The organism is Psychrobacter proteolyticus (genome assembly GCF_039762275.1).
Classification (GTDB): Bacteria; Pseudomonadota; Gammaproteobacteria; order Pseudomonadales; family Moraxellaceae; genus Psychrobacter; species Psychrobacter proteolyticus_C.
Genome location: NZ_JBDLOB010000007.1, coordinates 1 through 57,671 on the forward strand (window position 1 = coordinate 1; position 57,671 = coordinate 57,671).

General features: G+C 42.2%; 29 protein-coding genes and 1 tRNA gene (1 of these 30 running past the window's edge). 14 read left to right on the forward strand and 16 right to left on the reverse strand.

Annotated elements, in window-relative coordinates; translation table 11 throughout:
* The first annotated feature begins 25 nt into the window (after positions 1-25).
* On the forward strand, positions 26-11,032 hold the full coding sequence (locus ABFV72_RS10755) for a tandem-95 repeat protein (RefSeq protein ID WP_347163634.1): 11,007 nt from the start codon (positions 26-28) through the stop codon (positions 11,030-11,032).
* A gap of 375 nt (positions 11,033-11,407) precedes the next feature.
* On the opposite strand, the gene ABFV72_RS10760 is transcribed toward ABFV72_RS10755, so the two are convergent.
* From ABFV72_RS10760 to ABFV72_RS10770, 3 genes are all read right to left on the reverse strand, one after another.
* Complete coding sequence (locus ABFV72_RS10760) at positions 11,408-12,859, reverse strand: coniferyl aldehyde dehydrogenase (protein ID WP_347163636.1); 1,452 nt, start codon at positions 12,857-12,859, stop codon at positions 11,408-11,410.
* Positions 12,860-12,944: 85 nt separating this feature from the next.
* On the reverse strand, positions 12,945-14,981 hold the full coding sequence (locus ABFV72_RS10765) for an alkyl/aryl-sulfatase (protein WP_347163637.1): 2,037 nt from the start codon (positions 14,979-14,981) through the stop codon (positions 12,945-12,947).
* Positions 14,982-15,064: 83 nt separating this feature from the next.
* A complete protein-coding gene (locus tag ABFV72_RS10770; RefSeq protein WP_347163638.1) occupies positions 15,065-16,783 on the reverse strand; it encodes a GMC family oxidoreductase in 1,719 nt (572 codons plus the stop codon).
* A gap of 239 nt (positions 16,784-17,022) precedes the next feature.
* On the opposite strand from ABFV72_RS10770, the gene ABFV72_RS10775 reads away from it, so the two are divergent.
* The 3 genes from ABFV72_RS10775 to ABFV72_RS10785 all read left to right on the forward strand — a co-directional run bounded on the left by ABFV72_RS10775 (position 17,023) and on the right by ABFV72_RS10785 (position 21,449).
* Positions 17,023-18,084, forward strand: coding sequence for a helix-turn-helix transcriptional regulator (locus ABFV72_RS10775; RefSeq protein WP_347163639.1), 1,062 nt, complete (start codon positions 17,023-17,025; stop codon positions 18,082-18,084).
* Between the two features lie 689 nt (positions 18,085-18,773).
* Positions 18,774-20,312, forward strand: coding sequence for a YHYH protein (locus ABFV72_RS10780; protein WP_347163641.1), 1,539 nt, complete (start codon positions 18,774-18,776; stop codon positions 20,310-20,312).
* 81 nt (positions 20,313-20,393) lie between these two features.
* Positions 20,394-21,449 carry a hypothetical protein gene (locus ABFV72_RS10785; RefSeq protein WP_347163642.1) on the forward strand — a complete coding sequence of 352 codons (1,056 nt, stop codon included), beginning with the start codon at positions 20,394-20,396 and terminating at the stop codon, positions 21,447-21,449.
* Positions 21,450-21,697: 248 nt separating this feature from the next.
* On the opposite strand, the gene ABFV72_RS10790 is transcribed toward ABFV72_RS10785, so the two are convergent.
* Complete coding sequence (locus ABFV72_RS10790) at positions 21,698-22,603, reverse strand: LysR family transcriptional regulator (protein ID WP_347163644.1); 906 nt, start codon at positions 22,601-22,603, stop codon at positions 21,698-21,700.
* Positions 22,604-22,869: 266 nt separating this feature from the next.
* Here ABFV72_RS10790 and ABFV72_RS10795 point away from each other — a divergent pair, with 266 nt between their 5' ends.
* From ABFV72_RS10795 to ABFV72_RS10805, 3 genes are all read left to right on the forward strand, one after another.
* Positions 22,870-24,576 (forward strand): L-lactate permease, encoded by a 1,707-nt coding sequence (locus ABFV72_RS10795; RefSeq protein ID WP_347163646.1) that lies wholly within the window; start codon positions 22,870-22,872, stop codon positions 24,574-24,576.
* Positions 24,577-24,608: 32 nt separating this feature from the next.
* A complete protein-coding gene (gene dld, locus ABFV72_RS10800; RefSeq protein ID WP_347163648.1) occupies positions 24,609-26,381 on the forward strand; it encodes a D-lactate dehydrogenase in 1,773 nt (590 codons plus the stop codon).
* A 349-nt stretch (positions 26,382-26,730) separates the two neighbouring features.
* A complete protein-coding gene (locus tag ABFV72_RS10805) occupies positions 26,731-28,413 on the forward strand; it encodes an NAD-dependent malic enzyme (RefSeq protein WP_057760119.1) in 1,683 nt (560 codons plus the stop codon).
* A gap of 246 nt (positions 28,414-28,659) precedes the next feature.
* On the opposite strand, the gene ABFV72_RS10810 is transcribed toward ABFV72_RS10805, so the two are convergent.
* The 6 genes from ABFV72_RS10810 to ABFV72_RS10835 all read right to left on the reverse strand — a co-directional run bounded on the left by ABFV72_RS10810 (position 28,660) and on the right by ABFV72_RS10835 (position 33,883).
* Positions 28,660-29,745, reverse strand: a complete 1,086-nt coding sequence (locus ABFV72_RS10810) for an L-dopachrome tautomerase-related protein (RefSeq protein ID WP_347163650.1) — start codon at positions 29,743-29,745, stop codon at positions 28,660-28,662.
* A gap of 120 nt (positions 29,746-29,865) precedes the next feature.
* Entirely contained in the window at positions 29,866-30,156 is a 291-nt protein-coding gene (locus tag ABFV72_RS10815) for a putative quinol monooxygenase (protein WP_347163652.1), read from the reverse strand.
* An 861-nt stretch (positions 30,157-31,017) separates the two neighbouring features.
* Complete coding sequence (locus ABFV72_RS10820) at positions 31,018-31,839, reverse strand: alpha/beta fold hydrolase (protein WP_347163654.1); 822 nt, start codon at positions 31,837-31,839, stop codon at positions 31,018-31,020.
* A gap of 494 nt (positions 31,840-32,333) precedes the next feature.
* Positions 32,334-32,409, reverse strand: a tRNA-Arg gene (locus ABFV72_RS10825).
* Positions 32,410-32,482: 73 nt separating this feature from the next.
* Positions 32,483-33,289 carry a hypothetical protein gene (locus tag ABFV72_RS10830; protein WP_347163655.1) on the reverse strand — a complete coding sequence of 269 codons (807 nt, stop codon included), beginning with the start codon at positions 33,287-33,289 and terminating at the stop codon, positions 32,483-32,485.
* A gap of 66 nt (positions 33,290-33,355) precedes the next feature.
* Positions 33,356-33,883 (reverse strand): hypothetical protein, encoded by a 528-nt coding sequence (locus tag ABFV72_RS10835; protein WP_347163657.1) that lies wholly within the window; start codon positions 33,881-33,883, stop codon positions 33,356-33,358.
* A 440-nt stretch (positions 33,884-34,323) separates the two neighbouring features.
* Here ABFV72_RS10835 and ABFV72_RS10840 point away from each other — a divergent pair, with 440 nt between their 5' ends.
* The 3 genes from ABFV72_RS10840 (at position 34,324) to recD (ending at position 45,735) form a co-directional block, all read left to right on the forward strand.
* On the forward strand, positions 34,324-38,835 hold the full coding sequence (locus ABFV72_RS10840) for an exodeoxyribonuclease V subunit gamma (protein WP_347163658.1): 4,512 nt from the start codon (positions 34,324-34,326) through the stop codon (positions 38,833-38,835).
* Positions 38,836-38,911: 76 nt separating this feature from the next.
* A complete protein-coding gene (locus ABFV72_RS10845) occupies positions 38,912-43,450 on the forward strand; it encodes a UvrD-helicase domain-containing protein (protein ID WP_347163660.1) in 4,539 nt (1,512 codons plus the stop codon).
* Between the two features lie 74 nt (positions 43,451-43,524).
* On the forward strand, positions 43,525-45,735 hold the full coding sequence (gene recD, locus ABFV72_RS10850; protein ID WP_347163661.1) for an exodeoxyribonuclease V subunit alpha: 2,211 nt from the start codon (positions 43,525-43,527) through the stop codon (positions 45,733-45,735).
* A 105-nt stretch (positions 45,736-45,840) separates the two neighbouring features.
* Here recD and ABFV72_RS10855 read toward each other — a convergent pair whose 3' ends face one another.
* Positions 45,841-46,404, reverse strand: a complete 564-nt coding sequence (locus ABFV72_RS10855; RefSeq protein WP_057760160.1) for a hypoxanthine-guanine phosphoribosyltransferase — start codon at positions 46,402-46,404, stop codon at positions 45,841-45,843.
* A 102-nt stretch (positions 46,405-46,506) separates the two neighbouring features.
* The gene (locus ABFV72_RS10860; protein ID WP_238069025.1) at positions 46,507-47,175 is read right to left on the reverse strand and encodes a hypothetical protein; all 669 of its coding nucleotides are present in this window, start codon (positions 47,173-47,175) and stop codon (positions 46,507-46,509) included.
* Positions 47,176-47,477: 302 nt separating this feature from the next.
* Here ABFV72_RS10860 and ABFV72_RS10865 point away from each other — a divergent pair, with 302 nt between their 5' ends.
* From ABFV72_RS10865 to ABFV72_RS10875, 3 genes are all read left to right on the forward strand, one after another.
* Positions 47,478-49,160 carry a carbon starvation CstA family protein gene (locus tag ABFV72_RS10865; RefSeq protein ID WP_057760164.1) on the forward strand — a complete coding sequence of 561 codons (1,683 nt, stop codon included), beginning with the start codon at positions 47,478-47,480 and terminating at the stop codon, positions 49,158-49,160.
* 115 nt (positions 49,161-49,275) lie between these two features.
* Positions 49,276-49,587, forward strand: a complete 312-nt coding sequence (locus ABFV72_RS10870) for a cory-CC-star protein (RefSeq protein ID WP_347163662.1) — start codon at positions 49,276-49,278, stop codon at positions 49,585-49,587.
* Between the two features lie 73 nt (positions 49,588-49,660).
* Positions 49,661-50,686 (forward strand): ArsA family ATPase, encoded by a 1,026-nt coding sequence (locus ABFV72_RS10875; RefSeq protein ID WP_347163663.1) that lies wholly within the window; start codon positions 49,661-49,663, stop codon positions 50,684-50,686.
* A 16-nt stretch (positions 50,687-50,702) separates the two neighbouring features.
* Here the strand turns inward: ABFV72_RS10875 and ABFV72_RS10880 are convergent, their stop codons facing one another.
* The 3 genes from ABFV72_RS10880 to ABFV72_RS10890 form a co-directional block, all read right to left on the reverse strand.
* Entirely contained in the window at positions 50,703-52,379 is a 1,677-nt protein-coding gene (locus tag ABFV72_RS10880; RefSeq protein WP_347163664.1) for a DUF3482 domain-containing protein, read from the reverse strand.
* 193 nt (positions 52,380-52,572) lie between these two features.
* On the reverse strand, positions 52,573-53,544 hold the full coding sequence (locus ABFV72_RS10885) for a sterol desaturase family protein (RefSeq protein ID WP_347163666.1): 972 nt from the start codon (positions 53,542-53,544) through the stop codon (positions 52,573-52,575).
* 209 nt (positions 53,545-53,753) lie between these two features.
* Positions 53,754-55,154 (reverse strand): DUF2868 domain-containing protein, encoded by a 1,401-nt coding sequence (locus tag ABFV72_RS10890; RefSeq protein WP_347163668.1) that lies wholly within the window; start codon positions 55,152-55,154, stop codon positions 53,754-53,756.
* 219 nt (positions 55,155-55,373) lie between these two features.
* Between ABFV72_RS10890 and ABFV72_RS10895 the strand changes: the two genes are divergently transcribed.
* Positions 55,374-56,165, forward strand: coding sequence for an SDR family oxidoreductase (locus ABFV72_RS10895; RefSeq protein WP_347163670.1), 792 nt, complete (start codon positions 55,374-55,376; stop codon positions 56,163-56,165).
* 38 nt (positions 56,166-56,203) lie between these two features.
* Here ABFV72_RS10895 and ABFV72_RS10900 read toward each other — a convergent pair whose 3' ends face one another.
* Positions 56,204-57,671, reverse strand: partial view of a bifunctional 2-methylcitrate dehydratase/aconitate hydratase gene (locus ABFV72_RS10900; RefSeq protein ID WP_347163671.1) — the 3' portion only. Its footprint extends 101 nt past the window's final position; only the last 1,468 of its 1,569 coding nucleotides appear in the window; the start codon falls outside the window, past its right edge; the stop codon is at positions 56,204-56,206.

Genomic DNA, 57,671 nt, shown 5'->3' on the forward strand with positions numbered 1-57,671 from the left:
CCCAACAGAGAACTTCAATGGTGCGGTGGACGATATCGAATTCTTCGCCACTGATGATGATGGTACGCCATCAGCACCTGCCACCGTCACGTTAACCGTGACTGACGTGAATACGCCGCCAACGGCTACCGACCAAAGTCTGAGCACTGATGAAGACACGGCAGTGGCTGTGCCGCTCATAGGCGATGACATCGATGGCACCGTTGCTAGTGTCACGGTACTGCAAGTACCGCCAAATGAGCAGGGCGTATTAAGGTATACCCGTGCAGATGGGCAAGTGGTTGAGATTACCCCAAATACCACGCTAAGCGCAGTGGAAGCTGAAACAGTCATCTTTACCCCAGCACCTGACTTTAATGGTGCGGTTAGTGATATCCAATTCAGCACCACTGATGATGATGGTGCCGCATCAGCGCCTGCCACCGTTGAGATCACGGTCAATGATGTGAATGATGCGCCTGTGGCAACCGACGCCGCTATTAGCACGCCAGAAGGTGAGGCTATTGCGGTACCGCTGATTGCCAGCGACCTCGATGGCGACATTGAGAGCATCAGCATCAGCACCTTGCCAGATCCGGCCCAAGGCATCTTAAGCTATACCAATGCGGCAGGGGACAGTGTGCCTGTCGTTGCGGACGCCCCGCTAAGTGCTGCTGAAGCGGCCACCGTCCTCTTTACCCCAACAGAGAACTTCAATGGTGCGGTGGACGATATCGAATTCTTCGCCACTGATGATGATGGTACGCCATCAGCACCTGCCACCGTCACGTTAACCGTGACTGACGTGAATACGCCGCCAACGGCTGCCGACCAAAGTCTGAGCACTGATGAAGACACGGCAGTGGCTGTGCCGCTCATAGGCGATGACATCGATGGCACCGTTGCTAGTGTCACGGTACTGCAAGTGCCGCCTACCAATCAAGGTGTGCTTACCTATGAAGATGATGGACAAACGGTTGAACTCACTCCTGGTACCGTATTAACTGCTGACCAAATCACAAGCGTTGTATTCACTCCCGCGCCAAACTTCAACGGACGCGTCAGCAACATCCAATTCAGCACCACTGACGATGATGGTGCCATCTCAGCGCCAGCCACCGTTGAGATCACGGTAACTCCTGTTGTTGACATCACTTATGTTGTTATCACGGGAGACGAAAATGTTATTGAAGGTGAAGAGGCTGAATACACAGTCAAGTTTTTAGATGAAAGTGGCAACCCTGCTATGGTTACTCAAGCCACCGATGTTACCGTTACCTTCAACAATGTCAGCACCCAAGATGCTGACACCGGCTATAACAATGCCCAAACCATCACGGTCACCATACCTGCCGGACAATCGAGCGTAGCACTTGACGTTGACACCATCGATGACTATCTTGCAGACGATGGCGAAAACTACAGTCTCACCATCACCAGTGTTGGCGCCAACGAATTCGAAGCCGTCGACTTTAGTGACGTGACCACGAACACCGTTACCACCATCATCGACAGCAACAATGCAGGCGACAGCGCGAATGAGGGCGGACTTGATAGCAATGACATTGTGTATGTCAAACTAACAGACGATGATAGCCAAATAGAAGCAGACGATGCTGTACTGACCCATACTCTATCGCTTGTGGATGCTGACGGTCAGCCAGTCGAATTACCTGTAGGTGGCAGTGTGGTGGTTAATTTATCTTATCTTAACGATGAGACCACTGCGGCTGATTTTGATGCGAGTAGCAAGCTGACTACGGTGACGTTTAATACCAGCACTGGTAATCAAATCATTCTGACCAATACGGTATTAAATGATCAATTAAAAGAAGGTGTCGAGAATTATCAGCTGGCAATAAGCTCTGTTGATGGTACCAATAGTGGCTTTGAGTCTGTCAAAATTGATACCGAAAGGAGTGTCACAGGCGTGATCGTCGATGACGTTGATCTAAAACCTGATATTAATACTGTACAGGAAGATGGTGTTTCAACCGCAACTGGCAATGTATTAGCCAATGATGAAATCGGTACTGAGTCATCTGTCAGCTTACAGAGTCAACCTAGCGATGCAAATGATTATGGTGCGCTGACTCTAAATAATGATGGCTCGTACACTTATATTTTAAATAATGACAGTTCTACAGTACAAGCCCTTGCCCCAGGGGAGGCAATTGAACAAGTGTTTACTTATAAGGTGGGTGAGGTTGCTCAAACCCTAACAATCACCGTAACTGGTACCAACGACGCGCCAAAACTGGATGTCTCTGGTAATAGTAATACCACTGTCAATTATGCAACGGCTTACCAAGAGGGCGGTGTTCCCGTTGCTATCAGTGATAGTAGCGCTATTGCCGACATTGATAATAACGATACGATTGGCAATGCACTTATTGTATTAACCAACTCACAAACAGGCGATTTAATTGCCATTGAAGAAGGTGATCTACCAGCAGGTATTTCAGCCACATTGTTAGGAAATAGCCGCATTGAATTGAGCGGGAGTGCAAGCTTAGCTGACTACCAGTCCGCTATTGATGCCATCACTTTTGCCAATACCTCTGCTACCCCTAGCGAAGTAGACCGTATCATTGAAGTGACAGTCACTGATATAAATAATGCTGATAGTAATATAACGACGACGGTTATCAGTGTGGATGCGACGCCGCAAGCAGTCGATGATACTGCCCAGGTCACTGAAGGCGGTAAAACCATATCGTCGAATACCACTTCCCTAAACTTACTAACCAACGATGATTTGGGTACGCCAAATACAACCATTACGTCATTCACATATTTAGATGAAAATGGCATTAGTCAAACAGGAGTAACAGGCTCTGTAATCGATACTCAATATGGTTCATTAACTATTAACGCAAATGGCACGTGGACATACACATCGGATGATACATCGGATAATCTAAATGGCATTATCGATAGTATCTCTTATACGATTACAGACGCCGATGGTGATACCAGTACCGCTGATTTTAATATCATAGTGGATGACACGCAGCCTACGGCACTTATTCCTGAAGTGACGCTGAATGAAGATGATCTAACTGACGGTACCGATACGACGCCTGATGCGTTACGAGCGACGCGTAACCTTGGTATCACTAAAGCTGCAGATGATATCAGCGATGTGGTATTCACTGATGTTACCACAGTAGGGCTAGAAGCTTTAGCGCTTGAGTCCAATGGCGAACCGTTGACTTACCAGGTGAGCAATGACGGTCATACGGTCGTTGCTAGTGCCATAGGTAGTGAAGTGTTTACTATTACTCTGACCAACCCTACGGATAGTACTGGAGATTCGCAAGCGTTTATACTTGAGCTACAAGGTCAGCTAGATCACACTGATGGAGTTACAATCACTTTACCTGTCAAATATGAAATTCAAGATACAGACAGTGCCACGGTGCAACAGTTTAATGTCAATATCGCAGATGATAAGGTGCTGGCTATAGATGATACACCTGTAAGTGTGGTGGAAGGCTCGTACGTTGATGGTGATGATAGTACGTTACTTACCGGTAATGTTCTTGATAACGATAAAGGTGCAGATGCGGATTTGAAAATCAATACCTTTACTTATTTAGATACAGATGGCAATACGGTTGAAGATTCTACCGATTTTGGGGTGGGTCTCGAAACGCCGACAGGTATCTTAACGGTTAATGAAGATGGTAGCTGGACGTTTGCTGCTAATAAAGCGATTGATAATCGTGACCCTGCGCCTAACCTACAAGACGATGGCTCATTTAGTTATACACTAATCGATGCTGATGGTGATGTGTCAGATGCTGCTGAACAGCCTATAAGCGTAACAGACACCGCACCGGTTATCGAAAGCGATGAAAGCGTCGTCTTAAAAGAAGGTGATTTGTTCCCTGATTCTGGTACGGCTAGCACTTATGTGGTCAAAGTCGATTCCGCATTTACGGTCACTGGCAATGAGGATAATATCTCTGATATTTACTTTATCATGGGTGATGGCGATCCAATAAACGGCCGTTTCCAGAGCAGTGGGCTACCGCTTTATTATCGCTATGCTGAGGTCGATGGCGTAATAGATTATAGCACCCTATATGTGTCGACTACCCAGCGCGGCGATCTGATTGCGGATACAGTCGATAATCCTAACAACAATGTCATATTCAAAGTGGAAATTAACCCTGAGGGCTTGCCATATACTAGTGCAGATGCCCTGACTTATACCGCCACCCTCTATGATACGATCAGGCACGATAATATCGATGCTAATAATGACGGTAGATTAGACAATATTATATTTGATCTCGATTATGCAGTAGTCGATGAAGATGGCTCGATCACTGAAGATCAGTTCGATGTCGAAGTCGAAAATAGACTATTTAATAAAGATCTTGATTTTACTATTAATGAAGGAGACTTTGCGGACCTCACTGAGGATGAAAACATTGCCCCAAATGGCAAGGATGCCCTGTTAATCAATGCTGCTGAAAACTTTGATGGCGGTGTGGTCACCATATTGAATTATGATCTATCGTCATCGATAGATTTGCAAAGTGGTGAATTTATTTATATTGATGTCAACGGCAATGCCATTAATACCGATGATCAGAATAACCCAGCCATCGTTGGTAGTTTGAGAAATATTGGCAATGGGCAAATTGAGTTTAACCCAGAAGAAAACTACTCTTCTATCGCGACGCCAAACGATAGAGCTGATTTACCAAACAGACCTAGTAGTTATGAGCAAACCCCTAATGAATTTAACGATTTTTATAGTGTGATGTTTAACCTGCGTGCACAAGATGGGGGACAAACCTTAACCAGTAGAATTAATATCGAAGTAGATCCTGTTGCCGATGCGCCTATTATCGTTATTGACGCGGCTGAAGTTGATATCGTTGATGGTGTTTATACCAATTATGTTGAAGAGGATTCATCGACGCAGCTTGGTTTTATAGCACCAATCATTGGTGATAATGGGGTTGAGGCAAGTACGGATCTGAGTATCTATGATCCAAATTATGTGAATGGCACTAAGCGCGAGAATGATGACAATATAAACGGTGGTTCTGTTGATCGTACCGAACGTTTTGGGGCGATTACATTAAGCGGATTTCCTGATGGTGCTCAGCTATTTTATATTGATGGCAATGGCGTTCAGGACATCAGTGACAAAATAGGGGAAGATGGTACGCTCACGATTAAACTTCGCGATGGCACTCATATTAACAGTGAGTTTACATATGATGTTGAAATGGACACTGCTGACTTTGAATCATTAGTCGTCTCTCCTTCAGATCAAGATGCCACTAACTTTACAGTAACCATGAGTGTCACTGAGTATGAAGTCGATGAAAATGGTGTACCTTATCCGCTAGAGCCTAATGACTCTAGCAGTGTAGATCCTGATAGTAGCTTGATAGCAGAGACCACATCAGTAGACATACTTATCGATGTACAAGCGGTGACAGATACGACGGTTATCGATTTACTAGAACCTGTGGCTCTCCCGCCTAGTACAACTTCTATCACTCTGTCAGACGAACCCAATAATGGCATTGATAAAAACGACACGATCAATGCGGTTATCGACGAAGACAGTAGTCTAGATTTGCAATCTATATTGAATGAGACATTTGTAGATACCGATGGCTCAGAGGAGTATTGGTATTCTATTGAAGGGTTAGGTGAGCTAAATGGTCAGGTGGTGACGGTCAATGGCGTCAGCTATACCGTAGCTGATGGCACAGTCGAGCTTCCAAGAGCGCAAGTGACGGCTGAGGATCTAGACCCAAGCTTTACCTTTACGCCGCCAGCAGATTTTGCGGGTGTTATTAATGCAACACTTACACTCAATACGCGAGATAGCGATTCCGATTCTATAGATGTTAATCCTGCTATTCAGATCGAGCAGACTTCTGTGCAATTGAATATAACGGTCAATCCTACCATCGATGTGACAGTAGTGGATCCACAGGTAGGGGATGAGGATACAGCGATTGCATTATTTACAATAAATGATGCGGGCGATTCAGTCTTTACTGTTACTGATCAAGATAGTAGTGAAACATTGTCAATAGTGGGTATCTTGAAAGATCAAATTGATGATTTGATTACTGCAGGTGCCGAAATTTCTCTAAACGGTACGCCTATCACGACAGCAGATTTGACAGATGAAGGGCTTTATTATGGCTTTAATGTCGATAGTTTGGATGGCTATACTATGACACCACCAGCGCATAGCAGTGCCGATATCGCGCTCACTTATTTTGTAGAGACTACTGATGGTTCTGTCGATAGTGATAACCCCATTACTGACAATGATACCTTTGATGTCACTATTAAGGTTACTCCAGTGGCTGAGAGTGCAAATATCAATAGCGATGGTAATAATGGCACGGATGTCACTCTCAACCCAGACCACACTTATAGCGCATTAGTATTTGAAGATGGTGATGATGATGGTGTGAGTAGTTCCGCGCCCGTCTGGTACGACCTATCGACTGATGCTGGCTTTATTTTGCTTAATGGTTGGTCGAATGAAGATGATACCAACGATTTTGGTGAACCAAGCCATAGCAATAATCGTACCGATTCAGAAGAGACCTTTGCCCGTCTAATCGTTCAGATTAAAGATGATAACGGTGACTGGGTCAATGCGAGTGGTGCTCAGTTCCGTTATGACATCGCAGGTGAGCCGCAGACTGTCACAGCAGGTAAAAATGGTGTAGACGTACCAGTGGCTGGGCTTAGCAGCTTGGCATTTATTCCGCCTAATAATTATTCAGGCGAATTACGTATCCAAGAGCAAGCGGTCACCATCGACTATGATGAAGATGATGATACCGCAACAGATAAAGTCGTATCTGGCGAGTCTTTCCTTTATCTGACTGTGACGCCTGTTGCTGATGATGTGCTGCTTAGTGTGCAACCTGCTCAAGGAGTAGAAGATGCAGGTAGATCTAATGGTAATCCAACCGGTATAGACGGTTATACGCCAGCTGACACTATTGACACTCCAGAGGGGGGGATCGAGCTTAAGATAAAGGCACAGTCCAAAGATACAGATGGTTCTGAAACTTTCAACATCACTATCGATGCGTTACCAGATGGTGCCTCTCTCTATGTGTGGGATGCTGATAATAGCACAAACGGTGGCTATGTCTTGATCAACCAAAACTATGGCACAGTCAATGATATTGCCACGGTAGATAATGCTGGTATTACGTGGTCGGTCACGCTCACCGATTACCAAAACGATAAAGTACCGTTTTTCATACCCCCATTGAACAGTAATGACAACTATACGTTGCTAGTCAGTGGTGTGTCAGTAGATGGCGCGGACACCAGTGAGCCTAGCACACCATTAGCATTACCTATTAAGATCACTACAGTCGCGGATAAAATCCTCAATGATGAATTGAATGAAGTTACCTTTGATTATGATGGTCAAGCCTCAGATAGCTACGCAGTCATTCTTGAAGAAAGCGACTTAGATGCTGCTGATAATGAGATAGACTTTAATACTATTTTTCAGACACCCATGAATATCAGATCCTATGACAATGATGGCTCTGAAGTCGTAACCTATGTCATCACTGGTCTCGATGATAGATTTACCATGCAAGGCGCCGACGTAACCTTCATAGGTGGTCAAGGAACCGCCAGACAGTGGGTTGTGACTGACGAAGCGATCAATAATGGCGAGATAATACTCAAAACCGAAGAAAACTTCGCAGGTGAGATTAACTTTAATATCAAAGGCGTCAGTACGGAGAAAACAGGCGGTAGTGAGGCAAGTCAAAACATCCAGCCTGTGCAAATATTTGTCAAGCCGGATGCGCTTGATAATGATGTGGTCAATCCTACTGCTGTGCAGAATGAAAACGCGTCTGTCACGTTAGACTTTGAGCGCGCCTTTAGGCGTACGGATAACACAGATGATTGGACATCAGGCGTTGAAGAGTTAAATAGTGTGGCTATTAGCTTGACTGACCTTGAGGCACTTGGCGTTCAACTCACTGTCGGCGGTGTTGTTATCACAAGTGCCAACCCCGCAGTTGATGCTGCTGGGTTTTATACTATCGAGCGCGATTCAGAGGGTGCGTTACCTAAGGCGAGTATCATTGCTATTCCAGCTGAGCCTGCCAGTGCTCAGTCTGGTTTCGTCAATCATAAATCAGGCAATGATATCTATGACTTTGACATTAAATATACAGTGACGGATACCGTCAGAGCTACGAATAATGAGACGGCAGATATCGTCTATCAGACAACGCTAACCCGTGATACGAACTTCGTTGTAGACGTCCTTCCTATTACTGATGTGCCATCATTAGTCAATCCTGCTGAGATTGAGACTTCAGAGACCATTGATATCGTCAACGCCGATACGGCTGATGATGAATTTATTAAAACGGTCACTCTCACCTCACCAGACTTAGATGGTTCAGAGATGTTTACACGAGTGCAAGTAGGCGGTGTGCCTGATGGTATTTTGGTGCAAGTGGATGCTAATGGTAATGGCACCTTCGTTGACGCGGTCAAAGCTGGTGACACTTGGTACGTCGTCTTTGATGATGAAACCATAGATACGTCTATAACGGCGAGCGTAGATATCAAGTTCAGTGTAAAAGCGGGTTATGATGTAGATAATGCAGAGAACGTACCTATTACGGTTACCGCCTATAACCAAGATGCACCTGATGTTGAGCAATTAGCACAGGCAATCTTTGATTTGACGCTTGTCACAGGTACGGACGGTGGTGGAGAGGTGCCTCCTGAGTTAGTAGCAGATCTCATCGTACAGCCCATAACTTTGACTGAGGATGGAGCCGGCCAATCTTTAAATAACTTTATCGTTGGCACACTTAATCAGGTGGCTTATGACAACCAAATGTCTGCACCGATATCATTCACCATTGCTAACTTGCCTGATGATGTGGTGTTACAAGCGTCTAACGGGGTCTCGTTATCCAAACAAGGCAATACATGGTTGATCAGTGGCAATGTAACCAGTGATAGTGACATTGCTGATTTACTGTCTAATATTAGTATTGTTCCCACCAGTGATTACAGTACAAACAACCAAAGTGAGGCAGTTGCTTTAGATATCTCATTTACAGCGACTGACAGTAATGGTGACTCTGAGACTGTGACAGCAGACGATCCAGCGTTTCCAATAGGTGATCAAGGCACTAATGACAGCACATTGATTGTCCTGCCCATTACCGATTACTTCGGCTTTCATGAAGACGATCCTACTGCACCACAGAATGATGATAATATCGTCATAGAAGAAGATGAAGAAAAAACCTTAACATTGAATCTGGCAAATACTGTAGATGTAGGTAATGTCGAAGTTATCGATGGTAATGTCTATCTTCAGTTCGCTGACAATGCTTCCGTTGATGGTACGCTTGAGGACTCCAACGGCGTGCCTTTAGATACAGCTACTAATCCTGCAGGATTGCCTGCAGGGGAGTATTTTGTATTGCCAGTAGGCGCAAACAATCCTACGTCTGTAAGTTTCAACTTCGTTCCTGAACCGAACAAAGATGGCGCGACTACAATTGAGGCTTACGTGGTACACAAGGAGACGACAGATATTCCAGATTATGACACGACGACACTAGTATCACGCAAAGACTTTGAAATTACTGTGGAAAAAGGCCCTGATCCTTTGCTGTTCGTCGTCAATGAGGCTGAGTCAAACTTAACTGTAGATGAAGATCAGGGCGAGATCGGTGACACTACTGACGTCAATGTCGTCAGTATCGTGTATACCACCGAACAAACTGATACAGATGAAGGTGATAACGATCAGCCTGCTTCCTTCATAATCAACAATATCAATGATGACTTTACCGTGTACTATGTCAATGATAGCCAAGAGGTTGTCATAGCCAACAAAACAGGGACAGGGTCGTGGAGCTTGCCAAGTACCGAGATAAACCCGACGCCCGAAATATTTATTCAAGCACCAGAAAACTACAGCGGTACAAGCAGTGCTAATGTTTCAGTATTAAGTACAGATGGGTTACAGGGTGACGCCACAACCGTGGCGCTTGTGTTTAAACCAATAGCTGATGGCGTCGAGTTAACCCCGCAGAACTCAGCTAGTGACGCCTATACATGGGTCGCATTAAATACCAACGCTAAGATGGAAGACACCGACAGCAATGGTATTGATGAAGGAGGTAGTGAGACATTAACCTTGACGATTACCCCTGAAAGTGAAAAGCCTTTTGATGAAACTATGCTATTTAGGATTGGCGACACAGGAGAGGTCATCGGCTTACGTAATGCTGAGGTCGATAGCGATGGGATATCTGTTGAATTTGTAGCGGGCAGCTATGTATTAAGTGGCGTGCCTAGCAGTAGTATTAACGATATACAGATTCTGTATCAGGCGTATAACGGTACCATCACTTATACAGGCAAAACTGTCGAGACTTCAGACCCTGAGCAAGTCTTCTCTAGCGAAGAGATCAAAACTGCGGATCTGAACCTGAGTGAGTCTGTCGCTATCGAAACAGGAGAGCAAAACGATACTATCACTACCACAAATCGTAGCACTACCGTAAACTCTGGTGCAGGTGATGATCGCATTACTGGCGGCGCTGGTGACGACTTCCTTGATGGCGGTACTGGTATTAATACACTAATAGGCGGCGCTGGGAATGATACGCTAGTATTCTCTGCTGACAATGCCTTAATGGATGGTGGTAATGGTATTGATACTCTACTGATTAATGTGAATAATACTACTATCGATTTTGGTGACTTTGATAATAGCGTGATTGATAATATGGAGGTGATCGACCTGACTGGGAACGATGCGCAATCATTAATCAACATTGGCACCAATGACGTCATTACCATGACCGACAGTAATAATGAACTGTTTATTAATGGTGATGATGAGGATGAAGTATCTTTGACCGCAGATTTTGTGGCGCAGCAAGTGTCTGATCAAGCAGACTACACCCAGTACCAAAGTACAATAGATCCAACAGTTAACTTATATGTCCATGACGATATAACCATACTATAAGTAGGGTAATTCAGAGTCGATGTTTTTAGGTTAATTGCCTTGCAATTTAGTTGTTATATAACGAAAAGCCATAATTTATTATGGCTGTTTGTTGTTTAGTAACTGTAAGGCTTATAGGTTAATTAGTGCACACTCAATAATATTAATAGCATTGTCTGGGAAAAATAAACTTCATATACTTGTATAGACCTTACTTCTTTATAAAAGAGTATCTCAAACCAAAAAATTCCTCTAACCATTCAAGTTAGTGGGTCTTTTTTATGCGTATCGACATAAACTTATAATGTCTGTAAATCCATCGAAGCGAGGTGCATTAATGGTTCTTTGAGCTATTAGCAGTAATCATTGCTAAAAGATAAATGTGAACTAAGGTATCTATTTGATGAACATAGACATAAATTTATTAAAGACAACTCCATAAGGAGGTTGTAATAAATTCATAGCATTTACTTTGGGCTGTACTAAAACGGGTTTCATATGACTAAAGCGTTCAAAACCAATCTTACCGTGGTAAGCTCCTATACCAGAATGTCCAACCCCTCCGAAAGGCAATTCATGTTGCAGGGCATGTAATACAATCTCATTAATACAGACACCGCCAGATACTGTATGTGTGCGAATACGCTTAATATCCTTTTCTGAATTTCCAAAAATATATAACGCTAATGGTCTAGGGCGTTCGTTGATAAGTACGATAGCTTCATCTAACTCTTCATAATGTATGAGTGGCAGTACTGGTGCAAATATTTCATTTTGCATTAATGCACTCTCTAGTTTAGGTTCAGTTACGATAATAGGAGGCATTAAGCGTGAGTTGATATCTGGCTTCACTTCAGTTGTATGGTGAACATTCTCTTTCGGTATTTCGTCTAGATACTTTTGAACTCTAACAAACTGAGCACTATTGATAATATGGGTATAGTCCTTGTTTGTCGTGATTTTTGGGTAATGCTTTTGCATCCATTTTTTAGCTAGACTAGTAAACTGCTCATGATACTTGCGATTTAACAGTACATAGTCGGGTGCTATACAAGTTTGTCCAGCATTTAGCGCTTTACCCGTCATGATTCTATTTACAGCACTTTCTAAGTTGGCATCATCTAGTACAATCACCGGAGATTTACCACCAAGCTCAAGAGTAACTGGGGTTAGATTCGTAGCCGCTGCTGCCATGACTTTTTTGCCTACTTCTGTAGAGCCGGTATAAATCAAATGATCAAACGGCAGCTCACTAAAAGCCACCGCGATATCAACATCACCTACAACAACATTTACCATCTCTGGTGAGAAATGTTTTTCAATCGCTTCAGCAAATGCCTGAGCAAATTTTGGCGCAGCTTCACTCATTTTGACCATGATACGGTTCCCCGCTGTAATAGCATCTATCATTGGACCAATCGCTAAATATAGTGGATAGTTCCAAGGAACCATGATACCCACTACGCCCAATGGTTGCGGTTCTATTTCATTACGAGCTGGCAAGTAAACAGCTGAAACAGGTGCCTTTCGAGTTTTCATCCAAGACTCACCATGTTTCTTTGCATGACTGATACTTGTAAAACTTGAAAATAATTCGGCAAACTTAGTTTCACCTTCACTACGTTGACCAAAATCTGCATTGATAGCACTAGTAAGTTTATCCTTATTTTTACTTAATAAGGTTTCAAGAGTTTCAAGTTGAGATTTTCTAGTATCCCAGTCAGTTATAGGTTCTTTGCGACTCAGTTTTTGCAGTCTCAAAAACTGGGCTTGTAGATCTTTCTTGTTGGTAATGATTGCAGGTGAGCTACTTACCGAAGAGCTGTTATCAATTTGAGTGCTATCCATCATTTTCATCCTTGAAATATTTTATGAAATTATTTTAGGAGTAAGGCATATAACCATACTCCTAGGATTTTGCGTAATTGAGATATTAATCTGGTAGTACTATTGCAAAAGAGGGATCTGGTGCTTCGAATAAACTGAAAAAAGTAATTAGATTGGCTTGATTGCCTTCTATTTTTGAGTCCGCTGACGAAAGCATATACTTGAATGTTACTTTGCCAATTAGTAAATCTACAAAGAGAGGATGTGTTAAATTCAAAGTTGTTTGTACAGCCTCTTGTGTTGCTTCTACACTATCGATAAGTCGATAGTGTAGAACAGAGTTCTCAATCCATAGCAAATAACTTTCATTTTTATCTGTGAAATGAACTTTCAGATTTGTGTCGAGACCATTGGCTTCTTCAGATTTTAGACGGACAGAAAGTGCATCAAAGAAATTAGATACAGGTGTTTGTAAAAAAACATCTCTCATCGCTGACATCTCAACACCTGCATCAGGGGTTCCTTCACGTAACTCTTTTGCTCCTGTTAGATAACTATCACGCCATGGACCAGATTCTGCTTGGTAGCCTAATTGGTCATAAGTTTTTGCTAGCAACTCTCTAGCAGCCATATTACTAGGATCATCAAATACTAAATGATTTAGAATCTCGGCGGCCCATCTATAATTGCCTTCGTCATAGGAAGTTTGAGCTTGTTTCATAACTTTTGAGCCACCACCAGCCAGCTTTACATAGGCAGATGCACGTTGTGGATCTGGTAAAGGATCTAAATGTGCAGGGTTTGCATCATACCAACCGATGTAGTTTTGATACACGGCACGAGCATTATGTTTAATAGTGCCGTAATACTCACGATTTGAAAATTCTGAAGCTAGACTTGGTGGAAGTGTGATATCTTCAGCAATTTCACCTGGTGTCATGCCTTTATTAATACGACGTAGGCTTTGATCATGAATGAACTTATATGTGTCTCTCTGTTGTTTTAGAAACTTTTGAATACTATCTTTACCCCACATAGGCCAGTGATGGCTTGCAAAGTAGTATTCAGCCTCACCGAATTGAGTACGAGCCTCTTCGATATAATTACTCCACTTTAGAGCATCCCTTACTTTCGCACCTCGTAAAGTATAAAGATTATGCATATTGCGAGATACTAATTCAGCGCCAGACAATGCTTTATATTCAGGAAGATAGAACGTGAATTCGGCAGGTGCTTCTGAGCCAGGCGTATACTGGAACTGGAAATCTACACCATCCACATTTAGGTTAGTAGGTGTTTTACTAACCAGAATATTTGGCTCAACAATACTGAACTGTCCAAAGGCAGGACCTTTACCTAAACCACTATCTATGTGTCCGTATTCATTGCGGGGTAGGTTCTTACCATACATATATGATGAGCGACGAAGCATTGCTGTACCCGCAAGAATATTTTCACTGGTGGCTTCTTCCATAAAGCCAGATGGAGCAATAATTGGAATATTGTTTTTTTCAATATCTTCTTGAGAAAGAATGCCTAATGCACCACCAAAGTGGTCAATATGGCTATGAGTGAAGACAACGGCACTAATATTAGTAGGTATATCAGGATGACGATCTGCAAGATGTGTCATAGCAAAATCATAAGCGTACTTTGCCGTTTCTTTAGAAGTTAATGGGTCGATAACAATCCAGCCTGTATCTCCTTTAATTAACGTCATATTTGATAAGTCAAACCCACGTAACTGATAGATACCTGGTCTGAACTCAAAAAGCCCTTTTATATTGTTTAGCTTAGCTTGTCTCCAGAGGCTTGGATTCACTGAATCGGGAGCTTCGCCTTGAATAAAGTTATAAGCCTTGGTATCCCAAACATACTCTTGAGGATCAGCTATAGATGGTATCTGTATGTTTTCAGGACTTGCAATGAGACCGCGGGTAGCATCTTTGAAGTCTTGAGGATCGTCTAGGTCTAATTGACTAACTGACTTGGCATTTGCTGCAATCGTAGTAGCAGTAGCTGCTTTACCATTACTCACTTGAGCTGTTGAAGTTGTACAAGCTGCAAGTAAAATGCTACTTGCTAGCAACAACATACGGCGAGAGTTATTCAAGATAGGTTTGTACGTGCTGAAATCTTGCATAAAGGTATTCCTTACCATAATAAAATCCATGTTTTATTTAATGATTATTTTGTATTTTTAACATTGAATTAATTGCTATCAATTCAATGCGCAACGCTTACATGACCTTTAGCCATTACCATGTCGGGCATGTTTTCATTTAATTTAACGGAGCCTTCAGTTTCAATACTTGTGCGACCGTGGCTTAGATGAAAACGCTCCATCTTTATTTCCTGAGCGATTTTTTCTGCAATGGCTATCGTTGGAGCGTTAGTATTTGCACTATTGAGGTGAGGCATAATAGAGGCGTCCACAACACGTAGTCCGATTACACCTCTAACTTTGAGATCTAGATCCACCACGGATTCAGCATCGGAGCCCATCCTACACGTGCCTACCGGATGATATATAGTATCTGACTTATTGCGGATATAACCTAACAAGCCGTCTTTATCCAGTGCGGAAGCTGCATAGTCTTTAGTAATATACTTGGCAATAGGTTGTTCTTGCATGATTTCGCGCGTACGTTGAGCACCTGCCACCATCATTTCCACATCTTTTGGATGGTCTAAATAGTTGGGATCGATTAATGGCGCGGCATTTGGGTCAGAAGACGCGAGTTTTACGGTGCCACGGCTTTCAGGTCTGAGATAACAGCTATGAATAGATACTGCATATCCCCACTTAACTTGACGACCATGATCGATGACTCTAGAGATAACAAAGTGAAGCTGGGTATCTGGCCAGTCTTTAGGTGTGGCATTTGTGGCACTAAAAAAAGCAGCCCCTTCAGCAAAATTGGTTGATAGCAGTCCAGTCCCATCTTTTCTCCAATCACGAGCTCCTTTCATAAGGCTGATGCCGCCAGCAAAACCTACACCAAATACGTCTTTTGTGTTCACCTCATAGTCAAACACAACATCAAGGTGATCTTGGAGATTTTCACCAACATTAGGAGAGTCATAGACAACACGAATACCGTGCTTTTCTAACTCTTCTTTAGGACCAATGCCTGATAGCATCAAAATCTTTGGAGAGCCAAAAGCACCAGCACACAGAATGACTTCTGCATTGGCCTTAATGGTACTTTGTTGGTTATCTTTGAGGTAAACCATTCCTGATGCTACTCCGTTCTCTATGAGAACGTGAGAAGCAATGGCACCTGTAATAATAGTTAGGTTGGGTCTGTCTTCTACAGGGTGTAGATAGGCGGCGGCAGCTGAACAACGCTGCCCTTGTTTTTCACCATGGAAATGAGTTAATTGGTAAAGGCCAGCTCCATCCTGCTTATCACCATTGAAGTCATCATTTCTATCTAAGTCATTCGCGATGCATGCATCGACAAAAGCATTAGTAATAGGCCGAGGGCTAAGAGGGTCGGCAACGTTTAACGGTCCACTGTCGCCATGAAAATGATTTGCACCGCGGACATTGTTTTCTGCCTTTTTGAAATATGGTAAGAGTGAATCGTAATTCCAACCGTCACAGCCCTCATCAGCCCAACGGTCATAATCTTTTGCACTACCACGGGTATAAACCATCGCATTAATAGCTGATGAGCCACCTAAGCACTTGCCACGAGGTTGATATCCAATACGATTGTTTAGATGCTTTTGGGGCACAGTACTGAGACACCAGTTGTTTATCTTAATTGGCTTGTCTCTCATTTGAGCAATAACTGCCGCAGGTAAACGTACTACTAGATCTTTGCCGTCACCCCCTGACTCTAAAAGGCACACTGTGACTTGAGGGTCTTCACTTAATCGACTTGCTAATACGGATCCTGCAGATCCACCACCAACGATAATATAATCAAATTCCATGATTAGTTAACTCCTTCCTTGGATTATCCTAGCTACTACTAGGCTTTTTTTGCTAAAGTTAGATATATAATCTAACGGGTCAAACAGTCAAAACACTGATAAAACTGATCAATATTTTTCATTCATGTACTTTTGTATAACCTACTATCACTTAGAAGTGTTTTAACCGTGATGCTAAATACACTCCAAAAAGTGAACGGCAATTTTAAATCAAGTCAAATTCAACACAGAGTAAATCTATGGAACTCAATGAATATACGGTTCATAAGCTGACAGCGCTCTGTTATAGAAAAGCCGTAGCAACGTATCTAATACAGATAGATCGCTCATCTGATATACCCAAAATTATGTCACAATTTAGTGATCTCGATGATTTTGAAGGCGATAGAATGCCACTAGCTGTCGTCACGAATGAGTTCAATTTGGCTACCTATTTCTTTCAAGATGATTATATAGGGCTAAAAGTTTTCAATTATATCGAGATCGAGTCTCTTCCTTTTTATAAGGGAATAAGCCAATGTATTAGTCCTCTAATAAATGCCAATATTGGCATTCCTCTTATTGTTCTCTGCCGTTTGATTTCGCGTTACTTCAAAGTCATGACTGAATCAATCGAGGTTCATTTATTTGAGAGAAAAAATTTAATCCGTCTTGAGTTCAATCCAAGCATGCCTGAACAGGTTAACAAACATCAAATTGATGGCATTATTTTTTCCGTTTATAAAATTATCTCGACATTTAGCTCACTCAAACCTGTGGGGCTTACTTTGGCGCATCGGCAGTCTTCCCAAGGGTTTGAGCTATATAAACAGTTCTTAGGTGTTCCAGCAGAAATGTCTAAAACAGTCAATAGTTTAACGTATCGAATCAATAGGCCTGATCACATTTACTACTCATCGGAACACACAAAAAACACTGTAGGAAATACATTTTTTATCAATCCTTTGCATCATATGCTTGATAAGAACTTCACCGATACCAGCTATACACAACGTTGTCAGCATATACTCATAACAATCATGGGTCTGCATGAGCCGACTCGTGAGCAAGTTGCTCAGGTGCTCAATATGAGTGTTAGTAGCTTGCAAAGACGTCTAAGAGAAGAGGGTACTTCTTTTAAAGCGTTGCTATTGGAAGTTCGAAAAAAGTTAGCTTATAAATACTTAATAGAGCAGAGATTATCAGCTACAGATACGGCATTTTTACTTAGTTATCATTCTAATAGTCAGTTTTTTGGTGCTTTTAAGAGTTGGTTTGGGATGACGCCAAGAGCATATAAAGAATGTTATCTAAGTGGCTAACAGCTCGTTATAGATATGCTTTGACTATAGCAGCGAGGGCATGATCATCCTTGATTTACTAACTGTATCGTATGATATCTTTTGAAAGTAGGCATATTCAGGTCAAGGAAAGTTAATACTGTCTTAATTCGGGTCAAGGTTTATATGGTGCTAAAAATTCAGCGATGTCAGACTCTATATAAAGACCAACATATAGAACGCTTATAAGCTATTGAGTACTTTTATGATCCAGTGATTAGCCAGTGCATCTCCCTTTGCTTGAGTTTGATATTAGTGATCAAACATCAAAAAAGCGCCCATTGTAGGCGCTATTTTTTATTCTATTTTATAAGCAAGATTCATGATGGCTCTTTGGTAAAAACTATGTTGTACCAAATATAAACCCTTAGCAGTATATAGATATTTTAGTAGGAAGCGGGTCGTAGTTAATGTGACGAGTTATCCTATCGTTATTTAAAGGTAATACGCATAATTTATTGAGTAAAAAACGCAATAGGGCTTAACACTTCTTAAAGTTTATCTAAAGTAAAAATTGATATTATCTTTTCAATATAATGAATTTATTATTTAGTCACTATAATTTTTCGAGTGAGTAATGATAAACAGTTATGACATTTAGACAGGTGCGAATAAGTATCTCTGTCTGACTATGACTAACTTTCAAATATCAATCCAAACGAGAGCGTGTTATGACCCTTACAAAAACAGCTAAAGCTTTTAGCTTGCTGGCTATTGTCACCGCCATACAAGTTTCATCACTGACCTCTGCCTACGCCCATGACCTTAGTGAACATACCATTGCTGCCAAAATATGGCAGATCACAGGCCAGCCTAGTGTCGCTGCTGATTTTATCAAACTAGAAGACGGTACTGTTTATTTAACGGATAGCCACCATCAGTTGCTCTCTTTTGGTTTGTCAGACTTTTCAGCCAATGATCAAACCTATATTCTGGAAAAAGACGCCCATATTCAAGCGATCAATCAGCTAGCAGTGATTGAAAATCTAGTAAGTAGTAATCAATTAACGGCTATCCAAAATCCAAACGATACTACTGTTATCGCCAATGATAATGGGATTGCACTAAACAAAGCTGATGTGGAAATTTCTGTCATGACGGATAACAGTGACACGCGCTCTGTCTTATTCTTCTATCTGTTGGGTGGCTTGGTCTTAGCGAGTGGTTTAGTGTGCTTTTATGTTTTGAACATACGCCACAAAAAAAACCGACCGTCAAAAATCACCTATTCAGTTTTTGGAGTATTGGGTGTAACTGCTTTGCTTGTCGCCTGTAGCAGTACTGAGACGGCCCAAAATATCGGTGAAAAGACCAAAGATGCGATTGCTCATTTGCCAGTACCAGCCAATGATATTGATTTTATGACGTTAGTATTTGGCTCATTCGATAACGTCAATACTCATCATGATGATAAATATCTGTATGTCGAATCAAATGGTATCCCAAGCCACGAAATGATGACGGGTATCACCAGTTGGCAACAGCAAGTACCTATCGACCAGGATTATACCAATGAGAACAGTTGGGTCATTCCCTTACAGCCTGAGCTTGCCGATGAACCTTTAATGGCCAAAGACAATTTTATGAAAGGGGCCATCGCGATTGCAGCTAATGGCATTCCTATATTTAACCCATTAAACAATCGGGGTGAGGACGCCAAAGTATTCGGAGAGTTAGACAATTGGGGCGGGCATTCTGGACGCGCTGATGATTACCACTATCATCTTGCACCAACCCATCTACAGTCACAAGTTGGTGAAGGTAAGCCCATTGCTTATGCGCTAGACGGCTTTCCTGTCTATGGTGAAACTGATGATGAGCTTGATGAATATTTAGGCAAATTCAATGAAGACGGTAGCTATGAATACCATGCTACCTCAGAGTTTCCGTATTTAATTGCAGGTTTGCGCGGTAAGGTCACTATAAACCCAGATACGAAAGCACCAGAAAATGAGATTGCACCGCAAGCACATACTCATGGCGTTCGCCCAGCGCTGACGCCTTTGCGCGGAGCTGAGATCACAGATTACAAGATTATAAGTCCGACTCAATACAGTCTAACGTATACCCATGACGGTCAAGAGCATAAGCTTAACTATGGTTGGGGCGCTACTGAAGCGACCAAGGATATTTATACTTTTGAGTTTATTGATCCAGAGGGTACGACCGTACAGACTTATAAACGCACTGATGACATACAGAAAAAATAATACGTATCTAATCATAATGATCAGTTATAGAAATAATAAGCTGATTTCAAAAACCATCTTATATAATGCTAAGGAATCCTAATGAAACCTATTTTAATACCTGCTTTGCTAACCACGACAGTATCTGCTGTATTGCTGGCGGCGTGTAGCCAAACTCAGATAGACTCAGCGGCTACCGATGCCAATGAGCAAACGACAGCATCAATAAGTAGTACAGATGCCAGCAGTTATACTGGCACCGCTAGCTTAACCCAAGGTGTTGCTCAGGCTGACGTGACAAACGCCTATGAATGTGACCGTGGTCGCCAAACCAACATCGGTAGTATCCAGTCAACTGACGGTAAATCGTGGACAGTACCAGCAGCAACCAATTTACTTAATACAGATTTCCCAGTGGCGTCTGACTTAAACAACCCTTGTACGGGAAACGACTATCGCACCGCCAGTGAAGCTTTAGCTCAACTTGATGGTTCGGACATCATTGAAATAGACGCAGATGGTGAGGTGTATACCGCTTATGTCTTTGCAGATAATTACTTTGAGATGTACGTAAATGGTGTAGCCGTCGGGCGTGATAATGTGCCCTTTACTCAGTTCAATTCAAACATTGTACGTTTCAAAGCAAAAGCACCGTTTACCGTTGCTATGCATTTGGTAGATTGGGAAGAAAACTTAGGTGTTGGTTCAGAGAGTAATAATGGCTCAGAATTCCATGCAGGAGATGGTGGTCTAGTCGCTGTGATCAAAGATAAAGACAATAGCATCATCGCCAAGACTGATGAAAACTGGAAAGCACAAACCTTTTATACCGCACCGATTAGAGACTTGTCCTGTGTTAGTGAGTCAGATAGCGAACGACTATCTAGTAATTGTACTACCACAGCTAATGTGCAAGATAGTTCGGCAGATTATGGCCTGCATTGGGAATTGCCTACCAACTGGCAACAAGCAGACTTTGATGACTCTAGTTGGCCGAATGCTACTACCTATAGTAACCAAACCATTGGGGTAGACAATAAATCAGCTTATACCAATTTCACAGATATTTTTGATAATGAAAAATCAGATGCTGAATTCATTTGGTCAACCAATGTAGTACTCGATAATGAAGTTATCGTACGCTACACAGTAAATTGATTATAAAACTTTATTTAGATTGGTCAGCCTTTATGAAAGCTACTAAACAATAAAGTTTCAGTTATCAAATGCTTATACTAATAACATCGCCTAGTACAACTGAACTTCATGCCTGAGCACTCTATACTTATAGTTAATAGTGCTCAGGCATTCTTTGCTTTGATCAAAGCGAAGTCGACATATATGACTATTATCGTCATATACTCTCATCCATCTTTGCTTGTTCATATGAAAAACAGGCTTATTACTTAGCAGTAGTAAGCCTGTTTTTGATGTAATGATTCTCGCAGATGTGACACAAGCAGTTTCAATTTTTGGTCCGGTTGCCGTGCCTTGGGGTAAACCGCATACATGCCCATTTTCTTTCGTGTAAAGCGCTGCAAAATCTGAGTGAGCGTATTTTGCTGCATTTCTTCATAAACAAGTGCTTGTGGTAAAAAGGCAATACCTAGGTCGCTGAGAGTCGCTTGTTTAATCGCATTAAGATGATTGCTATGAAACCGCCCCTGTACAGGAAGCAATTGCTCCGTGCCATCTATATATAGCGGCCATATACCATTCGCCGTATGATCAAACTTATAGACCAAACACTCATGACTCCGTAATTGTTCAGGGGTTTGAGGTGTACCATGTCGCTCTAAATAGTCTGGTGTCGCACATATGACCCACTGGCTATCTATAAGACGTCTTGCAATGAGTGATGAGTCTTCAAGCTCTGCTGTCCTTATCGCCAGATCAAACCCTTCTTCTATCAAATCAACCAATCGATTGGTAATCTGTAAATCTACTGATATTTCTGGGTGTTGTTTACAGAATTCGGCAATGGATTCGCTCAATATTAGATTTGCAGAGACCGCTGGCATGGTTATACGTATGTTGCCTTTCATGTCTTCACCATAGCCTGTAACGGCATTTTCAGCTTCCTGAAAGGCAAATTTAGCGATTTTAGCTTTGTTATAAAGCGTCCTTCCTGCATCGGTTAAGCTTAACTTTCTGGTTGTCCTATAAAGCAGCTGTGCATTTAAGCTTTCTTCTAATCTTACAATGCGTTTACTTACCACTGAATTCGTTAATGACAGCTTTTCAGCGACCCGAGAAAATGACCCTTCATCAACCACTTGGACGAATAAAACCATATCGTCAGCTTTGCCCATACTTGTTCCCCAATTGGTGTAATACGTTTTGGATTATAGCAAAAAAAGAAAATAATATTATCCTTTGATGCAATATATCAATGTATTGACAAGGCGTAGAATATTTTAGGGAATTTTGAGCATTTGTTTATTTAACCATTCTATTAATCATGTCACTGACAGAGATTGTTTTCGGCTTCGTCTGACCGACAGCATGAAGTTATAAAAACAAATGCTTAGATGAAGTGGTTCAAGGAAGATTACACGATAAAAAAAGGATTATGATTTTGAATCAAACAATATATGGACTGTTGGCATTACTGCCAATCGTTCTCTGTGGTATTTTTTTGATAGGCTTGCAATGGTCAGCCAAAAGAACCATGCCAATCGTTCTGGCGGTTACTGCCGCGCTTGCCCTCTTTGTATGGGATATGACGCTTAATCGCGTGTCTTCATCGATTATTCAAGGAATGGTCATTACGGTTTCAGTATTGTGGATCGTATTCGGCGCTATTTTCTTATTGAATACGTTAAAGCATACTGGTGCTATCGCCGTTATCCGTGCTGGGTTTACCAACGTATCGCCAGATAGGCGGGTACAAGCCATTATTATTGCATGGTGCTTTGGCTGCTTTCTTGAAGGGGCTGCTGGTTTTGGTACAGCGGCCGCTATTGCCGCGCCTTTACTGGTCGCGATAGGGTTTCCAGCGCTGGGTGCTGTGTTGATGGGAATGATGATACAAAGTACGCCTGTGTCATTTGGGGCAGTCGGTACGCCTATCGTTACTGGAGTAAACAAGGGATTAGATACAGTAGCCATTAGCGCCCAACTGGCACAACAAGGACTAGAGTGGGGCGACTTTTTACAACTGATTACCAGCCAAGTGGCCATTATGCACGGTGTTATTGGTACATTTATGCCACTTTTTATGGTGATGATGCTCACGCGCTTTTTTGGTAAAAATAAAAGCTGGAGAGAAGGCTTCGCTATTTGGCCATTTGCTATTTTTGCGGGTTTAGCATTCACAGTCCCTTATACCCTAACAGGTATTTTTTTAGGGCCAGAGTTCCCATCCTTGGTTGGCGGTTTGGTCAGTATCACTATCGTTGTTAATGCGGCGAAACGTGGATTTTTAGTACCAAAAACTACATGGGATTTTGAACCGAAAAAAAGCTGGCCAAGTGAATGGCTTGGTAAGCTAGTGGTCAGCAAAGAAGACATCACTCCTGCATTGAGTGATAAAAAGATGTCCACGGTCATGGCGTGGTTCCCTTATTTGTTAGTTGCCCTTTTATTGGTGTGTTCTAGAGTATTAACAGGCTTTCAGTCTTTGCTGAACAGCGCGACAGTAGACCTAACCTCGATTTTAAGTGAGGCAGATATCAGTGCCAGTTTTAGTCCTTTATACTTACCAGGCGGCTTGTTATTAATTAGCGCCTTGGTTGCCGCCGCTTTTCAAACGAACAAACCTGCCAGTGCACTAAACAATGCCTTTAAAGAATCAGGCAAGACTGTACTAGGGGCCGGATTTGTCCTTATTTTCACGATTCCAATGGTTAGAATTTTTATTAATTCAGGGGTAAACTTATCAGATGTGGCGAGTATGCCTGTCGCCAGTGCAGAGTTGTTTGCGGGTACTTTTGGTAGTGTTTTCCCTTTAATTAGTGCAACCATTGGTGCGTTAGGTGCTTTTATCGCGGGGTCTAATACCGTATCCAACATGATGTTCAGTCAATTCCAATACGAAGCCGCCATGAGCTTACATATTTCACCTTCTCTAATCATCGCGGCTCAAGCAGTTGGTGCCGCTGCTGGTAATATGATTGCAGTACATAATGTTGTGGCTGCATCGGCAACGGTAGGCCTACTCGGTATGGAGGGCGCCACACTTAGACGTACTATTTTACCTACCATCTATTATGTGTTGTTCTGCGGGATTATCGTCATGGCTGCCATTTATATCTTTGGTTTTCAAGGGCCTTTAGCATCATAAGTGACACACAATCACCAAATAAAGAGCGTCATATGCCGTCATTAAATAGAGCTTCATCAAACCTTTTCTCATCAAATATAGAACATCAAGACCAAGACACACTTCATCCTGAGCAAGTGTTAGACAAGCTAACCCATTTACTGGGAGCCAGTAATGTACAGGCTGATCCAGAAAAAAACGAACACTATAGAATGGGGTGGCGCTCTGGTGGCGGCAATGCTTTGGCTGTTCTGTTTCCACAAACACTGCTGGAGATTTGGCGTAGTCTAGAAATATGTGTGGAAGGCGACTGCATTATTATCATGCAAGCGGCAAAAACAGGGCTGACTGAAGGTTCAACGCCGAGCGGTAATGACTACGATAGACCAGTGGTTGTGATCAATACCCTTGCAATGAACCAGTTGTATTTGGTGAATAATAACGAGCAAGTGATTAGCTTACCTGGCGCTACGTTGCATCAGTTGCAAAGTGAGCTTAAAGCCGTAAATAGAGCGCCTCACTCGGTCATTGGGTCATCGGCGTTAGGTGCATCTATCATTGGCGGTGTCTCTAACAATTCAGGTGGGGCACTGGTGAAAAGAGGGCCTGCTTATACCGAGCTTGCTTTGTTTGCCCAAATAGACAAGCACGGTCAGCTAGTATTAGTTAATCACCTAGACGTAGAGTTAGGAGATACCCCAGAAGAAATACTCACTAACTTGCAAACAGGCAATTTTGATAAAAGAGCATTACCTGACACTGGTAAGATGGCATCTGACAAAGAATACATCGCCAGAGTAAAAGACGTTGATGCAAGTACGCCAAGTCGTTTTAATGCGGATAAGCGAAGACTGTATGAAGCAAGCGGCTGTGCTGGCAAGTTGGCGGTATTTGCAGTACGTCTTGATACCTATCCAACGGCTGTAAAAGAGAAAATATTTTATATAGGTACCAACAGTGTGAGTGAGCTTGCACAACTCAGAAGACAAATACTATCGAGCTTCAATAATATCCCTGAAGTGGGTGAGTATATGCATCGTGATATATTCGATGTATCCGCTAAATACGGAAAAGACACGTTCCTGAGTATTAAGCATCTCGGTACCAACGCCTTACCTAGACTATTTTCTATCAAAGGCGCTATGGACGCAAAGTTCCATAAATGGCCATGGATGCCAAAGCATTTCACTGACAAAGTTATGCAATTCGTCGCCAATATATTTCCAAAGCATTTACCGAAGCGAATGCTAGAGTATCGCGACCAATATGAGCATCATCTCATCTTAAAAATGAGTGATGCTGGCATAGCAGAAGCACAGGATTTTCTAAAGGTATTTTTCGACGCTTCAAATACGGGTAGCTATTTTGAATGTAGTCAAGAAGAATCAGAAAGCGCTTTTTTACATCGCTTTGCCGCTGCAGGTGCCGCATTACGTTATGAAGTCATACATGAAAAAGACGTTGGCGACATATTGGCATTGGATATTGCTATACCACGTAACGAGTTAAAATGGCTCGAAACGCTACCTGAAGACATTGAGCAACACTTAGAGAAGAAACTGTATTACGGGCACTTCTTTTGTTATGTATTTCATCAAGACTATATTTTGAAAAAGGGTAGTGATGCACATCTTGTTAAAAAGATGATGTTAGAGCTACTGAGCGCACGCGGAGCCAAATATCCTGCTGAGCATAATGTCGGACACCTATACGAAGCAGAACCTGATTTGCAGAACTTTTATAAAAGCCTAGACCCAACCAATACCTTTAATCCGGGTATTGGTAAAATGTCGAAAACCAAACGCAATTGCTCGTGTTGTTTATAACTGAACTCTATAACTAATATTTAAAACGGGCCATGGGCTGATTATTTATCAGTAGCTAAGTAGCTAAGTAGATGAATAGATGAATAGATGAATAGATGAATAGATGAATAGTTCAGTGTTTGTCTATTATAAATGTTCAATACACCCTTAGAAGCACTGCCGATTGGTAGTGCTTTTTTATTATTTCTCGGTAAATGTATCAGCAGCCTCGAGTTCAGAAGCACATTTATTCAAAATGATTTTGTTATCTATTGTTAAATACCAGTCGATGCTATGTATAATGCAGCACTAGCATAGCTTTCACTCAGTATGGCTTTCACTCATATGCCTTTAATAAGAAGATTACATTATGTCAAACAAGCGTCCTTTATATATTCCTGTTGCTGGACCCGCTCTTTTAGAGACACCTTTATTGAATAAAGGTAGTGCTTTTTCATCAGAAGAACGTAGTAGCTTTAATTTAACGGGGCTATTACCTCATAATATTGAAACGATTGAGGAGCAATCATTACGTGCTTATCATCAACTAAGCTCATTCACTGATGCGATGGATAAGCATATTTACTTGCGTAACATCCAAGATACTAATGAAACCTTGTTTCATCATCTAATTGAGCAGCATATCGAAGAAGTCATGCCGCTCATTTATACCCCAACCGTTGGTCAGGCGTGTGAAAAATTCTCACAAATTTATCGTCGTAAACGGGGTTTGTTTATCTCATATCCTGAGCGTCACAAAATCGACGACATGCTACAAAATGCCACCAAACAAAACGTTAAAGTGATCGTTGTTACTGACGGTGAACGTATCTTGGGCCTAGGGGATCAGGGTATTGGCGGTATGGGCATTCCAATCGGTAAGTTGTCTTTGTACACGGCTTGTGGTGGTATTAGCCCAGCTTACTGTCTACCTATTTTGCTGGATGTCGGCACCAATAATCAACAGTTGCTTGACGATCCTATGTATATGGGCTGGAGAAATCCGCGCATCTCTGGCGATGAATATAATGAATTTGTGGACTTATTTATTCAAGCTGTTAAGCGCCGTTGGCCAGAAGTGTTATTGCAATTTGAAGATTTTGCTCAGGAAAACGCGACCCCGTTATTGAATAAATATCGTGATCAGCTATGCTGCTTTAATGATGATATTCAAGGGACTGCTGCGGTATCGGTTGGTACTCTGATTGCAGCGTGTCTAAATAAAGGTCAAAAACTTAGCCAACAGAATATCGCATTTTTAGGCGCAGGATCTGCGGGTTGTGGTATTGCTGAGCATATTATTCGCCAAATGCAGCGTGAAGGATTGACTGAAGAGCAAGCTCGTAGTCAAGTATTCATGGTTGACCGTTATGGCCTGCTAACAGATGGCATGACAGAACTGCAAAAATTCCAAGAACCGTTAGTACAAAAAGAATCAGCTATTGCAAGCTGGGATAAAAGTAAGAAACTCGGCTTAGCGCAAGTGGTTAAACAAGCAAAAATCACCGTATTATTTGGTGTTAGCGGACAAAAAGGTCTGTTCACCCAAGAAGTGATCGAATCGCTATGTGCTAATACTGAACACCCAATTGTCCTACCACTTTCAAATCCAACGTCTCGTGTGGAAGCAACGCCGCAAGAAGTCATGAATTGGAGTAAAGGTAAGGCAATTGTAGCGACGGGTAGTCCGTTTCCTCATACCACTTATAACGGTCAGTCTTTTGAGGTTTCTCAGTGTAATAACAGCTATATTTTCCCGGGTATCGGTCTAGGTGTTTTAGCAGCACGAGCGTCAGGTATCAGCGATAATATGCTAACGGCGGCAAGCCAAGCCCTTGCAGATATATCAATGGAATACGAAAAAGCACCTGGTGCTATCTTACCGCCGATCAAAGTTATCAGAGAGATCAGTGAAAAAATAGCGTATGCAGTGGCATTGCAAGCGGCTCAAGATAAGCTAGCACTACCTATCACATCGGAGAATTTACAACGTCGATTAAAAGCGAACTTTTGGTTACCTGAATATCGTAACTATCGCCGTACTTCTTTCTAGGCTAGAGATTAGATATAAAAATTCCTAATATTAGCTACATTATCTAAGTAAAGTACTAAATAAAAAAAGGTTGCTAACGCTATATTACATATAGTGTTGGCAACCTTTTTTGTTCCTATCAAAGTCCATTAGTTTATCAAGTTTACTTCTACCATTCCTTAGGCATAGCTAGGCTTCAGTATTCAAGCATGCATCTGCTTAAAGAAAAAGGTAGTGATTAACCGTTGAGGTTAGAAGTAACCCCAATTATTGATTTAACTTTATACGTAAGACATGGTATGGCTTCACAGAGCCCTCTTCACCTTGATTTAACGCAGGGTTAAGATGTAGTGAGTTTTGAGTGATATATAAGTAGCCATTTTGAATTGAAAACCCATCAGCCCATGATAGTAGATTGTCATCTTGAGCAAAGGTCTTAAAGCTATCTTTAGTCACGATACTGACGGCATTTTTTTCAATATCTCCAACGTAGATATCTCCATTATCCGCCATAATCATCCCATCACTAGGACGTTTTTCACCATAAAACTCTATGGTTTTACTCAGTTGGCTATCCGTCAAATTATCATTAGCAAGTGATGAGGCGGGCAAGCGGTAAATTACACTACCATTCACTGTACCGAAATATACCCATTCATTTTGGGCATCCATAGTGATTGGGTTTAAACTTAGATAAATTGCATCAGAATTACCATTTTCACGCTTAGTTGCCATTAATGACCCATCAATAATAAGGTCATGCTCAGGTGCTAAAAGTGCTTTATTTGCTTGAAGAACACGGCGAGAGTTACCTGTGTCTAAGTCAACAACTACAAAAGCAGGTGCAGGTGCTCCTGACAAATTACCGAGACTAGTATCAGCTATGTATATTTTATTGCGCTTAGTATCGATAACAAAATCTTGTAAGAACGAGTTGTCTACAGTAGCATCACTATCGATCTCAATGCGTTTAAAGAGTCTGTTATTTAAGGTATCCCAAGCTACGATTTGAGCAGGCGAATTTTTGCTACCCATATCTAGAATCCAAACCACTCCATCGGGAGTGCTTTCAATACCAATAACTGAAGCAAATCCAACATCTCCTTTATCTGGACCATCAGCCCAATCTATGTTTGGAAAAGGTTTAGTTGAGCCATCACTCATCAATTCAACCACACGGTATTCAGGGTTGTCTAGGGGCTGCATGGATAGAAATGTTCGTCCTTGTTGAGTTACCGTGATATTACCAGGGCGAGTATCATCTATTTGCGCAACGACTTCAATATTGTTGGCATGAGCTGTGCCTAATACCAATGCAGCACTTATAGCCAGTAGTGACTTTAAATATTTCATTTGAATCTCCTGTATTTATTGATGTATATAGGTACTCAAGCATAATATTGAGTGTATGACGTTTAGCACCTAATACTATTTATTCACTAATCGTTATTAATACTTTTAGTTTAATGTTAGTTACTCAATAACGATCATTTCATTCAAAGTGAATTTTTCTATTGCACCTTCAGTGGCTTTTGAGTAATCGTCAAAATGCTTATTACTCATATGAGCTTGCCAAAGTTCACGTGACACCCAATTTTCGTAGAACATAAAATGAGCAGGATTTTCATTATCTTGATGTAAGTCGTAATTGATACACCCTTCTTCAGCGCGAGTAACACCAATCAGTTTTATCAATTCTGTTTTAACCAGTTCGATTTGGTTTGGTTTTGCCATGATATTGGCAACGATGGTTAATCTAGCCATAATAGAATCCTTTTTAACTACTAATGTTAAACTTTATCAAGTCAAAAGATATCGTTAGCGATCGACTGCTTTAAAACGATTATATATAGCTAGCTATAGTAGAGGTAGAGGCTTAAATCAAGAAACACTTTCAATGATATCTTGAAAGTAGTTGTTGTTTATCATAATTAATGCTGCCGAAATTCTCATTGACCAAACCGAAGTATTAATAACAATGCCTAAGAAAACCAAACTACATATCTGAGCACTTTATACTTATAGCTAATAGCATTTAGGAGTTTTTTGTCTTGATTAAAGCGAAGCCAACATATATATATGGTTATTATCAATATTGCAAACACTATGATATTGAGAGAACTATTACCTAAAAAACCATGGTTTAGTTAATGTTTTTTCTGATTGGACTGCCATGTATGTAGTATTAGAAGGACGACTTGTATTGTATTTATTTTCTTAGAAAGCAGCTTCCCAAACCCAAAGAAATCACCTTAACTTGAACAGCTAGGGTGATTTTCTGTCTATGCAGTGATATAAAAGTATAAAGTCTGTATGGTCGCTTAGCTTATTTTGGTTATGTATAAATCAATATATGTAAAAAACCCTTGTAGCTCGATGCTTACAAGGGTTTAAATGATTACTACTCATATTTTAACTGGTGTGCTTACTCAGAGTAAGCTGTGGGCTTAACGGTTTTTTATACCAAGCTATATTTCGTGGAATTGTTGAAAGTCCATTTCTGCATATATTTATGGTTAGTTCTCTGTAATGGCGAACGGTACAATAAAAATGCTGCATCGAATAGTAATATAGCATTTTTGTTCGATGCAGCGCTATGTTATGTGTCTCTGTACTACTCGTATTTTAGCTTAGAAACTGATTGATATGCTCACCAATTTCATCAGGCTTCTCATCAATCAACCAATGAGCGACATCTTTAATCCAGACAAGCTCTGCATTTGGAATCGCTTCTGCCAGCTTTGGTGCATATTCCGGTTTTTGGAAAGGGTCTTTGTCGCCCCACATAATGAACGTCTGATGTGGAAGGTTGCTAAGTTCGTCAGTAAGGGCCTGAGTATACTCTTTATTCAACCGTCTGAGATTGCGAAAGAAGGCATGCTTGCCATCTTCAGTTGACCAAGGTTCAAGATACATCTCGATAAGCTCATCAGTCATGACACTGTTATCATATACACCTTTTGGTAGGAAACCTCGCATCATGCTCAAAAAGTCCTCTAGACTCATCTCTGACTCGGCACCAGGTTCCTGTAGCGGCTCAAAATCTGGGATAGGCCATGAATCGAAGCAGATGCTATCTATCAAAATAAGCTTTCGAACTTTCTCTGGATAATTGACAGCTATCAACTGAGCAACGCCTCCACCAATATCATGTCCAACAATATCTGCTTGCCGCGCACCTAGGACATCCATGAGTTTTACAATCATGTTGCTTTGCGCATTAATGGACACATCTGCGCTTTTTGGTTTTGCAGATTTCCCATAGTTGAGAAGGTCAGGGGCGATGACCCGATTTGTTTTTGCAAGTTGTGGAATAATATTTCGCCACATGAGGCTATTGGTTGGAATCCCGTGCAGCAGGATTATTGGACTACCTGAACCTTGTTCCAGAAATGCAATCTTATGCCCGTCAATGTATGTATAATTTTCTGTTATTTGAGTGCTCATAGCATCCTCCTAAAGATGAATTTTAATAATCGTGAAATCGTTCTACGGAAAGGGAAGACAGATTTTTTCAGCTAAGGTAAGGCAGTAACTGACCCAACGTTATAATAGTAATGTGAAGGAATTCTTCAGGAAGTATACGGTCTCAGTGATCAACAGCAACACTGCTATCAAAAATAGTACTAACTGTTTATGGATCTTTATTGATGAGAAGCTTATTCTCATCACACTATTTTTTCTTCTCACTTATTCAAAAGCCTAATGAAATGGCTTTATTGAAATAACGCGACTGTACCAAAAACTGTCGTACTGAAGTTAGATAAACCAACCTGATGGAAGTGATATTAATCATACATTAATAACAAAAGCATTATGGCTTCAGCCGTTATAGGTTTGTAGCTCAACCGTTATTAATCGTTAACTACCGTGTACTAGATAATAAAAAACCCCACAGCGTAGAGGCTATGGGGTTTTTTATTACTTCTAATATTATTTGATGGTGCGCCCACCAAGACTCGAACTCGGATCGATCGCTTAGGAGGCAACTGCTCTATCCTGTTGAGCTATAGGCGCATTATGGAGTGACATTGTAGAAAAAAGCAGTCATAAAAGCAATCAACAAAAGATAAATAAAGACAATTTATCCTTACTCACCATTGCTAAGCGCGTCAGTGACATCTACAGCATGATCACCTGATGCATTTTTTGCCTGTGAGGTTGGTTTAAATAAGTCATTTACACTGTTCTTATAACCACTGATATTCTGATAATCATATTTTTTTAGTATATCTTGACCTGTACTCGATAGTAAAAAATTACGGAAGTTAATAGCAGTTGTATCGTCTGTCAGGATGACACCTTCAAGCGCTTGTTCATCTTTTAGCGCATAGTTAAAGGGATTTAGAGTGTGTATCTTTTTATCTTTGTTATGCGTACTATTATCACTATTTTTATCATATGTATTACTTATATCATTGGCTTCAGTACTTTTTTGACTTTGACCATTTCTATCTTGTGCCCGTTGCAATTCTGATTGTAGGAGTGTTACCCGTTCTGTAGATAGGCTGTCGTCATTAGTAATAATCATATCTGTATCAAAAACGAAGTCAGAGAGTTTGTCTTTGGTAGAACCATTACTTGGTACTGTAAGAAGGTCGTTAGAGGGGACATAGCTCGCTAACACTTGCACGTGCGGATAACGAGATTCAAAGCTCACAATGATATCGTCCAATGGTATCTGTAACTTCTCCTCTGCTCGAATGTATAAAACACTGTCAGCAATCTCTCTTGATTCATTCCCTTTCGTACTAGGGTCTGCTTCACTTTCACTTGCCATGATTGGCAATGGGTCTGTGTTTTTTCGATTACTGGTCCACAACCAAATAAAGACTGCGATAAAGATTGTGAGCAGTAGCAAAATTAGCCCAGCCAGCAGTAGTTTGTAGTCTTTCATATATTACTGCTCTTTTATTATTAGTTGATTCATAGCAAAGTTTATATACAGGGTGGTATCTAGCTTTCAAAGCTTTTGTTCTAGTACTTCATCGGTTAATTCAGCCAACATGTCTGCAAAGATATCCGTGTCTGCAGAAGGGGTAGATACTTGTTCTTCATTAACTTCACTACTTTCATCAGTATGATTATTGGTTTGGCGATTTATTAGAGAATCAGGTTGGTCGTTTAATACCTTGGCAGCAGATGTAGTAGTTTGATGCGCTGCTAACGGCGATTCACCGGTCAACAATCTGTCTTTTAACCATCTAAACCCATGTGCCTCCCACCATGCTTCAAAACGTGGCAACGTGCTACCACGTACTGCTACAGGTAGATCTAGCGTTCTCAATTTCTGCGCAAGGACAGGGTCGCTGATAGCTTGATGGATGCTCAAATAAAGTGAGCTGCTATCATCCGTATATGGTCGTCTGTTTTGCCATGATCTGTCATCGATTTTCATACGTGGCAGTTGCCACAACTCACCGCGATAATACACGACGTATAAGCGTTGTTTTGGATGGACAAAAATGGCATCAATGGGACGCAATGGCATAATATTAAGTAATCCCGTCAATAGAAAGTATTATTTAGATACAGGTTGTAAAGGCCCATTTAAAAACCGCAATGAGATTATTTCATTGTAAATATGAATGATAGTATAAAACGACACTAAATGTCGCAAGCTTATTATAATATCGGCATCTACACTAGTAAACGATAACCATCAATGGCACACTGATAGCAAATTTGGCATGTCAACGTTATCAATGGATATGTAGAGTTTGCTACTATGATTGTTTTTGTTTACGGCCCTCATGCTAGCAGAAATGCATCATAGTAACGACCATCAAACATAGATTGATGAGTATCGATTTTTGTTTTGTATGGACGTTTTATAGCGTTTTTGACATTGGATACAGACGTCTCATCTATAAGTGAAGCCTTTTTTATCAATCCTAATATCTCACCTTTATTGCAATCAGATTATTGTCTATGTTCACTATTATTCAGTCGCACCGTACCGAAAACCTCGTTGATCAATTGCTTGTACAATACCAGTCCAAGGATCAGCCTGTTTTTGAGCCTTTTATTGTCATTGTACCGTCAATGGTATTGGGTGATTGGTTGGATAAAACTATTGCTAGCCGTGCTGGTATTAGTACCTTGGTGCGTACTAAATTTTGGGGCCAGTATCAATGGACGCTGATGCAAGATGTACTGACCCGCCATAATTCATACTTACTGGCGCAAAACCCTGAAGCGACAACTCTAAACGTGCCGGAAGTGGCGGTATTGTCACCAACGGTAATGCAGTGGCGATTGTTTGGGTATTTGACTTATTATCAGGAGTCGATTGTTGCAGATGAAAAGCATCCAGTTCATCCGTTGCTAGCGTCTTTGATTGATGACCCACAGGCAAGCGCTCAACAAGACAGCTTACAACAGGATAAGGCGCAACAAGATGCTCGTATTTGGCAGCTGGCAAGCGATTTGGCTAGGGTGTTTAACCGTTATTTGACTCACCGTGAGGATTGGTTGGCATTATGGTCGCAAAACAAGCCGTTGAGCGTAAGTGAGTTGATAGCAGATAAAGACGCCTTATCCCTTCGCTTTGATAAGTATGCGCGCGGCACGCCTGAGTGGTTGGTCGAGCATTATGTTGAGTTAGAAGTCGCCCAACGTTTTTTATGGTCGCATTTGTTTGCTGATGTTCATTTACACCGTGTGGCACTGGAGCGTGCGTTCTGGTCGGCTTTAAAAGGTAACAAGGCGAATGAGCGCGATCAGTTACCCAAAGTATTGCGTATATTTACTATTCAGCAACTGCCACAGACCGAGCTTGATTTTCTACAGCACTTGTCGCAATACATGAATATCACGTTATTACATTACAATCCATCAAAGCTGTTTTGGGCGGATATCGTTGATAAATCATGGTTACAGCGTCAGCAGATTATTAATCCTGAAAGCGTGTTTTTGCGTGATTATGGTCATAGTTTGCTATCGCGTTTGGGCAAGCAGTCGCGCGATGCGTTTGCCATGCTTGCCAATTTATCAGGTAATGAGCAATACGACGATGCGCTAGTCGAATGGCAAGATAACTTTGATAATGGTGTAGATAATGTGCTCGGTCATTACGATTATGAAAGCATAGATGCTGCTGATGACGCTGTCAGTACTCAAGATACGCAAGGTAACTTGAGCTTATTAAAACGTTTGCAAAATGATGTGTTGATGCTTGATGAGCAATCTACTCAGCAAGCAACGGCTGCTACAGTCTCACAAGCGGTAAGTAAGCAGATAGAGTCAAGCTTTGATGAAGCTAAGCCAGCAACGGCTTGGTATGAAGATGAAGCGTTAGAGAATAAGCGTTTTGAAAAAGACCGTTTTTGGGCAATCTCTTCCCAAGATAATAGCCTAAGCATTCATTCGTGTCATAGTTTGCAGCGTCAGCTTGAAGTATTACGTATTATGATTGGTCGTTGGCTAAATGAACCTATCAAACTAGGTGAAAAGAAACGCCATATCTCTGACATTGTTGTGCTGCTACCTGATGTTGAACGTCATCATGCATTGATTGGGTCTATCTTCGTCAATGGTAAGGGTCAAGACGGCTTGACTTTGCCTGCTAAAGTGACTGGTGTTGTTGACGCCGATATTCGCCAGTTATGGGAAGCGATTATCGGTTTTTACAAACTATTGGGTAGCCATAGTGCCCGTTTTGAAGCAGCTGAAGTCTTAGACTGGTTGATGTTACCGCCCTTGTTTGAAAGCTTTGGACTGACTCATGAGCAAATGAGCCGTGGCTGTGATTTACTGGTAGAGGCGGGCTTTATTCGCGGTTTTGACGAGCTGCATCTTAAGCAAACTTTAGACAGTAATGATTACGACTATCGCTTTAGCTTTGCACAGGCATTAGACAGATTGACCCTAGGTCTGGTCATGCCAGAGGCTGAGTTGAGTGATTGCTTATATGATCTAAATGACGATGAATGGCCAAGCACTGCGTTACCAGAAATGACCTTACCGTTACCACAAGTTAGCCTAAATGATGCGTTGATTGTTGAAGCGCTTTGCCGCATTTATACCGGCTTGGTCGCACGACGTGATGATCATACACAAAAAATGAAAGCGGAAGATTGGCTTGATCAGATTGAGACACAAGTTATCCATCGCTACTTTGGGGATGTAGACCAAACGCGTACCATGCGCGCCATCTACAACGCGATGAATGGTTTTAAGTCAAGTCTGCGAGCCAATCGTCACTATAGGCAGTACGCTAGTGGTGATGTCGACAACAGAGAAGTGGAGCAAAGGCTGGCAGGTGTGGAGCAATTGCCGCTCAAGCTGAGCTTTATGCTAGACAGTATCGAAAACGAGCTTGAAAGTCAGCAGGTCAGTGCGGAGCCAACTGGGGTGATTACCTTTGGTCGATTTGGTGCACTAAGAAACGTGCCGTTTGAGTTGGTGGTGATGCTCAATATGGATCTCTCTGAGTTTCCTGGGCGTGACCGAGATAACCGCTATGATTTGATGAAAGCGACCAATGCACGCCGTGGTGACAGAGTTAGTGAAGATGATGACAACGGCGCATTTTTAGATGCGTTACTGTGCGCGCGCAGTGCATGTTGGATGTTCTACAACGGCCAAAGCTTGACGGACACTCATGAGCATCTGCCAGCCAATCCAGTGAGTGAGCTATTGCAGTTTTTGCAAGGCGAGGTGCAATGGCAGGTAAACTCGCTTGAGACATTACCTGAGAATATTGACCCCACCACCGAAAGCCTCAAGCGCTATTTGCCTAAATTGATTAAGCAGTGGCTAGTGACTGAGCATCCTGCATTGCCTTTCCATGAGAGTCTGTTTGAGACAGAAATCGAAGGCATTGATGTTTTTGAGCAAGCGTCTCCTGATATTGATGACAATGCTAATGCCAACATTAATGCCAACATTACTATCAATGCTCAGGATTCTAGCCCTGTCGATATGATTGATGAGCTGGATACTTTATTAAATACAGCCATGCGCAAAACCAAACTGGCTCAGAAAAAACAGTTTCCGCCTGCACCGCTTTGGCAAGCGGTGTTCGATACATTGAAAGGGCGAGTGTCTAGTGAGCATAAAGAGTTGGTGGGCTTACCCACGAAGGCGCAGTATGAGTCAATCGCTCAGGTGCTTGGTCAAGGCTTGGGTCAGCTAGGTCAAATAGACAATCAAACCTTGTCTGCATTGGCTGAATTGTTGGGGTTCGACACAGTTGTTGATGCTCCTAGCGATGTCAGTGGCATGACAGAGGTGCTATCTGATAGCATATTTAACATCGGAGAGATAGATATTGAAGGGGCATTGGCTTACCAAGTGCGCCATCCTGCCAAAGCATTCTTACGGTCTCAAAAGGTGCATGTGGTACAAGGTGAAGAAGCATTGTCGCAGCAAGAGCCGCTATTCTTAGACAGTCTGACTACTTATCAAATCAAAGATCATTTGATTAAACAGTTGGTTACTGATGAGAATAAGAAAAATGATAGTAGTGCAGCGGCTGAAACTACTACTCCAATTCTGATGTATCAAAAAATTATGCCTGCTGGTGTCGCTCGCCAGACCACGCTACCCAATCAACAAAAGAAACTACAACAGCAATGTTTAGAGTTTAAAGAGCAGTTAATAGCTAATGGCTTTGACGAAAGCAGCATTCTCAATGAGAGTACGGCAGATATCAGCAGTGTATTACAGCTATTGACGCCAACCGCCGAACATCCTGTTCAGATAGAACTAAAAAATATACTGAATAACACTAATCATGATTCAAAAGACCAGATAGATATAGAGAGTATAGAGACACTGCTTAAGCTGTTGCCAAAAATCATTAAGATCAAAGGTTCAGTACCAATATTAGCACCTATATCAATTATTCAGGCGGGCATGCCTTATGCTCAGCAATCACCCAAGCAGTGGTTAAACATATTGCCTAATTCTGCCAGTCCTAGACATTTACTCAAGTTTTGGTTGTCACATTTATATTGGCAAGTAGCCAGACGTACCACTGCCGAGCAAGTAGCATTAAATGATGGCGTAAGTATTTGGCGTTTTAATAAGCCTAACTCACAAGTTAAAAAGTATGACAAAGCAATCGCATTTAAACTAAGCCCGATCGTGTATGAAGACGCAGTCATTGAGCTGATAAAATGGGCTGTTTTTGGTAAATTAACGGATCAAGTGCCCATTACGTTATTACCAGAATATGCACTTAATTACCTTGATAAGTATCTAACCGCTGAAGAAGGTGACGGCAACCGCTACTGGCCAAAACGTGCCGACTTCTCGGACTGGTTAAGACCCAACTATAACTCAGACACGGTATATGATACTTGCTCGCAGCATGCTATTTGGCAGTACGTGCTACGTGACCAAGATGCGTTTAAGGCGTTATCATCAGCGTTGACTACATTAGCCCAGCCATTATACGCGCCGATGTTTAATGCGTTAACTAACTTAGATAGTTAGCCCATTATTTAGAGCAGCCCCTAATTAATTTTTGCTATTTTGTTTTAATAAATAATAATTAAAAGTATGCGCCCATATGACAGACCTTAGCGATCCAACCAATACAATTGACTTGTCTACACAACCGAATTTATTTGATGAATATTCAGATGATCTACCTTCGTCTGCTGTGTCTGAACGTGAAAATGATGTCATACCGGCAGTTGATGTTGATCTAACGGGTAAACACCTGATTGAAGCCTCAGCGGGCACGGGCAAAACTTGGACGCTAACCGGTATTGTACTGCGCCTACTGATCGAAGCGCGACGTGCACCAGAGCAAATCATCGCCACGACTTTTACTCGAGCTGCCGCTGCCGAAATGCGTCAACGTATCCACGATCGTTTGGTAGATTTCTATCAGCTATTACAATGGGTCAATAGCCTAAGTGCCGATACTAGCAATAAAGAGAGTCTCTATCCCAATATATTGCAAGTTATGCCTGAGGGTAACAATGACGCACAAGCAGATAATAACTCAAGTACTGATACAAACATTGAAACAGATATTGATGATTTAAATCAAGACCTTGCTGCTGATAAGCAAGCGGCGGCAGAGAAACGTAAACAAGCAAAAAAAGACCGCGAAGATTGGCTGGTTAATCAGGCCAAATATGTGCGCTTAGATGGCATCATGCAAGATCCTATTAACTTACATCTCGTCGGTTATTTGCTGGATCACGTGTACAGTTACCCAATGGCGGAAGCTATCAGGCGTACAGCATTGGTACTAACTACCTTAGATAAGCTATTCGTAGGTACGCTCGATAGCTTGGCACAAAAATGGCTGACGGAGTACAGTAGCGAAACTGGTCACCAGCAGGGTATGGGGATTATTGAAGACAGCAGTATTGAACAGGTGACTGACAGTATTGTTCATGATGAGCTGCGTCAGTTTCAAAGTCGCTTATACTATGAGCAGCCTAAACTTTACGCGCTAATGGATCAGCAAGGCAAGCTGTCTGCAGTAGGCGATCATAAGAAATATGTGACTCGCTCGCTTAATTTTATCTCTGCACCGATTGATGAGATAAGGATTGAGAAAAGCTTTGACTTTGATGCATACGAGAAGCTAATCAATGAGTTTTCTCAGTTAGATTTAGCTGATATCCAGCCTTATTTAAACCCTGATTATAGAAAGTCTCAAGGATTCCGTGGTGGTTCTAATTTAACCAAACAGTTTGATGCCATTATCGAGGTGCATCAAAAGATATCGGAATATCAGCTGACATTTAATAGCTATTTAAATGAGAGCGAGAATAAGATTCTGACATCATTGCAGGATTCTAGATATCCCGATGAAGATGGCAAAATTAAGAACTTTAATAAGAATAAAGAAAAAGAGCATCAGACACTTTTTGAGCTAGAGACCATTAGTAAGTTAATGGCTATCTTAGACATGCTTGATAGTTTAAATCAGCATATTTTGTTGGTATTGGCCGATCTTAACCGCCATATTGTGCTAGCTGTACGTAATAGACTACCAGTAATTTTAGAAGAGCGCGGCGAGACGACCTTTAGTTTGCAGATGGTACGCTTAAACCAAGCATTAACTGGTCGTCAAGGAGATAAGCTGGCGCGTTATATTCGTCATCATTATCCAGTGGCGTTGATTGACGAGTCGCAAGATATCAATGGCGAGCAAGCCATTATGATTGAAAGCATTTATTTGCCAAAGAACAAGCGTAAACAGTCGGACAATGACAAGCAGGCAACCACTAAGAAAGCCAATCATGAGTTTCTGCTATTGGTTGGTGATCCCAAACAGGCTATTTATGGGTTTCGCGGTGGCGATGTGGCCAACTATAATTATATGAAAGCCCAGTTTGACAAGAGTACACTTTGGACGCTCGATATCAATCGCCGTTCTAATGCCGGTGTGATTAACGCATTGAACTGCTGGTTTGGTATGGCGAATGTAACAACTGCTGAGAATAAGCTGTCGCAGTTGGGTACTGGTATTCACTACCAACATATCAAAGCAGCAAAACCGGAATATGAGCTGTCTTGGTTTAATGAGTCAAATAGTCTGGATGATGTACTGGTGACAGAAGTACTTTCTGCTCAGCCAGTGAGCTTATTGCACCTGCCTTATGACAAGGACAAAGAGTTTGATTACGATGAACATGAAATAACAGCTCGCCATATAGCCACTTTGCTTAATAGTGGTCAGACACTTAAAGGCAAGCCGATTCAGCCGAGTGATATTGGGGTGCTGGCACGTGCCAAAAAAGATCTGAAAAGGGTTGAAGATGAGCTGGTAAAACTGAATGTGCCGACCTTGACCACCAGTGATGTCAGTATCTTTGAGACTATCATGGCGGAAGATGTGGCAGCATTACTGAGTGCCATGTTATACCCGTATCGTCATGACATGATTAATCGGGTGTTGACCAGCCACCTATATGGACTGAGTATCAAAAACATCAAAGCCATGATGACGGATCATGAGTCAGGCATTACCGAGGGTAGCAGTACACCAAGCGCCCATTCAAATAAGTCTAATTCGAAAGACCACCCAGCCAATGAAGCTACTGATATTAAAAAGAGCTATCAAGACTTTATTACCTATCTAAAAGAAGGGGCACAGCGTTGGCAGCACTTTGGCATCTTATCGGCGCTACATTATTTATTAGATAAAAGCCCTGTGCAGCCGCAAGGCGTTTGGCAAGCCCTAGCTGCTCATCCAGAAGGTGACCGTCATATTATGGACTTGCGTCATGTGATGGATATCTTGGCGCAGTATGGTCTAGGCATGGGTGAGTATGAGCTACTGGCTTGGTTCAGGCAACATATAGATGCAGCGCCTAACAGTGACTGGGCTAAGCAATATCCACTACCAACAGAGTCTGGCGTACAGCTAATGACCATTCATAAGTCAAAAGGGCTTGAATTCCCTATTGTCTATGTATTGGGAATGGGTGATGCCAGCAGGAAGTCTGGCAATAAGGAAGACTATGGACTGTATCTATATAACGCGCAACAAGCGCCTTCAGCGCTAGGGCGGCAGTCGATAGAAGTACAGCAGTCGACAGATAATCAATCGGGTAATCAGCGCCGCTTCTCACCATTGCAAGGCTCTGCTACGGATGAGGGTTACTACACCGATATCGAAACACAGGAAGGTTTTGATGAGATAAGACGGCTTGGCTATGTGGCATTTACTCGGGCCAGTGAGCAACTTTATGTTGTGCTGCGAGATCCGAGTAACAAGACAGGGTTTGAGCTAAAGCCAGTCTTTTATTGGTTTGAATCGCCAGAAGCAAAATTTGAGCTGCCAGATAGGCTCAAAGGTATCGTAGGCATGCTTAGAGGTCATAAGATTAATGAGTTTTATGACAATAATTACGCAAACAACAATGCTAACTCAGCAGACGTAAATGATAGTGCTCAGCTAGCCTCAACCAAATCAAGTGCTCATAAGTCTACCACAGAGGCTATTGAGTACGCGCCATTTGCTGAGGTGATGAAAACCAATTATTTTTACGGTCGGGCTAAGACCAGCTTTACCGCTTTGGCACGTCAGCTAGATGAATCTACACAAGCAATGGCGATAGTGGATGAGCGTATTGATGATGCGATAGACATTGATATGACAGAGTCTTCTGTTTCAGACCTCTCTTTACTTAATAACGATGAGTCTCTCGAACAAGAGAGTGAACTGAGCTTCAAGTCAGAAGATGATATCCGCTTTACCTTTGTCAAAGGTGCTAATGCCGGTACGTTTTTGCATGAGATATTTGAACAAATCGATTTCACCAATAAAGCCCAGTGGCCTCAGGTTATTGACAGAGCGATTAGTAGCTATCAATTGCCGCTGATATATAGCAGTGCTGAACAACAGAGCCGCAGATCACAAGGTAAGAAACAAAGAAATAGCGATGGGTTCGATCTTGAGTCAATAGATACAACGAAGCACGAGGCATTAGTTAATTGGATTGAAGAAGTGTTGCATGCGCCACTGTTGGCTTCTAATCAACCTTTGATTGCTCTTGATAAAGGTAAGCGATTTGCCGAGTTAGAGTTCAACATGGGATTGTCAGAGAATTTTAAAGCACAGGATATTAGTCAACTTTTTCAACAGTGTTTACCTGATGAGACAGATAAACACGTCACTCTAGTGCCACAAAATAAAGCGCATCTGTATCGTTATTTGCGTGGTGAGATTGACTTGGTGTATGAGCATGCTGGCAAGTATTATGTGGTCGATTATAAGAGTAACTTTTTAGGAAATAGCCTAAGCGACTACAATGAAGATACGCTCAAGAAAGCAATGTCTAAAGCGGGGTACTGGCTACAAGCAGCAATCTATCAAGTAGCATTGCATCGGTTCCTTGCTATGAGGATCAGTGATTATACGGGTAACGAAGATAAATATTTAGGCGCTGTAGAGTACGTGTTTTTACGCGGTGTGTATGACCCGAATGCTCAGGTAGCTACTACATCTGTGTCGCAAGATAAGGCTCAGTCTAATCACAATAACTTGAGCAATAAAAGTTATTATGGACTGGTTACTTGGGATATTCCCATTGCATTCATTAAAGGTCTAGATGCCTTGTTTGGCCTGCCGGATTAATAAACCTTATATAGCAACTAGGTAGATAAAAATCGTTATAGCAGTTAATCAGATTAAAAAGAGATAAATATACAATGAGTAATGATAACAATAAAAGTAAGTCAGCCATTAGCTTACAAGAGAGTTGGGCCAGTAACATCAGCGATTATATTTTGCTGCGCCGTCAGCAAACACATGTAGCATATGACGCAACAGATGCAAAGACAAACGATGAAAATAGAAGAATCAATAAGTCAAAAGATAGCGATTTATTTACGGCTCTATTCGTTATTTTAGCGGCTCATTTGGAAGAAGGGCATACTGTATTAACCATTAATGCAGCCGATCATGAAGCTCCCATGCAAGGTCAGATTAATGGGGAAGTGGTCAAACTATATGCATGGCAGCAGCAATTATTAGAGATACTAGCAACACCAATTTTTGCGCTGATTGATACTCAGATAAAAACGCAACTAGACACGCAACTAGACGATGACACTACAACGGAGACATCGCTATTTGTATTACTAGATACTTTGTTTGGTCAGCGAGATTACTTGTGGGCGCAGCTAGCACTGAGTAATCATGAAAAAGAGACGTTGATCAAACGTTTTGATGCGATAACTACGTTATATCATCGCTTGAAAAATAGCGACTTAAATACTTTCGTTTATTCAATCCATGAGCATGCTTTATTTGCTAATGTTAATGCGAACACTGATTGTAATAACTATCAAAATAGCCTAAGCAGAAATAATCAACCAATTATTTATAACATCGCTAAGAATAAAGAAACCCAAGGTTCGAAAATCACATTTTGGCTACACCGCACATGGCAAGCAGAATTTAACTTAGCACAGCATATCAATCATATTTTGAATCAGCAGATAGTGCCTTTAGACATTACCATGCCTGAGAACTTAAATGACCAACAGATAGCCGCTATCAATGTGGCGAACAATAATGCATTTAGTATCATTACTGGTGGCCCAGGGACAGGTAAAACCTACACTGTGGCTCAATTAGTTATCGCGTTACAACAGGCGACAGAGAGTAGGGGGGATGAGTCTAAACATATTAGGTTTAGCACAGACAGTGCTAGTCTAGCATTAGCAGCGCCGACGGGTAAGGCGGCCCAGCGTATGCAGGAGTCTCTGCAGGCGGCTTTAGACGACGCAAATGTAGAGCTGCAGTTGCAAGAGGCAAAAACCATCCATCGTCTACTAGGTATCGGTCGAACGGGTAGACCGCGCTACGATGCCAACAACCCTCTAGGTGAGGATATTATCATCGTTGATGAGGCATCTATGCTCGGAGTTGAGTTAGCTAACTATCTTGTGAGCGCGGTAAAGCCAGGTGCTAGGCTAATATTATTAGGCGATGCTAATCAGTTGGCAGCTGTTGATGCAGGGGCAGTATTGGCGGATCTCTGTCGCATTCCGCTATTGCAACCCATACACGCAGAACTAACCGAGAGCCGTCGATTTAGCGCCGAGTCAGGTATCGGTAAACTGGCCACTCAAATCAATAAAGCAGAGACAAATATTCAAGCTATTTGGCAATTACTAAGGCAAGACGCTGCCTTGAGTTTTCAATATGTTAATACGTTACAAGCAGAGTCTATATTAAATAATAAGATAGAAAATAGCCTAAGCAAAAAAAAAGTTATTTCAAGAATCTCAAATAATTACCAATTATACGTAAGTAAGATTAAAAATTTGCTAGAAAATCCAATAAAAAAATCCGTGCCAGAATCAGTTAAAAATACTACCTCTTCGTTAATGGAGGTATTTAATCAATTTAGAGTCCTAACTGCTGGCCACAATGGTGAATGGGGCGACCACTATATCAATAACTATCTTACTCAATGGCATCTTGCTGAGTTAAAGTTACCATTGGGTCAAAATACATGGTTCCATGGACGTCCTGTTATGGTGCTACAAAATAACTACGAGCTTGGGCTATTTAATGGGGATATTGGTTTCTGCTTACAAACACCAGATGAAAGAAGCCAATTAGAGGTATTCTTTGAAAATAAGACACAAGGGATAGCTGTTAATTTACTAAATGAAGAGGTGATAGCCACAGCGTATGCAATGACTATTCATAAGTCACAAGGATCTGAATTTGATCATGTTGCTATTACTTTTGATAACAGCCATGCAAGGTTGCTGAGCAAAGAGCTTATCTATACGGCAGTGACTCGTGCTAAGAAGCAGGTAACGATATATAGTACCAAGCACGCTTTAGAAAAAGCAGTTCAAACACCAACTGAGCGGCATACTGGTTTGGCATTACAGTTTTAACGATTCATTCAAGTTGTTGTCGGTGCAATAAGTCAGCGCAACAAAAAAGCATCCAAATTGGATGCTTTTTTAGGACTTAATTATTTTAAGTAATTAAATCTAGAATTAAACTTTGTCTTCTTTGATTGCATAGATACCTGGCAGGTGACGCAAGTAACCATGGAAATCCATACCACAACCGTAAACATAACGATCCGCAACATCAATACCCACAAAATCTACGTCAAAATCTGCAACTTTGCGATCATGTTGCTTGTTAAGCAAGACACAAGACTCAAGTGATAGAGGCTTTTCTTTGCTTAATTCTTCAACAACTGCTTTTAGGGTAATACCTTCGTCAAAGATGTCGTCAATCAACAATACGTGCTCACCTTCGATACTAACATCAGGCTTGAATTTCCAATCAAGCTCATTAGTACCTTCGTTATCACGATAACGAGTCGCATGGATATAATGCATGCGATGGTAGAACGTAAGATGTGTCAGTAGTTGACCAGCTGGGATCAATCCGCCGTTCATCACGACCATAACAATTGGGTTTAGACCAGCATAATGTAGATTGAGCTGAGCGGCCAAACGCTCATAAGCAGCAGCTACTTCGATACTGCTGATAAGGCACTCTGAGTTGCGTAAGGTTTTTTCAATTTCTTGGTTACTGATTTGGGTCATCGGGTGCGCCTTTGGTAAAAAGTGCCGCTTATTTTAGCAAATTTTAGTGAATTTGCCCAACGTCATATGACTTTTGGGACAAAATTAATCCAACTTTTGAGGTTATTCTGGCTTTTCTATAATAAATGGACGGTAATAATTGGCCAATCTATTCAATGAGTCATTTGGTAGGTCAGGTAATAGCTTATTAAGTGCCATACTCATGCCTTTATCAATTGCTGATTTGGCAACTGGAACTGACTTACGTTTGATCATGCCTAGCTTTAATGTCTCGGCATAACGACTGATAAAGTGGGTCAATGTTTCTTCGTTCATGGTTTCAAGTGCTGTTTTAAATTTGGCTCTATCTACATGCTCAGGCGTGATAGCAGCAAAACCTTCAGTGATGGTATTGGCATCTTTTTCTGATAGTTTAAAGCCGACACGTTTAACACCTTCATTATCAATAAAGGTTGCATGATCTCTTAGAAAATGAAAACTTGGTAACACGTCTTTGTTGTTTTCTTTACCCAGTAAGATATTGAGCAAAGTATCTGTCGCGCGTTCAATCGTTCCAACAATTTTGCGCATAGAGGCTTGACGCTCAGGGTTAGGAATAATATCTACCAAACCAACCAACAAATTATCAGTAAGATCACGTGCTGTCTGATGAGTAAGAGCATCGCGATAAGGGTAGTACTCTACATTCTCGTTTGAAGCAACGACTTGTTCGGCCTCACTGATTAAAGCTTTTAGTTTATCTGAGGGTACGAATCCAAAATAATGTGCCATTGCACTTCCTTTATTTGTTGTTTTTTATGTCTTACTTGCGTTACATTTATCACCAAATCGGTTATTATTCAAACAAAGTTTTAGTCTCAGGCTCATCATACCAAATGCTGATTAGTGACATGCCTTAGTTATAAGATAAATGACTTTGTTGATTGGTAATAATTTTGCAAATTGCTACAACTTACCTAAACGATAGATGAGCTGAGTCACTCATCGCACACTAATTTAGCATATTTTTCATATTTTAATTCAAAAAGCTTGAACTTATAAGGCTATTGACTACTTGTCTAGGGAGAGATGAGATGAATAGTGCTATTGTACTACTATTCGCCGTTGCCGCTATGCTCTGCGGCTACGTATTTTATTCAAAATTTATCGCCACCAAAATTTTAGCATTGGACAACAGCCGTCCTACACCCGCACATACGATGAAAGATGGGATCGATTATGTTCCTACCAATAAGTATGTATTGTGGGGGCATCACTTTACGTCAGTGGCAGGGGCTGCACCAATTATCGGTCCTGCCATTGCAGTTATTTGGGGCTGGGTGCCTGCCATTATTTGGGTAGTGGTAGGTACTATCTTTATGGCTGGCGTACATGATATGTCTGCTATTTGGGCAAGTATGCGTAATAGAGGTCAGTCGATTGGCTCTATTGCTGGTACTGTCATGGGCACACGTGTCCGCAGCTTGATGATGGTTGTCATTTTCTTATTACTACTGATGGTCAATGCTGTATTTGGCGTAGCTATTGCCAATATGATGATCAAGACGCCATCTGCGGTATTGCCAGTTTGGGGTGCCTTGGTGGTTGCCTTTATCATCGGGCAGTGTATCTATCGCTACAACATGAATTTGGTCTGGGTGTCCATTATCGGGGTAACGGCCTTGTACGGGCTTATCTATCTCGGCCCTATGTTCCCGATTGTGTTACCTGAAACCGTCATGGGTTTGCCTGATAACGCAGTATGGATCTTGATTTTATTCGCCTATGCGGCGATTGCGTCGTTGTTGCCCGTATGGATGCTGCTTCAACCTCGTGATTATATTAATGGCTTACAGTTATTTGTCGGTTTGATTTTATTATATGCTGCTATTTTTATTGGCACGCCTAATATTGTCGCGCCAGCCGTTAACACTGCATTACCAGCTGATACACCGTCACTTCTGCCATTGTTGTTTGTGACAATTGCTTGTGGTGCCATATCAGGATTCCATGGTTTGGTCGCCACAGGAACCACTTCTAAGCAGATTGATAAAGAAGAAGACGTTCGTTTCGTTGGTTACTTCGGTGCATTGGGTGAGGGTATGCTAGCACTTGGGGCAATCCTTGCAGCAACCGCAGGTTTTGCAACGCTTGGTGATTGGCAAGCGGTCTATCAAAAGTTTGGGGATGGCTCTATCGGTGCGTTCATCGATGGCGGTGCGACCATCTTGAATGCCGGCGTTGGTATCGATATGGTGCTATCACAGACCATGCTTACAGTAATGGCTGCATTGTTTGCTGGTACGACGATGGATACTGGCGTACGTTTACAACGTTATATCTTCCAAGAATTTGGTGAATTTTATAATTTACCCGTACTCAATAAGAGTGTCGTTGCAACGTTACTTGCTGTCGGAAGCTGTTTGTTATTAGCGTTCGGTGCTGGTGGTATCGATGGCGCGGGTGGTATGATTATTTGGCCACTATTTGGTACAACTAACCAGTTAATGGCTGCTTTAACCTTGATGATCGTTACCATTATCTTGTTACGTAAGGGCAAGCCAGTTTGGTACACCTTAGCACCACTTTCATTCTTGTTGGTTATGACTGTCTTTGCACTATTGATTCAGCTCAAAACCTTCTTTACTGATGGTAATTGGCTACTTATTATTATGGATATTATTATCTTAATCGCGACCATTTTAGTGACGTTTGAGAGTTTGTCTGTACTACGCAAAGAGTGGTCACTACATAAAGGTAAAAGCGGTGAGGTTTAAACATTAAACCATATTGAGTGTCTGTTTAATAAAAAACGCTAGCAGCAATTGCTGGCGTTTTTTGTATCATATAGGCATGATAGGTCATAATAATTAAGTAAAATACGAGCACATTATGGAAAATAAAAACACATCGAATGATATAGAAAACGTTCAACCATTAGAGAACACTCAACCATGGTGGCAACGGTTTAAGAGTGGACTAAATGAGTTTTATCATGCGCCTTATCGTCAGACGATGGCACGCGCGGCACGTGATGAAGAAGATTTTTTTATGTTACTCATGTTTGCTGAGAGCTTGGGTATTGATAATCCCGCCAGCTTTTATACATTAGAGTTGCAACCTCTATTTTTAGAGAACTTTCATGAGTGGCATACACGTATGGGAATGGATAGATGTCCATTTGAACACGTCGGCTGCTGCTAACAGTAGTGGATTGACTATATAAAAAAGTAGCTAAGCATTTATTAGATAATGAGACAAAATACGAGATAACAATATGGCATTACACCCTTTACATGGATTGGTAGAGCAGTTAGAGACACAACCGATTATATTTATCGGCGGCAAAGGTGGTGTAGGGAAGACCACCACTGCAGCAGCTCTAGCCAGCTACTATGCAAGCCAGCAGCAAAAAACCTTAATTGTCTCAACCGATCCGGCACATAGTTTGGGTGATGTATTGAATGTACGACTCAATAATGAGAAAACGGTGATATCACCATATCTAGATGCGATTGAGTTAAATCCTGACGTGATTGTCGATGAACATTTTGCTCAAGTTGAACGTACAATTAAAGCTTATGCCAACCCAGATATGATGCCAAAAATTCGTGAGCATCTGAGGCTATCTAAGTCGGCACCTGGCGCTCAAGAAGCCGCGATGCTCGAATCTATGTGTCACCATTTAGTCGAAGCGGCAGATGCTGGGTATGAACACATCATCTTTGATACCGCACCGACAGGTCATACTTTGCGATTATTGGTATTACCAGAAATGATGGGGGCGTGGACGGATGGGCTGCTTGCACAGCAGCGACGACAGGCCAAACTACGTTCGGTGGCGACGCATTTGGACAGTCACAATCAGAAACAGAGCACGCAAAAGAACGACGTGGCAAATCCGTTTGCAGCAAAAAAATCAGATCGCTGGGAGCAAGCTGTATCCGTATTAGAAAAGCGTAAACAGCTGTTTCGCCAAGCAGGGTTGCTATTACATGACCGTACACAAACAGCGATTGTATTGGTGATGACCGCTGACGTCTTACCATTGGTTGAGACCAAGCGAGCTATCGAGCAATTGGAAGATAGTAAGCTCATGCCAGCAGCAATCGTCATCAATCAATTGATATCAACCAACCAGTCAGATGAGTTTTGGCGACGCCGTGCTGAGCGTCAGCAGCATCTGCTGCAGGATATCGAACAAAGCTTTACCAAGTACCCGCTGTATCCGATCTATCTGCAACAGACAGATGTACGCGGTACTGATGCATTGAGTGCGTTGTTAAGTGCACAGGGTGCATAGATAGTTAGCTAGTAATTTATGACTCACGCTTATACGACTGCAATTTACCTGACAGTGACCATGCCATGTCTGTGCGTAATAACTGAGCTTGTTCAGACTTACCGCTGCTCAGCGACGACCATTGCGGTTTACCTCGGGCTTTTTTGAGCTCACTTGGTAATTTATGTGCTGGCCATACAGTAATTGGATTATTGTCTTCATCTGCATGGTCACCGTCGTCAGTTAGCGACGTTTCAAGACTGCTGTTTTCGCCCTTATATAATAACTGAGTAGCGTCTGTAGCAGCATGACCACGATGACGTAATGCCGTAAGTAAGTCTAATGCTCGCGTGGCTAATAGCGTCAACGTAGCAGGGTCGATATATAAGCGTTTCACCCCAGTAATCCTATCGGCAATGCTGCTGGTGTTTGATAGCAACCCGCCTGCGATACCACCTATTGCGGCACCCAATCCCAGTGTCGTACCTAGGGCTGCCGCATCAATGCCCAATCCGAGCAGCGCACCTGCTGCTGCACCAGAAGTGGTACGAATGCCGTAGCTTTTGAGAAGTTCAGGGTCAAAAGGGTCTTGTTGATAGGCTTGTAGTTCAAGCGGTGTTGCTGCGACCGCATTGTCATAGAACTTATAAAGGTTAAGTAGGTTGTGCTGCATCGCACGTTCACTTTGCCTGACCGCTTCTTGCATTTGCTGTAGTACAGGAAGTGGGTCGTCATCTTCATTGATCTCGCGTACAAAGGCAGCAACATTCAATAAAAAATCAGCGATGATGATATTGGCCTCATCATACAGCTGCGCCCAGTCTTCCGTTCGACGTTGCATCAACTGCTCAAGCATTTCAGAGTGAGTGAGCATAGTGGCTAGGTTTTTCCATAGACGCATCTCATCTTCAAACTCAAACGCGACCGAATCGAAACGCGTTGAGATATGCAGATTACGTCTTGCCAGCATCGTTTGCCAGTCGTCGATATTGGCATTCTGACTGTCAGTAAAATTAAAAACAGGCATCACAGGAATCGCAGCCCAAGACAAAATCGATAGCTCGTCTTTATATTTACCCAATACAGGCTCACGAGCATCTACCACGTAGATGGCCATATCACTTGTCAGCAGCTGACGAATTACTTTGGCTTCTTGACTATAATCATAGGGCAAGTTATAGCTGTCTGCACCTTGAGCAATATCCGCCGCCAAAAACTGCTGCAAGCGTTCAATACCATCACGGCGACTCGCAGTATTGTCCTCTAGCCAATCCATAAGTCCTGAAGCATCTTCCAGACCAGGTGTATCGTATAGCGCTACCAGCACCTCACCAGTTCGGCTGTCTGTCAGCTGTGCTTGCTCGACGTGACGTGTGGTCGCAGCTTCGTTTTTGACTTCACCAAAATATACGTCACGCAGTAATGTGCGCAGTATAGAGGTTTTGCCCGTATTGGTATGACCGACAACGGCTAATTTGAGCGGTTCACCACTGGCAATCGTTTTCTTTGTTACCCTTGACGCTGGTGCTGTCGTTGCTGATGTATCGGTTGATACAGGTTGATTATCCTGAGTAGCTATTGACTGAGCTACTGTGGATTTTGAGGTGTTTTCTGAAGGAATACTTGAGACATCAGGGGTTGGCTCATAAGCCTTGTCCGCAAAGAGACCTGCAGGCTTATTATTCTCACGATTATTGTTATTGTCATTATTCATAGTAACGTCTTATATTTATTGATGGCAAAAACACACAGTAGCCATTTATTGTAAAACAAATATGATTGAGTATCGGTTATGAATGCGTATTGTCCATATCATAAATCGTAGTCCACGCATTTATGATAAAGTACTACAAGTAGTAGGTTAAGCGAGATTGACACCGTATCCAATGTATAGAGAATTGACTATATTAGACAGCACTTGGTGGACGCAGCAGTACCTTTAGCTTTTTCTTAAATCCTTTTGCACGAAAGAACCGCTGCCACATACGGTAAAAGACACCAAATATCAGGCTGATGATATTGTCATGGCTAGTTTCACCAACGGCACCGTATTTAACTGGATTGTTGATGGTATCTTCTTCTACATAAGTGTCGAACCAGCGATCAAAAATAATGAGAACGCCGCCGTAATTTTGGTCAATATATTCGTCGTTGGTGCCATGATGGGCACGGTGATTGGATGGGGTATCAAAAACATACTCCACCCATTTGGGAAATTTTCCTACTGTTTCGGTATGAATAAAGAATTGATAAATCAAATCTAACGCATAAAAGAAAAACACCCAAACTGGATGTACGCCCAACATCATCAGCGGGACAAAGAATAACCACCATCCCGTCACTGAGTACAGCAGGCTTTGACGCATGGCGGTGGACAGGTTCATATGGTCATCTGAATGGTGCACGACATGCGCTGACCAAAACCAATTCATACGGTGTGACGCGCGATGGAACCAATAGTAGCTAAACTCAACCGCAACGAATATAGGGATGGCGGTAAGCCATGTCACCTCAATAGTAAATAAGCGATATTGATATAACCATAAGCAGATAGGTATGACGATAAGCGCTTGGACAATCAATTCAAATCCTAGATAAGAGCCGCCCAAACTAAAATTGGTCATCGCACGGCGCCAACTAAAGCTTTTACTATTGCCGCGCTTGGACTGATAGAACCATTCTGCCAAAAATAACAAGAAAAATGGACCGCCAGCCAGCGGTAGCAGCCACTCTTGCCAATACGCAGGCAGAATGCTCGCCAGCATTGGCTGCCACGACTCTGGCGCAGCCGTTAAGATGCTTTGGTTTAACGTCTCTCGGTAACCATCCAATAGTTGACCATACTGACCTAGGGTCATAAGGGAATTGTCTGCTGCCATCTTGGGCTCCTAGCCACTATAAAACATCCTTGTCGTCTTGATATGACGTCACAGCTATCAAAATATATCTTAACAACTGTTATATCAATAAGTCTTTAAGCCTGTCTGAGGTGATAGGCCTATAATATTTACTTATTGCATATTATGCTAGCCATGTTAGTTATAATGATAAGTTAAGGTATGAGTAATAGATTAAAAATTAGAATGTATCAAGTATCTATATCAACCAAGCCAATTTTTCGTGCAGAGAGCGCTGTTTGCCACTGTTGATAGCGAACGGCTTGTTTGTCTAATGGCTCATCATCGGTACGAGCGTCAGTTAAGTCAGCAGCAGAGTTGGTATCGCTAAGCAGTTGTACAATAAGACCATCTTTTGCGTGAGCAGCGAGTTGATCAAGTTTACGTAGCGTACCGCGGTCGGGCAGTGCATTGCTATGAATGCCAATTAAAACTTGCACCGGATGCGCATCTAAGTAGTTTTTAAGCCGTGTCATATCATCACGGTCATCGACGATACCAAAATCCTCAACTTCGCTTGATTGTTCAAAATCATGGTTGCTGCCATCAAGCCCTGACTGCCACCATTTATCCTGATCTGCAGGGTATTCAAGCAGCACAACTAACTTCTTGCCCGCACTGACTGTCGCTTTTGGTGCGATAGGGGCTGACGCCTCAGTAAAATCATCAGCATCAACCACATGCCGCTGCCAAAAATTTAGGATTTTTTGATAATAGGGTTGTTTGATATCCAAACGCATTTTTTTGCGGCGGAATATTAATGCACAAAATGCCCATGCTATCGCTCGCGGTACAATGCCGTACATCAGCAAGCTACCAACTAGTAACCCTGCCCATTGCCGTGCAACAGACAGCGGCATGGCTTCGGTGACAAGCCTGCTCTGTGCGATCGCTGTACTGTCTGGCACACCAAATCCCACCATACTAGGTAGCCAACCTAATATCTGAGTCAGGCTCACAAGCGCCTGATCAGAGAGTAAGGTTGACTCCCAGCTAAAGCTATACTGACGCACAATCAGTAAAAATATAATTGCAAGTAGCATACCGGTCAATGTCGCGAGCCACAACTGATGGCTAAACCGCCCCAAATACCAACGCATACCGCTGTGCTGTAACTGGCGCTCATACAGATCGACGGCCGCCTTGGTCACATCGTCCTTACCGCGTATGAGATAACTTGGACTGACAAAGCTCGCAAACCAACTGGGCGATTGTTGATCTCGATTGACAAGGGTCATGGCAAGCCAGCCACCAAGCATAATGGTATGAAAGCCAAGCAGACAGACCAACACATAAAAGAAATTCACAACATTAGACTGCAATAACGTAAATAACCCCAAAAACCCTGAGATACACCACACCACGCTCATAACGATCATAATACCCTTTATGCGACCATCAATCTTGCCTAGCACACGCTCAAGCGCCCCGTTACTATCTATACGTGACGCCCGTCGATGCAGCTTTTGAATAGGCGTACCGTCCTCGCCCTGTAGTTTTTCCGTGATTAATAACGGGTCAGTGGCAAAGACGTGCTGATCGGTCTCTAAGGCTCGTACCAGCTCGGTCAGTTGATCTTGGGGTGATAGCATAATGCGATAATATCCGTATGAAGGCGTCAATATAAGAAATAGGAAGCAAAAAATGCGCGTTCTAATCGTTATAGATTATTGTAGCGTATATAGAATGAGGATGACTTGTATTATTTTTATCATAGTAAACGCTTATAAAGTCAGCCAAAATGAATAAATGAAACCAAATCGTGTCAAAAAACGTGTCAAAGAGACTTATCAAAAAAAGGAAGGTGCCATATGAATAACGAAATGGATAATAAAACCTATCTTATCATCGGTGGAACAGGCGGCATTGGTCAAGCCATGGTGCAGCTGCTAATACAAGGAGCGGCGGCTAATCAAACGGACAGTCAATCTAATCAAAGCCATCGCACACAAGTATTTGCTACTTATCATCGAAATAAGCCGAATATTGAAGCGGAAAACCTGCACTGGCTCCCGATGAACGTCAGTGATGAGGACAGTATTAAAAAAGCTGCCAATACGATCAAACAGATGGTCGGTCATGTGGATTGGGTAATCAACTGCGTAGGATTACTACATACAGAGACCGCGCAGCCAGAAAAAGCCTTGCGACAGATGGAAACGGAGTTCTTTTTGCAAAACATGCAAATCAATGCCCTAGCCAGTTTGCTGATAGCCAAACATATCAAACCGTTACTCGCCAAAGCTAATCGCAGCGCCAGTCATCCTGCTGTTTTTGCGACCGTATCAGCCCGCGTCGGTAGCATCACTGACAATCAGCTAGGCGGCTGGTATAGCTATAGAATGAGTAAGGCCGCTCTTAATATGGGGATGAAAAATCTGAGTATTGAATGGGGCAGATCACTTAAAGATGTATGCGTGGTGGTTATGCAACCAGGCACCGTGAATACTCAGTTGTCTGAACCGTTCCAAGGCAATGTCGCTGAAGGACATCTATTCTCGCCAGCGTATAGCGCGGAGTGCTTATTGGAGGTGCTCTCAGGTATGACGGCTACCCAGTCAGGCAGTTTTGTCGATTGGGCAGGAGAGTCAATACCTTGGTAGCCATTAAACTGACGCTAGCGTACTAGTAAGCCATAAATTTAGTACGCTTCAAACAGCGCCATAAACTCATTAACAGGTGTTTGTTCTAGTATTTCTTGATCGTCGCATAACTCAACGATCTGCTGACAGCGACTTTCGATAAAACGAGTGGCCAGACTGGCGCGGAACTTGGCTTCCAGTACAGGGATGCCCTCAGCGCGGCGACGCTTATGGCCAATAGGATACTCTACAGCCACTTTTTCTGTACTGCTGCCATCGTTAAAAAATACTTGAATGGCATTAGCAATAGAGCGCTTGCTTGGGTCATGATAGTCTTTTGAATACTGCTCGTTTTCTTCTACAACCATCTTGCTACGCAGCTCATCGATTGACAAATGCTGTTCGTGATAGTCATCCTCGTAGTTCTCTGCCATCAGATCGCCTGTCAACAACGGCACAGCCACCATATACTGCAAGCAATGATCTCTATCTGCTGGATTGGCAAGCGCGCCTTCTTTTGAAATGATGCGAATCGCTGAGTCATGGGTAGTCAGGACGATTTTGTCGATATCGTCAATTCTGTCTTTGATATGTGGGTGCAGAATAACCGCAGCTTCACAAGCAGTTTGCGCATGAAATTCAGCTGGAAAGCTTATTTTAAATAAGATATTTTCTATCACGTAACTACCAAAATCCCGCTGGAATTTAAAGCGACGATCGTCTTCAGGCTTGGTTGCTAGATCCTTGTTGGTATGGCTAAATAGCACATCATAAAACCCCCACTGCGGTGCAGTTAATGCGCCAGGGATACCCATTTCACCACGCGCCGTTATATCGACCAGACGTACCGCACGACTGGTCGCATCGCCTGCTGCCCAAGATTTTCGGCTGCCCGCATTGGGTGCATGACGATAGGTACGTAGTGCCTGACCATCGACGATGGCTTGTGAGATGGCTGCCATGATGCGCTCACGTGGCAGCTGATAAAGTTTTGCAACGACTGCTGTTGATGCTAACTTGACTAAAAAAACATGATCGAGCCCCACACGGTTGAATGAGTTTTCTAGTGCCAGTACACCTTGAATTTCATGCGCCATGATCATGGCTTCAAGCACTGCTCTCATGGTCAGTGGTGCTTGTCCTTGGCTGATATTTTTTTGACTAATATAGTCGGCGACCGCCAAGATACCACCCAAGTTATCAGAAGGATGGCCCCATTCAGCAGCAAGCCACGTATCGTTATAGTCAAGCCAGCGCACCATACAGCCAATATCAAAAGCGGCTTTGATGGGGTCTAGTCTATAGGAGGTGCCAGGGACGCGAGCGCCATGCGGCGTTATTTGATCGGGGCAATCAGGCCCCAAGTGCTTGGTACACTCAGGGAAGCGCAACGCCAATAGACCGCAGCCAAGCGTGTCCATCAGACAGTGGCGCGCGGTATTCCACGCATCAGTAGGGTTTGGGGATTGCTCGTCTATTGAATAGTTGAGAACGTAATCGGCGATTTTTTGAATTTCATTGTCATAT

Bases quoted from the DNA above. Each gene is read 5' to 3' on its own strand.
- ABFV72_RS10760 (WP_347163636.1), bottom strand. From the start codon at position 12,859: ATGGATAGCACTCAAATTGATAACAGCTCTTCGGTAAGTAGCTCACCT.
- ABFV72_RS10765 (WP_347163637.1), bottom strand. From the start codon at position 14,981: ATGCAAGATTTCAGCACGTACAAACCTATCTTGAATAACTCTCGCCGT.
- ABFV72_RS10770 (WP_347163638.1), bottom strand. From the start codon at position 16,783: ATGGAATTTGATTATATTATCGTTGGTGGTGGATCTGCAGGATCCGTA.
- ABFV72_RS10775 (WP_347163639.1), top strand. From the start codon at position 17,023: ATGGAACTCAATGAATATACGGTTCATAAGCTGACAGCGCTCTGTTAT.
- ABFV72_RS10780 (WP_347163641.1), top strand. From the start codon at position 18,774: ATGACCCTTACAAAAACAGCTAAAGCTTTTAGCTTGCTGGCTATTGTC.
- ABFV72_RS10785 (WP_347163642.1), top strand. From the start codon at position 20,394: ATGAAACCTATTTTAATACCTGCTTTGCTAACCACGACAGTATCTGCT.
- ABFV72_RS10790 (WP_347163644.1), bottom strand. From the start codon at position 22,603: ATGGGCAAAGCTGACGATATGGTTTTATTCGTCCAAGTGGTTGATGAA.
- dld (WP_347163648.1), top strand. From the start codon at position 24,609: ATGCCGTCATTAAATAGAGCTTCATCAAACCTTTTCTCATCAAATATA.
- ABFV72_RS10805 (WP_057760119.1), top strand. From the start codon at position 26,731: ATGTCAAACAAGCGTCCTTTATATATTCCTGTTGCTGGACCCGCTCTT.
- ABFV72_RS10810 (WP_347163650.1), bottom strand. From the start codon at position 29,745: ATGAAATATTTAAAGTCACTACTGGCTATAAGTGCTGCATTGGTATTA.
- ABFV72_RS10815 (WP_347163652.1), bottom strand. From the start codon at position 30,156: ATGGCTAGATTAACCATCGTTGCCAATATCATGGCAAAACCAAACCAA.
- ABFV72_RS10820 (WP_347163654.1), bottom strand. From the start codon at position 31,839: ATGAGCACTCAAATAACAGAAAATTATACATACATTGACGGGCATAAG.
- ABFV72_RS10830 (WP_347163655.1), bottom strand. From the start codon at position 33,289: ATGAAAGACTACAAACTACTGCTGGCTGGGCTAATTTTGCTACTGCTC.
- ABFV72_RS10835 (WP_347163657.1), bottom strand. From the start codon at position 33,883: ATGCCATTGCGTCCCATTGATGCCATTTTTGTCCATCCAAAACAACGC.
- ABFV72_RS10840 (WP_347163658.1), top strand. From the start codon at position 34,324: ATGTTCACTATTATTCAGTCGCACCGTACCGAAAACCTCGTTGATCAA.
- ABFV72_RS10845 (WP_347163660.1), top strand. From the start codon at position 38,912: ATGACAGACCTTAGCGATCCAACCAATACAATTGACTTGTCTACACAA.
- recD (WP_347163661.1), top strand. From the start codon at position 43,525: ATGAGTAATGATAACAATAAAAGTAAGTCAGCCATTAGCTTACAAGAG.
- ABFV72_RS10855 (WP_057760160.1), bottom strand. From the start codon at position 46,404: ATGACCCAAATCAGTAACCAAGAAATTGAAAAAACCTTACGCAACTCA.
- ABFV72_RS10860 (WP_238069025.1), bottom strand. From the start codon at position 47,175: ATGGCACATTATTTTGGATTCGTACCCTCAGATAAACTAAAAGCTTTA.
- ABFV72_RS10865 (WP_057760164.1), top strand. From the start codon at position 47,478: ATGAATAGTGCTATTGTACTACTATTCGCCGTTGCCGCTATGCTCTGC.
- ABFV72_RS10870 (WP_347163662.1), top strand. From the start codon at position 49,276: ATGGAAAATAAAAACACATCGAATGATATAGAAAACGTTCAACCATTA.
- ABFV72_RS10875 (WP_347163663.1), top strand. From the start codon at position 49,661: ATGGCATTACACCCTTTACATGGATTGGTAGAGCAGTTAGAGACACAA.
- ABFV72_RS10880 (WP_347163664.1), bottom strand. From the start codon at position 52,379: ATGAATAATGACAATAACAATAATCGTGAGAATAATAAGCCTGCAGGT.
- ABFV72_RS10885 (WP_347163666.1), bottom strand. From the start codon at position 53,544: ATGGCAGCAGACAATTCCCTTATGACCCTAGGTCAGTATGGTCAACTA.
- ABFV72_RS10890 (WP_347163668.1), bottom strand. From the start codon at position 55,154: ATGCTATCACCCCAAGATCAACTGACCGAGCTGGTACGAGCCTTAGAG.
- ABFV72_RS10895 (WP_347163670.1), top strand. From the start codon at position 55,374: ATGAATAACGAAATGGATAATAAAACCTATCTTATCATCGGTGGAACA.